The sequence below is a fragment of the Streptomyces sp. SID12488 genome (assembly GCF_010548275.1).
GTDB lineage: Bacteria > Actinomycetota > Actinomycetes > Streptomycetales > Streptomycetaceae > Streptomyces.
Window position 1 is genome coordinate 57672 of the sequence record NZ_JAAGLT010000012.1, and the last position, 57229, is coordinate 114900.

The 57229-nt window shown below is 70.3% G+C and carries 48 protein-coding genes, 1 tRNA gene, 1 pseudogene and 1 riboswitch (1 of these 51 running past the window's edge); of the genes and pseudogenes, 14 read left to right on the forward strand and 36 right to left on the reverse strand.

Annotated elements, in window-relative coordinates; genetic code table 11:
• Positions 1 to 13 precede the first annotated feature (13 nt).
• The 4 genes and pseudogenes from G3I56_RS19915 to G3I56_RS19930 form a co-directional block, all read left to right on the forward strand.
• Positions 14 to 2020 carry an FtsX-like permease family protein gene (locus G3I56_RS19915; protein ID WP_164410734.1) on the forward strand — a complete coding sequence of 669 codons (2007 nt, stop codon included), beginning with the start codon at positions 14 to 16 and terminating at the stop codon, positions 2018 to 2020.
• Positions 2021 to 2128: 108 nt separating this feature from the next.
• The gene (locus G3I56_RS19920) at positions 2129 to 2839 is read left to right on the forward strand and encodes a response regulator transcription factor (protein WP_164410736.1); all 711 of its coding nucleotides are present in this window, start codon (positions 2129 to 2131) and stop codon (positions 2837 to 2839) included.
• A gap of 91 nt (positions 2840 to 2930) precedes the next feature.
• Complete coding sequence (locus G3I56_RS19925; protein WP_164313498.1) at positions 2931 to 3458, forward strand: NUDIX hydrolase family protein; 528 nt, start codon at positions 2931 to 2933, stop codon at positions 3456 to 3458.
• 223 nt (positions 3459 to 3681) lie between these two features.
• Positions 3682 to 4158: pseudogene (locus G3I56_RS19930) on the forward strand (ATP-binding cassette domain-containing protein); the annotation flags it as partial.
• A gap of 78 nt (positions 4159 to 4236) precedes the next feature.
• On the opposite strand, the gene G3I56_RS19935 reads toward G3I56_RS19930, so the two are convergent.
• Positions 4237 to 7611: a pyruvate carboxylase gene (locus G3I56_RS19935; protein ID WP_164410980.1), complete on the reverse strand. Its 3375-nt coding sequence runs from the start codon at positions 7609 to 7611 to the stop codon at positions 4237 to 4239.
• 99 nt (positions 7612 to 7710) lie between these two features.
• A complete protein-coding gene (locus G3I56_RS19940; protein WP_164410738.1) occupies positions 7711 to 9525 on the reverse strand; it encodes an ABC transporter ATP-binding protein in 1815 nt (604 codons plus the stop codon).
• A 304-nt stretch (positions 9526 to 9829) separates the two neighbouring features.
• Here G3I56_RS19940 and G3I56_RS19945 point away from each other — a divergent pair, with 304 nt between their 5' ends.
• Entirely contained in the window at positions 9830 to 10831 is a 1002-nt protein-coding gene (locus G3I56_RS19945; protein ID WP_164410982.1) for a glycoside hydrolase family 43 protein, read from the forward strand.
• 74 nt (positions 10832 to 10905) lie between these two features.
• Here the strand turns inward: G3I56_RS19945 and G3I56_RS19950 are convergent.
• Positions 10906 to 10979: transfer RNA gene (locus G3I56_RS19950), tRNA-Pro, on the reverse strand.
• Positions 10980 to 11218: 239 nt separating this feature from the next.
• On the opposite strand from G3I56_RS19950, the gene G3I56_RS19955 reads away from it, so the two are divergent.
• Entirely contained in the window at positions 11219 to 11869 is a 651-nt protein-coding gene (locus G3I56_RS19955; RefSeq protein ID WP_164410984.1) for a transketolase, read from the forward strand.
• 71 nt (positions 11870 to 11940) lie between these two features.
• Positions 11941 to 12837, forward strand: coding sequence for a transketolase C-terminal domain-containing protein (locus tag G3I56_RS19960; RefSeq protein WP_164410740.1), 897 nt, complete (start codon positions 11941 to 11943; stop codon positions 12835 to 12837).
• A gap of 15 nt (positions 12838 to 12852) precedes the next feature.
• On the opposite strand, the gene G3I56_RS19965 is transcribed toward G3I56_RS19960, so the two are convergent.
• The 4 genes from G3I56_RS19965 to tdh all read right to left on the reverse strand — a co-directional run bounded on the left by G3I56_RS19965 (position 12853) and on the right by tdh (position 16565).
• Positions 12853 to 13212, reverse strand: coding sequence for an MmcQ/YjbR family DNA-binding protein (locus G3I56_RS19965; RefSeq protein WP_164410742.1), 360 nt, complete (start codon positions 13210 to 13212; stop codon positions 12853 to 12855).
• Between the two features lie 103 nt (positions 13213 to 13315).
• On the reverse strand, positions 13316 to 14218 hold the full coding sequence (locus tag G3I56_RS19970) for a LysR family transcriptional regulator (protein ID WP_164410744.1): 903 nt from the start codon (positions 14216 to 14218) through the stop codon (positions 13316 to 13318).
• A gap of 91 nt (positions 14219 to 14309) precedes the next feature.
• A complete protein-coding gene (locus G3I56_RS19975; protein WP_164410746.1) occupies positions 14310 to 15509 on the reverse strand; it encodes a glycine C-acetyltransferase in 1200 nt (399 codons plus the stop codon).
• Positions 15510 to 15536: 27 nt separating this feature from the next.
• Positions 15537 to 16565 carry an L-threonine 3-dehydrogenase gene (tdh, locus tag G3I56_RS19980; RefSeq protein WP_164410748.1) on the reverse strand — a complete coding sequence of 343 codons (1029 nt, stop codon included), beginning with the start codon at positions 16563 to 16565 and terminating at the stop codon, positions 15537 to 15539.
• 373 nt (positions 16566 to 16938) lie between these two features.
• On the opposite strand from tdh, the gene G3I56_RS19985 reads away from it, so the two are divergent.
• Positions 16939 to 18825 (forward strand): DUF2264 domain-containing protein, encoded by a 1887-nt coding sequence (locus G3I56_RS19985; protein ID WP_164410750.1) that lies wholly within the window; start codon positions 16939 to 16941, stop codon positions 18823 to 18825.
• A 68-nt stretch (positions 18826 to 18893) separates the two neighbouring features.
• On the opposite strand, the gene G3I56_RS19990 is transcribed toward G3I56_RS19985, so the two are convergent.
• The 6 genes from G3I56_RS19990 to G3I56_RS20015 form a co-directional block, all read right to left on the reverse strand.
• On the reverse strand, positions 18894 to 19481 hold the full coding sequence (locus G3I56_RS19990; RefSeq protein ID WP_164410752.1) for a GAF domain-containing protein: 588 nt from the start codon (positions 19479 to 19481) through the stop codon (positions 18894 to 18896).
• Positions 19478 to 20086 (reverse strand): ATP/GTP-binding protein, encoded by a 609-nt coding sequence (locus tag G3I56_RS19995; RefSeq protein ID WP_164410754.1) that lies wholly within the window; start codon positions 20084 to 20086, stop codon positions 19478 to 19480. Before G3I56_RS19995 ends, G3I56_RS19990 begins: the two co-directional genes overlap by 4 nt.
• Positions 20064 to 20441, reverse strand: coding sequence for a DUF742 domain-containing protein (locus G3I56_RS20000; protein WP_164410756.1), 378 nt, complete (start codon positions 20439 to 20441; stop codon positions 20064 to 20066). The genes G3I56_RS19995 and G3I56_RS20000 overlap by 23 nt, the downstream gene beginning before the upstream one ends.
• On the reverse strand, positions 20438 to 20872 hold the full coding sequence (locus G3I56_RS20005; RefSeq protein WP_164313414.1) for a roadblock/LC7 domain-containing protein: 435 nt from the start codon (positions 20870 to 20872) through the stop codon (positions 20438 to 20440). Before G3I56_RS20005 ends, G3I56_RS20000 begins: the two co-directional genes overlap by 4 nt.
• 74 nt (positions 20873 to 20946) lie before the next feature.
• A complete protein-coding gene (locus tag G3I56_RS20010) occupies positions 20947 to 23079 on the reverse strand; it encodes an ATP-binding protein (RefSeq protein WP_203690267.1) in 2133 nt (710 codons plus the stop codon).
• A gap of 372 nt (positions 23080 to 23451) precedes the next feature.
• The gene (locus tag G3I56_RS20015) at positions 23452 to 24708 is read right to left on the reverse strand and encodes an MBL fold metallo-hydrolase (RefSeq protein ID WP_164410760.1); all 1257 of its coding nucleotides are present in this window, start codon (positions 24706 to 24708) and stop codon (positions 23452 to 23454) included.
• A gap of 184 nt (positions 24709 to 24892) precedes the next feature.
• Here G3I56_RS20015 and G3I56_RS20020 point away from each other — a divergent pair, with 184 nt between their 5' ends.
• Positions 24893 to 26083, forward strand: coding sequence for a Glu/Leu/Phe/Val dehydrogenase dimerization domain-containing protein (locus tag G3I56_RS20020; RefSeq protein ID WP_164410762.1), 1191 nt, complete (start codon positions 24893 to 24895; stop codon positions 26081 to 26083).
• Positions 26084 to 26194: 111 nt separating this feature from the next.
• Positions 26195 to 26809, forward strand: coding sequence for a TetR/AcrR family transcriptional regulator (locus G3I56_RS20025; RefSeq protein WP_343240010.1), 615 nt, complete (start codon positions 26195 to 26197; stop codon positions 26807 to 26809).
• Positions 26810 to 26919: 110 nt separating this feature from the next.
• On the opposite strand, the gene G3I56_RS20030 is transcribed toward G3I56_RS20025, so the two are convergent.
• The 3 genes from G3I56_RS20030 to G3I56_RS20040 all read right to left on the reverse strand — a co-directional run bounded on the left by G3I56_RS20030 (position 26920) and on the right by G3I56_RS20040 (position 31419).
• Positions 26920 to 27705, reverse strand: coding sequence for an SGNH/GDSL hydrolase family protein (locus G3I56_RS20030; RefSeq protein WP_164410988.1), 786 nt, complete (start codon positions 27703 to 27705; stop codon positions 26920 to 26922).
• Between the two features lie 176 nt (positions 27706 to 27881).
• Positions 27882 to 28862, reverse strand: coding sequence for a LysM peptidoglycan-binding domain-containing M23 family metallopeptidase (locus G3I56_RS20035; RefSeq protein ID WP_164410764.1), 981 nt, complete (start codon positions 28860 to 28862; stop codon positions 27882 to 27884).
• Positions 28863 to 28865: 3 nt separating this feature from the next.
• Positions 28866 to 29025, reverse strand: a riboswitch (cyclic di-AMP (ydaO/yuaA leader).
• Between the two features lie 303 nt (positions 29026 to 29328).
• Positions 29329 to 31419, reverse strand: coding sequence for an alpha-galactosidase (locus tag G3I56_RS20040; RefSeq protein WP_164410990.1), 2091 nt, complete (start codon positions 31417 to 31419; stop codon positions 29329 to 29331).
• A gap of 170 nt (positions 31420 to 31589) precedes the next feature.
• Between G3I56_RS20040 and G3I56_RS20045 the strand changes: the two genes are divergently transcribed.
• On the forward strand, positions 31590 to 32387 hold the full coding sequence (locus tag G3I56_RS20045; protein WP_164410766.1) for a tyrosine-protein phosphatase: 798 nt from the start codon (positions 31590 to 31592) through the stop codon (positions 32385 to 32387).
• A 24-nt stretch (positions 32388 to 32411) separates the two neighbouring features.
• Here G3I56_RS20045 and G3I56_RS20050 read toward each other — a convergent pair whose 3' ends face one another.
• The 19 genes from G3I56_RS20050 to G3I56_RS20140 form a co-directional block, all read right to left on the reverse strand.
• Positions 32412 to 32534, reverse strand: coding sequence for a DUF6126 family protein (locus G3I56_RS20050; RefSeq protein WP_164410767.1), 123 nt, complete (start codon positions 32532 to 32534; stop codon positions 32412 to 32414).
• Positions 32531 to 33145, reverse strand: coding sequence for an XRE family transcriptional regulator (locus tag G3I56_RS20055; protein ID WP_164410769.1), 615 nt, complete (start codon positions 33143 to 33145; stop codon positions 32531 to 32533). The genes G3I56_RS20050 and G3I56_RS20055 overlap by 4 nt, the downstream gene beginning before the upstream one ends.
• 86 nt (positions 33146 to 33231) lie before the next feature.
• The gene (locus G3I56_RS20060; protein ID WP_164410771.1) at positions 33232 to 34641 is read right to left on the reverse strand and encodes an aspartate aminotransferase family protein; all 1410 of its coding nucleotides are present in this window, start codon (positions 34639 to 34641) and stop codon (positions 33232 to 33234) included.
• Positions 34638 to 36560 (reverse strand): 1-deoxy-D-xylulose-5-phosphate synthase, encoded by a 1923-nt coding sequence (dxs, locus tag G3I56_RS20065; RefSeq protein ID WP_164410773.1) that lies wholly within the window; start codon positions 36558 to 36560, stop codon positions 34638 to 34640. The genes G3I56_RS20060 and dxs overlap by 4 nt, the downstream gene beginning before the upstream one ends.
• A 42-nt stretch (positions 36561 to 36602) precedes the next feature.
• Entirely contained in the window at positions 36603 to 37760 is a 1158-nt protein-coding gene (gene ispG / locus G3I56_RS20070) for a flavodoxin-dependent (E)-4-hydroxy-3-methylbut-2-enyl-diphosphate synthase (protein ID WP_164410775.1), read from the reverse strand.
• Between the two features lie 4 nt (positions 37761 to 37764).
• Positions 37765 to 38787 carry an adenosyl-hopene transferase HpnH gene (hpnH, locus tag G3I56_RS20075; RefSeq protein ID WP_164410777.1) on the reverse strand — a complete coding sequence of 341 codons (1023 nt, stop codon included), beginning with the start codon at positions 38785 to 38787 and terminating at the stop codon, positions 37765 to 37767.
• A 5-nt stretch (positions 38788 to 38792) separates the two neighbouring features.
• Positions 38793 to 39428, reverse strand: a complete 636-nt coding sequence (locus G3I56_RS20080; RefSeq protein ID WP_164410779.1) for a 1-hydroxy-2-methyl-2-butenyl 4-diphosphate reductase — start codon at positions 39426 to 39428, stop codon at positions 38793 to 38795.
• A complete protein-coding gene (shc, locus tag G3I56_RS20085) occupies positions 39428 to 41431 on the reverse strand; it encodes a squalene--hopene cyclase (protein ID WP_164410781.1) in 2004 nt (667 codons plus the stop codon). Before shc ends, G3I56_RS20080 begins: the two co-directional genes overlap by 1 nt.
• 111 nt (positions 41432 to 41542) lie before the next feature.
• On the reverse strand, positions 41543 to 42610 hold the full coding sequence (locus G3I56_RS20090; protein ID WP_164410783.1) for a polyprenyl synthetase family protein: 1068 nt from the start codon (positions 42608 to 42610) through the stop codon (positions 41543 to 41545).
• A 62-nt stretch (positions 42611 to 42672) separates the two neighbouring features.
• Positions 42673 to 44109, reverse strand: coding sequence for a hydroxysqualene dehydroxylase HpnE (hpnE, locus tag G3I56_RS20095; protein ID WP_164410785.1), 1437 nt, complete (start codon positions 44107 to 44109; stop codon positions 42673 to 42675).
• A gap of 136 nt (positions 44110 to 44245) precedes the next feature.
• Positions 44246 to 45196 carry a presqualene diphosphate synthase HpnD gene (gene hpnD, locus G3I56_RS20100; protein ID WP_164410787.1) on the reverse strand — a complete coding sequence of 317 codons (951 nt, stop codon included), beginning with the start codon at positions 45194 to 45196 and terminating at the stop codon, positions 44246 to 44248.
• Positions 45193 to 46095 carry a squalene synthase HpnC gene (hpnC, locus tag G3I56_RS20105; RefSeq protein WP_164410789.1) on the reverse strand — a complete coding sequence of 301 codons (903 nt, stop codon included), beginning with the start codon at positions 46093 to 46095 and terminating at the stop codon, positions 45193 to 45195. Before hpnC ends, hpnD begins: the two co-directional genes overlap by 4 nt.
• 380 nt (positions 46096 to 46475) lie before the next feature.
• Complete coding sequence (locus tag G3I56_RS20110) at positions 46476 to 47255, reverse strand: ABC transporter ATP-binding protein (RefSeq protein ID WP_164410791.1); 780 nt, start codon at positions 47253 to 47255, stop codon at positions 46476 to 46478.
• Positions 47248 to 48177, reverse strand: a complete 930-nt coding sequence (locus G3I56_RS20115; protein ID WP_164410792.1) for an ABC transporter permease — start codon at positions 48175 to 48177, stop codon at positions 47248 to 47250. The genes G3I56_RS20110 and G3I56_RS20115 overlap by 8 nt, the downstream gene beginning before the upstream one ends.
• 101 nt (positions 48178 to 48278) lie before the next feature.
• A complete protein-coding gene (locus tag G3I56_RS20120; protein ID WP_164410794.1) occupies positions 48279 to 49151 on the reverse strand; it encodes a glycosyltransferase in 873 nt (290 codons plus the stop codon).
• Positions 49152 to 49159: 8 nt separating this feature from the next.
• The gene (locus G3I56_RS20125; RefSeq protein WP_164410796.1) at positions 49160 to 49942 is read right to left on the reverse strand and encodes a CDP-alcohol phosphatidyltransferase family protein; all 783 of its coding nucleotides are present in this window, start codon (positions 49940 to 49942) and stop codon (positions 49160 to 49162) included.
• The gene (locus G3I56_RS20130) at positions 49920 to 50981 is read right to left on the reverse strand and encodes an iron-containing alcohol dehydrogenase family protein (RefSeq protein ID WP_164410798.1); all 1062 of its coding nucleotides are present in this window, start codon (positions 50979 to 50981) and stop codon (positions 49920 to 49922) included. The genes G3I56_RS20125 and G3I56_RS20130 overlap by 23 nt, the downstream gene beginning before the upstream one ends.
• On the reverse strand, positions 50969 to 51721 hold the full coding sequence (locus G3I56_RS20135; RefSeq protein ID WP_164410800.1) for a phosphocholine cytidylyltransferase family protein: 753 nt from the start codon (positions 51719 to 51721) through the stop codon (positions 50969 to 50971). Before G3I56_RS20135 ends, G3I56_RS20130 begins: the two co-directional genes overlap by 13 nt.
• Positions 51718 to 53562 (reverse strand): DUF5941 domain-containing protein, encoded by a 1845-nt coding sequence (locus tag G3I56_RS20140; RefSeq protein ID WP_164410802.1) that lies wholly within the window; start codon positions 53560 to 53562, stop codon positions 51718 to 51720. The genes G3I56_RS20135 and G3I56_RS20140 overlap by 4 nt, the downstream gene beginning before the upstream one ends.
• Before the next feature lie 430 nt (positions 53563 to 53992).
• On the opposite strand from G3I56_RS20140, the gene G3I56_RS20145 reads away from it, so the two are divergent.
• Both G3I56_RS20145 and idi read left to right on the forward strand, forming a co-directional pair.
• Positions 53993 to 54931 carry a cation diffusion facilitator family transporter gene (locus tag G3I56_RS20145; RefSeq protein WP_164410804.1) on the forward strand — a complete coding sequence of 313 codons (939 nt, stop codon included), beginning with the start codon at positions 53993 to 53995 and terminating at the stop codon, positions 54929 to 54931.
• Positions 54932 to 55163: 232 nt separating this feature from the next.
• Complete coding sequence (idi, locus tag G3I56_RS20150; protein WP_164410806.1) at positions 55164 to 55760, forward strand: isopentenyl-diphosphate Delta-isomerase; 597 nt, start codon at positions 55164 to 55166, stop codon at positions 55758 to 55760.
• A gap of 168 nt (positions 55761 to 55928) precedes the next feature.
• On the opposite strand, the gene G3I56_RS20155 is transcribed toward idi, so the two are convergent.
• Positions 55929 to 56438 carry an ATP-binding protein gene (locus tag G3I56_RS20155; RefSeq protein WP_164410992.1) on the reverse strand — a complete coding sequence of 170 codons (510 nt, stop codon included), beginning with the start codon at positions 56436 to 56438 and terminating at the stop codon, positions 55929 to 55931.
• 243 nt (positions 56439 to 56681) lie between these two features.
• Here G3I56_RS20155 and G3I56_RS20160 point away from each other — a divergent pair, with 243 nt between their 5' ends.
• Positions 56682 to 57229: the 5' portion of an enoyl-CoA hydratase/isomerase family protein gene (locus tag G3I56_RS20160; RefSeq protein ID WP_164410808.1), read on the forward strand. 217 nt of this gene lie beyond the right edge of the window; only the first 548 of its 765 coding nucleotides appear in the window; its start codon is at positions 56682 to 56684; its stop codon lies off the right edge, out of view.

Consider the following 57229-nt stretch of genomic DNA (forward strand, 5'->3'; position numbering starts at 1 on the left):
CCCCGGAGCCCTCATGTCCTCGCCCGTCCCACAGTTGACGTGGTTCCTCGCGCGCCGCTCCGGCCGCCGCGGCCTGCACAGCCAGTTGCTGGCGGCCGGCGCCGCGGCCGTCGGTTCGCTGATCCTGCTGGTGCTGACGGCCGCCTTCTTCGGCAGCGGTGCCCGCGCCCACGACACGGCCTGGCGCACCCCGGCCCCCGACCGGCACGGCACCGCCGTACAGACGCTCGGGACGACGTACCTCGGCGACCGCCCGGTCACCGTCGTGGCGCTGGCCCAGTTGCCCGGCCACAAGGCGACTCCGGCGCCCCCGGGGCTGGCCTCGTTCCCCGAGCCGGGGCAGATGTACGTCTCGCCCGCCCTGGCCGATCTGCTGCACAGGACGCCGGCGAACCAACTCGCCGACCGCTTCCCGAAGGTGTCCTCGTACGGCAGGATCGGCGACGGCGGCCTCGCGGCGCCCGAAGAGCTGGTGGCCGTCATAGGGAGGGATGCCTCCGACCCGGCGGTCTCCACCGCGGCCGAACCACTCGGCCTCTTCGGCCAGTTCGGCGGTCAGACCGCACGCGCGGTGGTCTCCGGCTTCGACGGAACCGACGTCAGTGTGTTCACCTCGGCGGACAAGCCCGCGGTGTCGATCGGGGTGGCCATTGTCGCCGTCCCCGTGATCGTGCTCGCCGCAGCCGCCGGACGGCTCGGGGCGGCCCGGCGTGAGCAACGGCTCGCCGCGTTGCGACTTGCCGGGGCGACACCGCGCCAGATCGTCGCGATGACCGGCCTGGAGTCGGCGGTGGTCGGCGCGGCCGGGGCCCTGACGGGCGCGCTGGCGTACTGTCTGCTGCTGCCCGCGCTCGCGGAGATCCCGTTCGGCATCGGCACCTGGTACACCGGCCAGTTGTGGGTGGGGCTGCCCTGGCTGCTGGCGGTCGTGGCGTTCGTGGCCGGTCTCATCGCGGTGAGCGCCATGATGACGTTGCGTCAGGTGGCGATCTCTCCCCTGGGCGTGGCCCAGCAGGCGAACCCGCGCCGTACGCGCCTCGTCCGCCTGGTCCTCTTCGCCGCGGTCCTGATCTACATCTACGTGACGGCCTCGTCGGGCGACGCGAGCGCCCGTCAGCAACTGGCGATGCTGCTCATGTTCTACGGCGCTTTCTGGCTGCTCGGCCCGTGGGTCGTGGACCGACTCGGGCGGATCACGGCCCGCTTCGCCCGCCGCCCGGCGACCCTGCTGGCCGCGCGCCGGCTCAGCGACGACCCGCGCGGCTCCTGGCGCACCGTCAGCGGACTTGTCCTCGCCGGGTTCGTCGCCGGGTTCTTCACCGTGGGCAACGTGAGCATCGACGACTACCGCTTCCCCGGCCAGGTCGCCGTACCCACCACCAGCACCGCCACGGCCCGCACCGCCACCGCCGAGGCCCGCACGCTGCTCCACGCGGCCGGTGTGAAAGCGACCGTCACCACGAGCGACGGCGACGACGGAATACTGTTCGGCACGCCGGGAGTGGTCGTCCACGTCTCCGGCAGCACCTCACAGCTCGACACGGCGGTCACCGCACTGTCGGGCCTGGTGCCCGGCAAGCTCCCTTACACCCAGGCCTATGCCACCGCCGAGAACGATGCCTTCACCGGCCGGCTTGGCGAACTCGGCACCGCCGCCCTCGCCGTCAGCTTCCTCGTCGCGACCGCCTCCGCCGGGCTGACCGCCGCCGCGAACGTCCTCGACCGGCGGCGCGTCTACGCCTTGCTGCGGCTGGCCGGCACCCCGTTGAAGCTCCTGGACCGGGCCAGGTTCCGTGAGACGGTCCTCCCGCTGGTCGTCCTCGCTGGCGGCACCACCGCCGCCGGAATCTACGCCGCCTTCCAGGTCAACAAGCTGTTCGACACCACGATCAGCACCTCCGGCGCGATGACCCTGGCGGTGTGCGTGACCGTGGGCGCACTGACCATGTTCGCGGCGATCGGAGCGAGCAGACCCCTGCTGCGGGCGGTCACGGCGGATGCGGCGCAGACGGCCGACTGAGGACGAAGTGCGACGTCAGGACCGACCACAGGAGGCCAGCTCCCGCCCCTTCCTCTCAGCCTCCCCTCCCCACCCCACCCCACCCCACCCCTGAGGCATGATCGAGCCATGACCGCCGCCCCGCCCAGCCCTCCGATCCGTGTCCTCATCGCGGACGACCAGGACATGGTCCGTACCGGCTTCCGCTTCTTCCTGGACGCCCAGCCCGACATCACCGTGGTCGCCGAGGCCGCCGACGGGGAGGAAGCAGTGACGCTGGCCCGCCGTGAGCGTCCTGACGTGTGCCTGCTGGACATCCGGATGCCCAAGCTCGACGGTCTGGAGGCGACCAGGCTGCTGGCCGGTCCCGGTGTCGCCGACCCGATGCGGGTCGTCGTGGTCACCACCTTCGACCTCGACGAGTACGTGTACGGGGCACTGCGCGGCGGCGCCTGCGGCTTCCTGCTCAAGGACTCGGGGCCCGTCCTCCTCGCGGAGGCGGTACGAGCCGCGGCGGCCGGTGACTCCCTCGTGTCGCCGTCGATCACGGTCCGTCTGCTCCAGCACATCACCGCCCCGCAGGCCACGGCGTCCCGCCCGGCGGCCCCGTCCCCGGTTTCCACGGCAACGCTCAGGGAGCCGCTCACCGACCGGGAGCTCGACGTGGTCCGGCTGGTCGCCCTGGGCCGTACCAACGCCGAGATCGCCTCCGCGTTGTTCGTCTCCCTCTCCACGGTCAAGACGCACCTGTCGAGTGTGCAGGCGAAGCTGGCCGCCCGGAACCGGGTGGAGATCGCGGCCTGGGCATGGCAGAACGGACATGCGCGCCCGGAGGCGTGAGGGTGGCGAGTCACCCGAATGTGGCGCGTTCGACGTGAAGCGGCTATGCAGAAACAGGACGAGTTGAAAGTACGATCAGCAAATGTCTGACATGATCGAAACCACGCCCGGCTGGCTGGCACCCGACGAGCTCGAGCAGTCTCGCGCACGGATGCCGATCCTGTACGTCGAAGCCGTACCGGTGCGCGTCGACGACAACGGCGAAGTCACCAAGATCGGCCTGCTCCTGCGCATCAGTTCGGACGGCACGGTCAGCCGCGCTCTGGTGTCGGGCCGCGTCCTGCACCACGAGCGCGTGCGCGACGCCCTCCTGCGCAACCTGGAGAAGGACCTCGGCCCGGTGGCACTGCCCCGGGTTCCGGCCTCCCCGCAGCCCTTCACCGTCGCGGAGTACTTCCCGACGTTGGGGGTCACCCCGTTCCACGACCCGCGCCAGCACGCGGTGTCGCTCGCCTACATCGTCCCGGTGGCCGGCGACTGCCGTCCCCGCCAGGACGCCCTGGACCTGGTCTGGTTCAGCCCGGAGGAGGCGTCCTCCCCCGTGGTCCAGAACGAGATGCCGGGCGGCCAGGGAGTCCTCCTCAAGCAGGCCCTCGCCCATGTCGGCCGCCTGTCCTGAACAGGGCAGACTGTCAAATCCCAGGAATTACCAAGGTTTCCACATCATTTCCATGGAAATTGAATTCCGAGATTTCGACTGACGGCACACGGGGCCGTGTCAAGTTTCCTTTCATCGGGCGGCGGGGTGGCCGGGGCAACATCCCCGAACACCCCGCCCGCGCGGAACTCCTCCCGTGCACCCCGGTCCAGCGCGCACCGGGACAGGGCGGCCCGACGGCAGCGTCGAGGCGGCGGCCCACACAGCCGACGCGCACGGCTTCATCTCCGCGCTCCCCGACGGGTACGACACCCGCGTCGGCCCCAACTCGGCGCGGCTGTCCGGTGGGCAGTTGCAGCGCCTCGCCATCGCCCGGGCCGTACTGCGCGACGCGCCGGTCCTCGTCTTCGACGAGCCCACAACCGGCCTCGACGCGATCGCCTCCCGCCGCATCGTCGGACCGCTGCGCCGCCTGATGGCCGGCCGCACCACGATCGTGATCACGCACGACCTGGATCTGGCTCCCGACGCGGACCGCATCCTCGTCATCGACCAGGGCCGCGTCGTGGAGACCGGCCGCCACGACGAACTCCTCGCCCTGGGCGGCACCTATACCCGCCTGCACAGCTCCCGAAGGGAGGCCTCCGCCGATCCGGCCGAAGCCTCCCCACCCTCGCTCACGCCTGCCCCGTATGCCGTGGTCGGCGGCCCCGAGGGCTAGTACTACGGCGGACAGGCGTCCTGAGCCCCGACTCCCGAGGGGTTGTCGCCGCTGCCCAGGAGCCGGGCCGCACCGGATTCAGGCGATCTCGACAAGCAGGTCGCCGCCCTCCACCTGCTGGATCCTGTTGATGGCCAGCCTGGTCACCTTCCCGGCCTTCGAGGCGGTGACCGCGGCTTCCATCTTCATCGCCTCGATGGTGGCCACCGTGGCGCCGGCCGCCACCTCGTCCCCCTCGGCGACGGCAAGGGTCACCACTCCGGCGAACGGCGCGGCGACATGCCCGGGGTTGGCCCGGTCCGCCTTCTCCGTCGCCGGGATGTCGGAGGACACGGCGGTGTCGCGCACCTGGATCGGCCGGAGTTGACCGTTCAGCGTGGACATCACGGTGCGCATGCCGCGTTCGTCGGCCTCGCCCACGGCCTCCAGCTCGATGAGCAGCCGTACGCCCGGTTCGAGGTCGACGGCGTACTCCGTCCCGGGACGGAGCCCGTAGAAAAAGTCCTTGCTGGCCAGCACGCTGGTGTCGCCGTAGGTCTGACGGTGCGTCTCGTACTCGCGCGTCGGCCCGGGGAACAGCAGCCGGTTGAGTGTCGCCCGCCGGTCCTTGGCCAGCCCTGTGCGGTCGTCCGCGGTCAGTTCCGCCATGGGCTTGGCGGCTGCGCGGCCCTCCAGCGCCTTGGTGCGGAACGGCTCCGGCCAGCCGCCGGGCGGGTTGCCCAGCTCGCCGCGCAGGAAGCCGATGACGGAGTCGGGGATGTCGAACCTGTTCGGCGTCGCCTCGAAGTCGTCCGGCGAGACGTCGGCTCCGACGAGGTGGAGTGCGAGATCGCCGACCACCTTCGACGAAGGGGTGACCTTCACCAGCCGGCCGAGGATCCGGTCGGCGGCGGCGTACATCGCCTCGATCGCCTCGAAGCGGTCGCCGAGGCCCAGCGCGACCGCCTGGGTGCGCAGGTTGGACAGCTGCCCACCGGGGATCTCGTGGTGGTAGACGCGCCCGGTCGGCGAGGCGAGGCCCGCCTCGAACGGTGCGTAGATCTTCCGGACGCTCTCCCAGTACGGCTCCAGGTCACCCACGGCCTTCAGGCTCAGCCCGGTGGGCCGCTCTGAGTAGTCGGTTGCGGCGACGATGCCCGACAACGACGGCTGCGAGGTGGTGCCCGCCATCGACGCCACCGCACCGTCGACCGCGTCCGCACCGGCCTGGATCGCCGCGAGGTAGGTGGCGAGCTGGCCGCCCGCCGTGTCGTGGGTGTGGATGTGCACCGGCAGGTCGAACTCACGGCGCAGCGCCGATACCAGGGTCGCGGCGGCCGGGGCCCTGAGCAGGCCCGCCATGTCCTTGACGGCCAGGATGTGCGCGCCCGCGTCGACGATCTGCTCGGCCAGCCGGAGGTAGTAGTCCAGGGTGTACAGCCGCTCGGACGGGTCGGACAGGTCTGACGTGTAGCACAGGGCGACCTCCGCGATCGCCGTTCCCGTCTCGCGTACGGCGTCGATGGCGGGCCGCATCTGCCCGACGTCGTTGAGCGCGTCGAAGATCCGGAAGATGTCGATGCCGGTGGCCGCGGCCTCCTGGACGAAGGCGTCGGTCACCTCGGTCGGGTACGGCGTGTAGCCCACGGTGTTCCGGCCGCGCAGCAGCATCTGCAGACAGATGTTCGGCACGGCCTCGCGCAGGGCGGCCAGGCGGTCCCAGGGGTCCTCGGCGAGGAAGCGGAGCGCGACGTCATAGGTGGCGCCGCCCCAGCACTCCAGGGACAGCAGTTCGGGCAGGGTCCGCGCCACCACCGGGGCGATGGCGAGCATGTCCTTGGTACGGACCCGAGTGGCCAGCAGTGACTGGTGGGCGTCGCGGAACGTGGTGTCGGTGACGCCGATGGTCGGTGACTCGCGCAGCCATCGGGCGAAGCCCTCCGGGCCGAGTTCGACGAGCCGCTGCCGGGAGCCGGCGGGCGGTTCCGCGCTCGGCAGGGGAGGGATCTTGCCGACCGGGTCGATCAGCTCGGGCCGCTCGCCGTGCGGCTTGTTCACCGTGATGTCGGCGAGGTAGGTGAGCAGTTTCGTGCCTCGGTCGGCGGAGTGACGTGCCGTGAGCAGGTGCGGTCGTCGCTCGATGAACGATGTCGTGACCCGGCCGGCCCGGAAGTCCGCGTCGTCGAGCACGGCCTGCAGGAACGGGATGTTCGTGGCCACGCCGCGGATCCGGAACTCGGCCACGGCACGCCGGGCCCTGCTGATCGCGGTCTCGAAGTCGCGGCCCCGGCAGGTGAGTTTGACCAGCATCGAGTCGAAGTGCGCGCTGATCTCCGTACCGGCGTGGGTGGTGCCGCCGTCCAGCCGGATGCCGGAGCCGCCGGGCGAGCGGTAGGCGCTGATCCGGCCGGTGTCCGGGCGGAAGCCGTTGGCGGGGTCCTCGGTGGTGATACGGCACTGGAGTGCGGCCCCGTGCAGGGTGACGGTCTCCTGGGAGAGCCCCAGGTCGGCGAGTGTCTCGCCGGAGGCGATGCGCAGCTGGGACTGCACGAGGTCGACGTCGGTGACCTCCTCGGTCACCGTGTGTTCGACCTGGATGCGCGGGTTCATCTCGATGAAGACGTGGTTGCCGTCGCGGTCGAGCAGGAACTCCACGGTGCCCGCGTTGCGGTAGCCGATCTCCCGGGCGAACCGCACGGCGTCGGCGCAGATCCGGTCACGCAGTTCCGGGTCGAGGTTCGGCGCGGGGGCCAGTTCGATCACCTTCTGGTGGCGCCGCTGCACCGAACAGTCGCGCTCGAAGAGGTGAATGACGTTGCCCTGCCCGTCGGCGAGGATCTGCACCTCGATGTGACGGGGTTCGACGACCGCCTTCTCCAGGAAGACCGTGGAGTCCCCGAACGCGGAGGCCGCCTCGCGGGCCGCGGCCTCGATGGACTCGCGCAGCTGGGCGGGTTCCTCGACCCGCCGCATGCCGCGCCCGCCACCGCCGGCGACTGCCTTGACGAACACCGGGAAGCCGACCTCCTCGGCGGCGCGGACGAGTTCGTCCACATCGGCGGAGGGCGCCGAGGAGGCCAGCACCGGTACTCCGGCGGCGCGGGCGGCGGCCACCGCACTCGCCTTGTTGCCGGTGAGTTCCAGCGTGTCGGCGCTGGGCCCGACGAAGGTGATGCCGGCTGCCTCGCAGGCGCTCGCCAGATCGGGGTTCTCCGAGAGGAACCCGTAGCCGGGGTACACGGCGTCCGCGCCCGCCTGTCGTGCGGCGCGGATGATCTCCTCCACGGAGAGGTACGCCCGGACGGGGTGTCCCGGCCGGCCGATCTCGTAGGCCTCGTCGGCCTTCAACCGATGCAGTGAATTGCGGTCCTCGTGCGGGAAGACGGCCACGGTCCTCGCGCCCAGCTCATAGCTGGCGCGGAACGCGCGAATCGCGATCTCACCTCGGTTGGCGACCAGCACCTTGCGGAACATCCTGGATCCCTTCAGCCTGCCGGTGACGCGCCCCATGGTGTCGGCCCGGCCCGGCTCGCGCCATGTGAGCCGGGCCACTTACCCCCGCCGGGGCCGCGTTCAGTGGAGATCGGCCCCGGCAGGGGTGTCGTCCAGGAAGCCGCCCGACTGGTGCTGCCACAGCTTCGCGTAGGCACCCTCCGTCGCGAGCAGTTCCTGGTGCGTGCCCTGCTCGACGATCCGTCCGCGGTCGAGGACGACCAGTCGGTCCATGGTGGCGACCGTGCTCAGCCGGTGCGCCACCACGAGCGCCGTACGGCCCTCCATGAGCCGCCACAGGGCCTCCTGAACGAGGATCTCGCTCTCGGAGTCCAGGGCGCTGGTGGCCTCGTCCAGCAGCAGGATCGGGGCGTCGCGCAGGATCGCCCGGGCCAGGGCGACCCGTTGGCGCTGACCGCCGGACAGCTTGACTCCGCGCTCGCCCACCATGGTGTCGAAGCCGTCCGGCAGCGCGTCTGCGAACTCCGTGACGTGCGCCGCCTCGGCCGCGCGGCGGATCTCGGCGTCGGTGGCGTCCGGCCTGGCGAACGCGATGTTGTCCCGCAGCGTGCGGTGGAACATCGCCGGGTCCTGCGGCACGTAGGCGATCAGGCCGCGCAGGTCCGCCTGGCGCAGTCGGCTGATGTCCTGGCCCCCGATCATGATCCGGCCGGCGTCGATGTCCGTCATCCGCAGCAGCAGCCGGCTGAGCGTGGTCTTGCCCCCGCCGGAACGGCCGACGAGGCCGATCTTCGCCCCGCTGGGCACCGCCAGGTCAAGGCCCTCGAAGAGCGGAGCGGCGCCCGCGTGGGCGAAGGTCACGTTGTCGAAGCGGACGTCGGCGGCCCGGGACTCAAAGGCCTCCGGCGCGGCCGGGTCGAGCACGGTCGGCGACGTCAGCAGCAGTTCGGTGAATTGCGCGGCCTCCGTCATCGAGCTTTCCAGCCGGCGGTAGATCTGGTTGAACTCGAACATGATCCGCGTGGCGTTCGAGTAGTACGTGAAGGCGACCACGACCGTCTCCACGCCGTGTCCGCCCCCGGCGAGAGTGACCGCGAGCAGCAGACCCAGGGCGTTGGTCAGTACGGACAGCGGCGCGACCAGTGTGTCGATGCGCAGGTTGCCGTAGTCCCACGACCTCAGCATGAGCCGCCGCGAAGCCGCGACCCGGGACCGGTGCTCGGCGGCCTCACGCTCCTCGGCGGCGAACGCCCGGACCGTGTCCATGTTCATCAGGCTGTCGGCGACATGGCCCGACACCCGGGCGATCGCCTCCTCGCGCTTGGCGACGAGCGCCTGGCGACGCCGGATGAGGGGCACCACGCACAGCCCCGTCAGGGCGAGCATCGCCAACAGGCCGACCACGAGCAGCGGTTCGTAGCGCCACAGCACCACCGACCCGAACACCAGTGGCACCAGACTGCCCACGAGCTGGAAGGTCAGCGTGTCGACGAACTCCTCGAACCGGGAGGCGAAGCTCAGGACGCGCTTGGTCAGCGACCCGGCGAAGTTGTCGTGGAAGAACGCGGCGTCCTTGGCGAACAACTCGTCCATGCCGATCACGTACAGGTGCTCGATGCCACGAGCGTCGACGCGGTTCAGGCAGTGCAGGCCCAGGCGCCACAGCACCTCCGAGAACAGCATGACGCCGGCGAAGGCGAGAACGTAGGGCATGGCCGAGCCGGCGGTGATGCTGCCCTCGTCGGCGATTCGGCCGACGAGTTTCGCGACGATCAGTGGCGCGATGTAGGCGAGGCCGATGTTGCCGAGCGCCGGCAGCAACATCGCGGGGAGCGTAAGCCGCCTGAGGCGGGCCAACTCCCGTACGTAATATCGAAGCGCGAGGAGCACCGGCCCTTTGCCCGGTGGGACCTCGCGAGATTCGGACGATCCCATTCTCACCCTGTGTCGTCGTAGGGCGGCCCGCCACACGCTGTCGCCGGGGTCGTCCCGGCAGACGGGCACGACGACGGAGCCCCCGCGAGGTTCGCGGCGGCGCCGAAGTGTGCGTACGGGCAGGCCAGAAGTCCCAGTGTCCCGCGACGGCGCCCGCGTGGTCCAAGCGTTTTTCTCGGCCAACAGCAGGCCCGAACACGGATACGAGCCCAGACCGGACGGGTGCGAACACGGGTACGAGCTCAGGCCGGACAGGCCCGTTTATCCTTCGACCGTGGCTGACACCGACACCGACACCGCCCCGATGCGGCTTCCCGACATGCCGCTGCACGATCCGTTCGTCGTCGCCGACGAGAAGACCCGCACCTACTACCTCTACACGTCCAACGACCCGTCCGTATCAGGCGTGGACGGCACCGGCACGATGGTCTACCGCAGCCACGACCTGCGCGACTGGACGCGCCCTGTGGTGGTCTTCCTGGCTGCCGAGCAGAAGGAGATGTGGGCTACCGACGGCGGCTGGGCGCCGGAGGTCCACGAATGGGACGGCAGGTACTACCTGTTCACCACGCTGCACAACCAGGACAGGCCGCTTCCGGTGCCTCCGCCCAACCGGTGGGGTACGCCGTTCCAGATCCCCGCCTACATGCGCGGCACGATCACTGCCGTCTCCTCCTCGCCGCTGGGCCCGTTCACCGTCGTCGACCCCGCACGCCCCACCCCGCCCGCGAACCTCATGACGCTCGACGGCACGCTCCACGTCGACCCGGCCGGACAGCCGTGGATGGTGTACGCGCACGAGTGGCTGCAGACCATCGACGGAACCATGGAGGCGATCCGGCTGGCCCCGGACCTGTCCCGGACGATCGGGGATCCGGTCTTCCTGTTCAAGGCCTCGGACGCGTCCTGGCTGACTGAGGAGATCCCCGGCGGCCTGCCGAACCAGCTCCCGCCGTACATCACCGACGGTCCTCAGCTCCACCGCACCCCTGACGGGTCGCTGCTCATGCTGTGGTCGACGTACGAGAAGAACGTAGTCGGCGCGGACGGGAACATCAGCGGCGGCTACGTGCAGACGTACGCCGTCTCGGAGTCCGGCACCATCACGGGGCCGTGGCGGCAGCACCGGCCGTTGGTCCGCGACGACAGCGGTCACGGCATGCTCTTCCACACGTTCGACGGCAGGCTGATGATGGTTCTCCACCGCCCCTTCGAGAACGCGCGGGGCAAGCTGTACGAGATGGAGATCGTCGGCGATGAGCTGCGGGTGCTCCGCCGGCGAGCCGACCTCGACGGCGGCGGCTGACACCGCTGCGCGGAAACGCCGGAGGCCGTTCTCCCATTGCTGGGAGAACGGCCTCCGACCTCCGACTTCACAAGTCGGGACGACAGGATTTGAACCTGCGACCCCTTGACCCCCAGTCAAGTGCGCTACCAAGCTGCGCCACGTCCCGATGCTGTCTGACCTGGGATTTCCCCTGGCCGAACACGCAGGGAAACAATACCGCACTCGGGTCGATGGTCGCGCACTCCTTTATTCGCACTTCAGGCCCTTGACCTCAAGTTTGGTCGAGGTCGCACGATCGTCCTCATGACAGCCACAGCCACGCACGTCGACACGTCCGAGACACGCGACGCACACGCCATCCACGGCACACACGACCGCCACGAGTACGCCGGGCTGACCGGGCTCATGGGGCTGATGACCGGCGACGAGAAGCACGGGCCGGCGGCGACCTCCACGCTGGACGTGCTCTGGGTCCTCTACGACCGGGTCCTGCGGGTCGGCCCCGGGCGGATGACGGACCCCGGGCGGGACCGGTTCCTGCTGTCCAAGGGGCACGGGCCCATGGCGTACTACGCGGTACTCGCCGCCAAGGGCTTTCTGCCCGTGGACTGGCTGCCGGGCTTCGGCGCGTACGACTCGCCGCTGGGCCACCACCCCGACCGGGTGCTGGTGCCGGGGGCCGAGATCGGCAGCGGCTCGCTCGGGCACGGTCTGCCGATCGCCGTGGGTTCGGCGCTGGGGCTGCGCGCCCAGGGGCTCGACGGGCCCGCGGTGTGGGTGCTGATCGGCGACGCCGAACTGGACGAGGGCAGCAACCACGAGGCGATCGCCTTCGCCGGTCCCGCCGGCCTCGAACGCCTGCACACCGTCGTCGTCGACAACTCGTCGGCGAGCCACGCCCGGCCGGGTGGGATCGCCGCCCGCTTCGAGGCGGCGGGCTGGTCCACGGCGGCGGTCGACGGTCGTGACCACGACGCCCTGTACGCCGCCTTCACCACGCCGCACCCCGGCCGCCCGCACGTGGTCGTGGCGCGGGTCGAACCGAAGTCCGACTGACCCCGGCACGCCCGACCTGTCCGACCCGTCACACCGGCCCGCCTCACCGATCCGAAGGGATCCAATCCCCCATGGACACCATGCGTGACCGCTTCGCCCCCGTCCTGACCAGGCTGCTCGACGAGGACCCACGCGTCGCCGTCGTCCTCGCCGAGATCGGCGCCGCCACTTTCGCCCAGGCGCGCGCCCGGCATCCCGACCGGGTGATCAACGTGGGCATCCGCGAGCAGTTGCTCATCGGTGCGGGCGCGGGCCTGGCGCTCACCGGGATGCGTCCCGTCGTGCACACGTTCGCGAGCTTCCTCGTGGAGCGCCCCTTCGAGCAGGTCAAGCTCGACCTCGGCCACCAGGACGTCGGCGCCGTGCTCGTGAGCGCGTCCGCCTCCTTCGACTGGCCGGCGGGCGGCTACACGCACATGGCACCCGGTGACGTGGCCCTCCTCGACACCCTGGACGGCTGGACCGTCCAGGTACCGGGGCATCCCGACGAGGCCGAGACGCTGCTGCGGCACGCGGTCGCCGCGGGCGACGACAAGGTGTACGTACGGCTGTCGACGCAGTCCAACACGGACGGGCTCGCGGTCGACGGGGAACGGCTCCTCACCGTCCGCGAGGGCCACTCCGGTGTCGTGATCGCCGTCGGGCCGATGCTCGACGCGGTGCTCGCCGCCACGGAAGGGCTCGACGTCACAGTCCTGTACGCGACGACCGTACGGCCCTTCGACACGGCCGCGCTGCGCCGGGCCACGGAGGCGGCGGGCACCGATGTCGTCCTCGTCGAGCCGTACCTCGCGGGCACGTCGACAGCCGTCGTGAACGACGCGCTCTCCGACGTCCCCCACCGGGTGCTGGGCCTCGGCGTGGGCCGCCGAGAACTCCGCCGATACGGGGACATCGAGGAGCATGTCGCCGCGCACGGGCTCGACGCACGGACGCTCCGGGAGCGGATCCGGGGGTTCATCGCCTGAGTTCGCATTCCGGGTTCAGTCGACGTCCGGCGCCCCGAGTTGCGGATAGGCGTCCAGCAGCCCGGTCGGGGCCGCCTGGCGCCAGGAGTCGGCGAGGATGTCCCGCAGTTCGCCCTCGTCCTCCAGCGCGGCCAGGCGCACTCTGACCCAGGCGAAGCCCGCCTCGTGGTCGGCGATCCAGAACTTCTCGGGCTCGGCCAGAACCAGTTCGTCGCGCTCCTCCTTCGGGCAGCGCACGGCGATGGAGGTCTCGTTCTCGGGCAGCGTGGCGAACATCTTGCCCGCGACCCGGAACGTGGGCATGCTCCAGGCGATCTTCTCCGTCGTGTCCGGCAGGGAGAGGGAGATACGGCGTACGTCTTCGGCTTCCGGCATGCAACGCACCGTAGCCAATGCCACTGACAATCACCCGCTGTCGTCCGCAGTCATCCGCGGTCATCCGGCGGGAGCGCCCGCTCCCCGTGCCCGGACCGCCCGCCTACACCTCCGCGGCGGTTCCGAGCGCCTCCAGCACCGGGCGGATCAGGGGGTGTTCCTCCGCTCCCCGGCGTACGGCCGCGAAGACCCTCCGGGTGGGCGCCACTCCGTCGACCGGCCGCACGACCACCCCCGTCAGCTCCATGCCGCGCAGCGCCGAACGCGGTACGAGGGCCACGCCGGCGTCGGCAGAGGCGAGAGCCACGACCGCCCGGAAGTCGTCGGAGGAGTGTTCGAGGCGAGGCCGGAAACCGGCGTTCTCGCAGGCCAGGACGACCACCTCATGGCAGGGATTGCCGGGGTACGGCCCGATCCACGCGTCCTTGGCCAGTTCCGCCAGCGGCACCTCGTCGGCGTCGGCGAGCCGGTGGGTGACCGGGACGACCGCGTCGAAGGGCTCGGCGTAGAGGTGGACGTGGGTGAGGCGCGAGTCGTCGGCGGGCGGTGCTCCCCGGTACTCGACAGCCACCGCGACATCGACCTGCCGGTCGAGCACCATCGGCAGGCTGGCATCGCCCTCTGCGTCCTGGACGCGGACCCCGATGCCGGGGGCGGTCACGGCGAGACGGGCCAGGGCGGGAGCGACGACCAGGGCGATGCCGGTCGCGAAGGCGGCGACAGTGACCGTGCCGGCTGCGCCCGAGTCGTACGCGGCCAACTCGGCCTCAGCCCGCTCCAGTTGGGCGAGGACCAGATTGGTGTGGGCGAGCAGGATCTCGCCGGCCGGGGTCAGCCGTACCCCCTTGGCCCCACGCTCGACGAGCCGGTGGCCGGTCTCCTGCTCCAGGGCAGTGAGCTGCTGGGAGACGGCCGAGGGGGTGAGATACAGCGCGGCGGCAGCCGCCGTCACCGTCCGGTGGTCGGCCACCGCACGCAGGATGTGGAGCCGCCGCGCTTCGATCATGCGATCGATTATCCAGTACGTCCGTGACGGTATGCGCGGAGCGGAATACCCGGAGCGGTATGCCCGGGAAGGTGTCCCAGGCACCGTCCGGTCAGCCCTCCAGCTCCGCCCGGGCCGCGACGAAGGCGTCGACCGCACGGTTCACGTCCTCGGTGGAGTGCGCCGCCGACAGCTGGACGCGGATGCGGGCCTTCCCCTGCGGGACGACCGGGTACGAGAAGCCGATCACGTACACGCCCCGCTCCAGCAGCAGTTCCGCCAGCCGACCGGCCTTCGTGGCGTCACCGATCATCACGGGCGCGATGGCGTGGTCGCCGGGGAGGATGTCGAAGCCCTCCTCGGTCATCCGGCGGCGGAACAGGGCGGTGTTCTCGGCGAGCCGCGTCCGCAGGTCGTCCGCCGACTCCAGCAGGTCGAGCACCTTCAGCGAGGCGGCGGCGATCACCGGGGCAAGCGTGTTCGAGAACAGGTAAGGCCGGGAGCGCTGACGCAGCAGGGCGACGATCTCGGCGCGCGCGGCCACATAGCCCCCGGACGCACCGCCCAGCGCCTTGCCCAGGGTGCCGGTGACGATGTCCACGCGGTCCATGACGCCGTGCAGCTCGGGGGTGCCCCGGCCGCCGGGGCCGACGAAGCCGACGGCGTGCGAGTCGTCGACCATGACCATGGCGTCGTGGCGGTCGGCGAGGTCGCAGATCTCGCGCAGCGGGGCCACGTAGCCGTCCATGGAGAACACGCCGTCGGTGACGATCAGCTTCCGGCGCGCGCCGCCCTCCGTGGCCTCCTTCAGCTGCCGTTCCAGATCGGCCATGTCGCGGTTGGCGTACCGGAAGCGGCGGGCCTTGGACAGGCGGATGCCGTCGATGATCGAGGCGTGGTTGAGGGCGTCGGAGATCACCGCGTCCTCGGCGTCGAGGAGGGTCTCGAAGACACCGCCGTTGGCGTCGAAGCAGGAGGAGTAGAGGATCGTGTCCTCCTGCCCGAGGAACGCCGACAGCCGGGCCTCCAGCTCCTTGTGCACCTCCTGCGTGCCGCAGATGAACCGCACGGAGGCCATGCCGTAGCCCCAGCGGTCGAGGGCCTCGTGAGCGGCGGCGACGACCTCGGGGTGGTCGGCGAGGCCGAGGTAGTTGTTGGCGCAGAAGTTGAGCACCTCGCCGGGGCGTCCGCCCGAGGTGACGGAGACGGTCGCGGACTGCGGGCTGCCGATGACGCGCTCGGGCTTGTGCAGACCGGCGGCGCGGATCTCGTCGAGGGTGGCGCGCAGGTCGTCGCGCACGGAGTCGAACATGAGGAAGCTCCTGAAGATGTGAGGGAGTTACGTGTTCCAGTCGAGGATGACCTTGCCGCCCCGGCCGCTCGCCGCGTCCGCGAACGCGGCCTCGTGGTCGCGGTGGTCGTAGCGGCCGGTGATGACCGGGGAGAGGTCGAGGCCGCCCTCCAGCAGCACCGACATCGCGTACCAGGTCTCGAACATCTCACGACCGTAGATCCCCTTGATGGTGATCATCGAGGTGACGATCCGGGACCAGTCGACCGCGAACTCCTCGGCCGGCAGGCCGAGCATGGCGATGCGTCCGCCGTGCGTCATGTTGGCGATCATGTCCCGCAGCGCCTCGGGGCGGCCGGACATCTCCAGGCCGATGTCGAAGCCCTCACGCAGTCCGAGGGTGCGCTGGCCGTCGGCGATGGTCGCGCCGGAGACGTTCAGCGCCAGACTCGCGCCGATCTTGCGGGCCAGTTCGAGCCGTTCTTCGCTGACGTCGGTGACGACCACGTTCCGCGCCCCCGCGTGCCGGGCCACTGCCGCCGCCATCAGCCCTATCGGGCCCGCCCCCGTGATCAGGACGTCCTCGCCCACCAGCGGGAAGGACAGGGCAGTGTGCACGGCGTTGCCGAACGGGTCGAAGATCGCCGCCACGTCGAGGTCGACGGGCGCGCGGTGCACCCACACGTTGGCGGCGGGCAACGCCACGTACTCGGCGAAGGCACCATCCCGTCCGACACCGAGCCCCACCGTGGCCCGGCACAGGTGGCGGCGCCCGGCGAGGCAGTTGCGGCACCGGCCGCACACCAGGTGCCCCTCGCCGCTGACGAGGTCGCCGACCCCGATGTCGGTGACATCGCGTCCGGTCCCGACGACCTCGCCGACGAACTCGTGCCCGACCACCAGCGGCGTACGGATCGCCTGCCGCGCCCAGCCGTCCCAGGCCCGGATGTGCAGGTCGGTGCCGCAGATCCCGGTTCTGAGCACCTTGATCAGCACGTCACCGGGGCCGACCACCGGTTCCGGTACGTCCGCGAGCCACAGTCCGGGCTCCGCCTTCTTCTTGACCAGCGCCTTCAACGCAACGCTCCTGTGGGTAGGACCCCGGGGCAGGGCACGCCGAAGGAGCCCGTGGCGGGGAGAATGGTGACGTCGACGGCAGGACCGACGAGAGCGACCCTGAGAACTCGGACCTGAGAACGCGAGAACGCGAGTCGAAATCTGCCGTACGGCGGCTCCCAGGTCCATCGAGGTTTTCTTAAGCGGCGCCGCAGCTTTCCTTCACGCCGGACGACGACTGGCATATCCCCATTGGCCGGAAGAGCGACAACAGCGGCACACCTGTTGATCCGACCGGAACGATCAGCCGTATCCCTTCCGAGGAACCGCGCGAACCGACAACGGAACAGACAGCCGCGCCCCGCCGGGGGCCGCAAGGAGTCAGGAACCCGTCATGCCCGCACCGCACTTGGCGCTTCCGCCCAACGACCGGGTCCTGTCCCTGTTCACCGGCTGGACCCGGGCGCACTGGGAGGCGCTCGCAGACCGGCAGTTGGAGGCGCTGGTCCCCTATGCGACGCCGGGTCTCGCGCAGTACCGGCTGCCGGGCCGGACCTCCTCGGCGGGTGTGGTGTCGGACGGCCTGGAGGGATTCGCACGGTCGTTTCTGCTGGCCTCCTTCCGGATCGCGGGAGCGGCGGGCGAGGTGGATCCTCGTCTTGCGGAACGCTACGCGCAGGGTCTGACAACGGGCACGGACCGTGACAGCGGCGAGGCCTGGCCCGAACTCACCGACTGTTCCCAGCCGATGACCGAGGCGGCCTCCATCGCCATCGGGCTGCACGAGACCCGGCCATGGATCTGGGACCGGCTCGACGTGGACGTGCAGGAGCGGATCGTCGACTGGCTGTGGGGTTTCGTGGGGCGTCGTACCAGGGACGACAGCGGGCGGCTCTGCCAGGTGGTCGCCGAGCAGTTCCTGGCTTCCGTAGGGGCGCCGCACCGCCAGGAGGACATCGACGGCGGCCTGGACCGGATCGACGACTGGTATGTCGGCGGCGGCTGGTACAGCGACGGCGACGGCCGTACGTTCGACTACCACGTCGGCTGGGCCCTGCACCTGTATCCGCTGCTGTGGTGCCGGATGACGGGCGGCGAGGACGGCGGGCGCGGCCGGGTCCACCAGCGCCGGCTGGCCCAGTTCCTCGCCTCCTACCCGCACTTCTTCGGTGCGGACGGCGCCCCCGTCCACCAGGGCCGCTCCCTGACGTATCGTTTCGCCGCGACCGCTCCCGTCTGGCTGGGCGCGCTGGCCGAGTGCACTCCCCTGGCGCCGGGGCTGACCAGGCGGCTGGCCTCGGGCGCCGTGGCGCACTTCGTGGAGCGCGGGGTGCCCGACGAGCGCGGACTGCTGCCGCTGGGCTGGTACGGCACCTTCCTGCCGGCGACCCAGGCGCACTCGGGGCCCGGATCTCCGTACTGGTCGAGCATGGCCTTCCTGGGCCTGCTGCTGCCCCCGGAGCACTCGGTGTGGACCGCCCGCGAACGCCCGCTGCCCATCGAGGAGTCCGACCAGTACACGGCGTTGCCGGGACCGGGCTGGCTGCTGCACGGCACCCGGCACGACGGCATCGTGCGTCTCGTCAACCACGGCAGCGACCACAACCCGATGGAGGGACCCGCCGAAGACGATCCGCACTACGCCAAGTTCGGCTACTCGACGGCGACCGCACCGGAGACGGGCTCGTCGGCCTGGGAGCGGAACGTGGACGGCCACCTGGCTCTCCTCGCCCCCGACGGCACGGCGTCGCGCCGACGCAGAATCCTTCCGCTGCACTGCTCGGGGCGGGTCGCCGCGTCCCGGTACGAAGCCGAAATCCCTGGCGTGGAGGGGGAGTTCCGGGTCGAGTCGACGAGCGTGCTGCACGGTTCCTGGGAGATCCGCGTGCACCGGGTACAGGCGCCGGCCGACACGGCGGTCCGGGAGGGCGGCTACGCGGTCGCCGACACCGCCCTGCCCGAGGCGGAACGGGGTGACGGCTGGGCCCTGACCCGTACCGACTCGGGGCTGACCAGTGTGGTCGTCGCGCTGCACGGCTGGGACGAGGCCACGGGCGTGGCCCGCGAGGTCGACGCGAACGCCTTCGGCCCGCACTCGGCGACACCGTACCTCCAGCGCGCGGCCGAATCCCCGGGCGCGAGCAGGCTGTTCGTGACCCTGGTCGCGCTGACCCGGGACGCCGTGCATCCGCAGGCCCTGCGCGAGGCGGTGTCGTGCGCGGTGACGGAGGAGGGCCGCGCCCTGATCATGTTCCCGGACGGCGAAACGGTCTCCGTATGACGCCCTGCGTATGACGCCCTGCGTATGACGCTTTACGAATGACGCTCTCCGTACGGCGGAGACGCCCTTCAGAGAGGGGCCTCCCCCGGTGCGAGCTGCCCGACCAGCTCCGCCGCCATCGCCTTGATCGTCTCCAGCCCCGCCCTCCCCCAGGGCCGCGGCTCGAAGTCGGCGACGCACACCGTGCCGAGTGCCATACCCGCGTTGTCCATGAGCGGCGCGCCCAGATAGGAGCGGATGCCGAACTCGTCGACGACCGGGTTGCCCGCGAACCGCGGATAGTCGCGGACGTCCTCCAGGACGAGCGCCTTGCGCCGGACCACCACATGCGGGCAGAACCCGTGGTCGCGCGGCAGCCGGCGGCCCACCCGCGGCTTCACCCCGTCGGAGTCGGCACCGGCATCACGACCGCTGCCCGTGTCGGTATCGCCGGGGACATGGAGCCCGGCGAAGAACTGCCGCTCCTCACCGATGAAGTTGACCATCGCGTACGGCGCGCGGACCAGCTCGGCGAGGCGGTCCGCGAAGGCGTCGAGGGCGGGCTCGGCTCGTTCCCCGAAGCCCAGTCCACGCAGCCGTCGGGTGCGGGCCGGGGCTTCGTCGTCCTCGGGGGTCAGCAGCAGACGACCGGCCGGGCGGGGCGGGTCGTAGCTCATGGGCGGGCTCCCTCACTGTGGGCACTGGGTGCGGGCGCGGGCGTGTGGGCGAGCAGATGCCGTACGAGGGTGAGCAGGGTCTGCACCCCCGAACTGGAGATCCGGGCGTCGCAGCGCACGATCGGGATGTCGGGGTCGAGGTCGATGGCGGCGCGCACCTCCTCGGGGTCGTAGCGGTACGAGCCGTCGAACTCGTTGATCGCGACAATGAAGCCGAGGCCGCGCTGTTCGAAGAAGTCGACGGCCGCGAAGCAGTCCTCCAGGCGCCGGGTGTCGGCAAGGATCACCGCACCGAGCGCGCCCTCCGAGAGCTCGTCCCACATGAACCAGAACCGCTCCTGTCCGGGCGTGCCGAACAGGTAGAGGACGTGTTGCGGGTCCAGGGTGATGCGGCCGAAGTCCATCGCGACGGTGGTCTCGACCTTGTTCTCGATGCCTTCGAGGCTGTCGGTCGAGGCGCTCACCGTGGTGAGCAGTTCCTCCGTGCTGAGCGGCGCGATCTCGCTCACCGCGCCGACGAGGGTCGTCTTGCCGACTCCGAACCCTCCCGCCACCAGGATCTTCAAGGCGGTGGGGAAGGGATCAGAGCTGTCGTCGTAGTCCATCTAGCACTGCCTCCAGAAGGGACCGGTCAGTGGGTTTGTGGTAGAACTCGGGCGGTTTCGTGGTGAGTGCCCCGCAGTCGACCAGGTCGGAAAGCAGCACCTTGGTGACCGCCGCCGGCAGTTTCAGCTGGGCGGACACCTCGGCGACCGAGACGGGCACCCGGCACAGGTCGAGCGCCTCGGTGTGTTCGGGGCCGAGGTAGCCGAGAGGGGTGGCTCCGGTGGTCATCACCTGGGACATGAGGTCGAGGGCGGTAGTCGGCCGGGTCCGGCCGTTGCTGACGGTGTAGGGGCGCACGAGCCGTCCGGCCGCGTCGTCGAGCCATGGCCCGTCGCCGGCCGCCGTGACACTCAAGGCCTCATCGCCGTAGGTTCGACGGCGGCCTGCCGGGGGGCGGTCATCAGGTACGGGCGGACGCTCTTGACCAGCATCGCCATCTCGTAGCCGAGGACCGCGGCATCGGCCTCGCGCCCGGCCAGCACGGCGAGACAGGTGCCGGAGCCGGCGGTGGTGACGAACAGCAGGGTCGAGTCGAGTTCGACGACGACCTGCCGCACCTCACCGCCGTCCCCGAAGCGGACGCCCGCGCTGCGTCCGAGGGAGTAGAGACCGGAGGCCAGGGCGGCCATGTGGTCGGCGCTGTCCGGGTCGAGTCCGTGCACGGACTTGACGAGTCCGTCGCAGGACAGGAGTACCGCGCTCGTGGTGTGCGGTACGCGCTGGACGAGGCCGCTCATCAGCCAGTCGAGATCGGATACATGGCCGGTCGGCACATCGCTCGCCATGGTGGATCGACTCCTTGGGGTACGAAGGTCTGCGGGAGCGCTGGGGTGGGGGGCAGGGGTGGTGCTGCGGGTGGTCATCCGGCCGGTGCGCTCCCGTCGTGCCGGGCAGTGAGGTCCAGGTCGTGTCCGGGCGCGCGCAGCCGGTGCGCCTCGGATATGGGGGACGTGTCCATGGGCGGTACGTCCCTGGGGTGGTCCATGGCGGGCACGGCTGCATCGGTGCGGCCCGCGTCTTCGCCCGACGGGGGGACGATCACCGGCTCCGGGTGTGCGGCCTCGTACCCGGCCGGGTACGAGGACTCCGCGTACGTCGGTTCCGGGGGTGCCGGTTGTCCGGCGGGCGCCTGAGCGCGCGCCGACTTCCCGTACTCCGCCTCGTACGCCCTCTCCATCGCCGCCACGGCCGGGTCCGTGTAGTCCGACTCCAGCTGGCGCGCCTCGGCGAGCCCGATACCGCGCTGGAAGGCGGCCATGAGTCCGGGGTCGTGCGCGACGTGTTCGCTCTCCGGGCGGGGGGCCGCCGGGCCGCCGCGCAGTTGGGGCGCGATGTGCTCCTGTGCGCGGCGGCGGGGCAGTTGGGGCTTGCCCATGGTTCCGCGCACGGCGCTGTTGCGGGGGGTGGGCGGCGCCGTCACGTTCTCCGCGACGGTCCGCCGGTCGTCGGGGCGGACACCGGGCATCGCCTCCGCGGGGTTGGGCCGCTCCTGGCGGGCTCCGCGTACGGGCAGCGGTGCCGGGCCCCGGCCGTTCGGCACGGGTTCGGTGGACCGGGGGGTCTCCGGCCGCCGCCGCGTCGAGCCGCCGGGCTGGGCGCGGGGGCCGGGCGTCGAGGGCGCCGGATGCCGTCCCTCGTGTCCTGCGGCCGACGGACGCTGCCGGGGCGGCTCGGCCACCCTCCGCATGCTCCCGGTCTCGTGGGTCGGGGCCTGGGTGGGGGCCGGTGGCTGAGCCGTGGCGGGGGGACGCGACTGGGCCACACCCACGATGCCGCCCGCTGCCGTGCCCGTGCCCAGCAGCCCCTGCGGTACGACGAGCACGGCCTGCACACCGCCGTAGATGTTGGTCTGGAGGCGGACGTGGATGCCGTGCCGGCGGGCGAGCTGGGAGACCACGAAGAGGCCGATGCGGCCGTCCTGGAGCAGGCTGGCGACGTTGACCTGGTCGGGGTCGGTGAGCAGCGTGTTCATCTTGTGCTGCTCGCCCACGGGCATGCCGAGGCCGCGGTCCTCGACCTCGATGGCGAGCCCCGAGGTCACGAGGTTGGCGCGCAGCAGCACCTGGGTGTGGGGGGCGGAGAACACGGTGGCGTTCTCGACGAGTTCGGCGAGCAGGTGGATGACGTCGGCGACGGCGTGTCCGCGCAGGGTGCCGTCGATCGGGGGCACGAGTTTGACCCGCGAGTACTGCTCGACCTCCGCGATGGCCGAGCGGAGCACCTCCGTCATGGAGACCGGGTTGCTCCACTGGCGGCGCGAGACGGCGCCGCCGAGGACTGCGAGGTTCTCGGCGTGCCGACGGATGCGGGTGGCGAGGTGGTCGACATGGAAGAGGCCCTTGAGCAGGTCGGGGTCCTCGATCTCGTGTTCCAGCTCGTCGAGGATGGAGATCTCGCGGTGCACGAGGGACTGGAGGCGCCGGGCGAGGTTGACGAAGACCTCGACCTTCTGTTCGCTGCCCGTCTGGCTGGAGAGCTGCGAGGCCTGGACGACCGCGGTGAGGGCGCTGTCGTGGGCTCGGGCGAGGTCGGCTCCGAGAAGTTCGAAGTCGTCGGCGTCGGCAGCGGGTACACCCTGTGTCCTACGGGCCGGCGGTGGGTCGCCACGCCGCAGCCCCTCGACGAGGGCGCGCAGCTCCACCTCGCCGCGGGCGCTGGTGCGGCGCAGGGCGCCCAGGCGGTCGTGCACGAACCTGGCTGCGCGGTCGGCGGCCACCAGGGCGAACACGACGCCCCCGAGGGCCACGGCGATCGCCCCGGCGAGTACGGCGAACAGACTGAGCGTGGGCCGCACCCCGGTGTCGCGGACGATGAACAGGACGGCCGCGCAGGCGCTGAGGGCGACCGCGAGGGGCGGCAGCACGGCGAGCCGCATGAGCTGGGGACGTATCTGGGTCTCGGGCAGTGGGGGGACAGTACGCGCGACCGGCCGACCGTGCCGTCCGCCCTCACGGCGGTCTGCACGGGGGGCCGGTGCTCGGAGGTGAGACATCTTCGTCCTCGTACTGGTGCGTCGGGACCTGGGGACCGCGCGTCTGCGCGACCCGGGCGTGCGCCATGGCGGTGCCGGTCGAGAGCCGAAAAAAACGGCCCTGTGTTGCCCGGCGACCACTCACAGTAGTCGGCAACGCATCACGTGCGGTGGGCAGTTGACAAACTCCCCCGAACGAGGTCCCGCTCTGGTATGACATCTCGCACGGCAGACCGATAAGCCCTTCGGACGCACGTTCCCCCACCCTGTCAAATCGATCAGGGCTGGTCAGAACCAGTCACGAACAGACGGCGAGGGCCGGGGAGTCATCTGCTCCCCGGCCCTCGCCGTCCGTACGGTTGTCCGTCCGTCGTCCGTTTTCGCCCGTCGCCGTCAGCCCGCGGAAACCGCCTTGGGCTCTCCGCTGCCGTCCGCAGTTCCGCCCTGAATGTCACCGGCCGTGTCGGTCCGGGCATCGTCGACGTCAGCCGTACGAGTGATATCGCCCGTACGAGAAGCGTCGACCGCCGGCCAGCCGCCCGTCGGGAGCACGGCCACGCCCCGCCACCAGGGCTCCGAGGGGACGGTCTCGGCGGTGGGTTCGAAGGGCTCACCCGGGTGGGGCAGCGCGATCCGCGCGTCCGCCTTGCGTGCGGCGGCGATCGTGCCCTCGCCGGGGTCCGACCACGCGTGCGCCGCCAGGTTGAAGGTGCCCCAGTGGATCGGCAGCATCAGACCGCCGTCGGCCCCGCCCTGGAGGTCGAGGTGGGCGCGCATACCCTCCTCCGGGGTCATGTGAATGTCGGGCCAGAACTCGCTGTAGGCCCCGATCTGGATCATCGTGGCGTCGAACGGACCATGGTCGGCGCCGATGTCCCGGAAGCCCTCGAAGTACCCCGTGTCACCGCTGTGGTAGACGCGGTGCTCCGCACCGGCGACGACCCAGGAGGCCCACAGGGTGTGCTGGGTGTTGCGCAGGCCGCGGCCACAGAAGTGGCGGGCCGGGGTGGCGGTCAGCGTCAGGCCGCCGACCTTCGTCGACTCGTGCCAGTCCAGCTCGCGCAGCCGGTCGGCCGGGACGCCCCAGCGCTCCAGATGGGCGCCGACACCGAGCGGTACCGCGAACAGCGTGTCCGTGCCGGCCAGCGCCTTGATCGTGGGCATGTCCAGATGGTCGTAGTGGTCGTGCGAGATGACGACGACGTCGACCGGACCGAGCGCCGCCAGCGGCACGGGCACCGGATGCAGCCGCTTGGGCCCGGCGAAGGCGAACGGCGAACAGCGCTCACCCCAGACGGGGTCGAAGAGCACACGCTGTCCGTCGATCTCGGTGAGCACGCTGGAGTGGCCCATCCAGGTCAGCCGGAGACCGCTGACCGGGGGCTTCGCGAGGTCGGCGAGCGTCGTGGCGTGCACCGGCACGGTCCCGGCCGGGGCGCGGCGGACCCGGTCCTCCTTGCGCAGGGAGGACTTCGCGAACTCGAGCATGGCACCGTCGGGCCGCGGGGTACCCGGCGGATTCTGGAAGACACCGTCCGCGAAGTGCGGCGATCTACGGATCCGCGCCAGGCGCTCCCCACTCGGGTCCGCACCGAAGGCCGCGGGCCGCAGCGCGCGCAGCCCTGAGTTCGGAGAGGGGAATCCGGTCACGGTACCTCCAGGTGGAGTCGGTCAGACATTCCATTATGGTCGTCCCCTCCGACAGTCCGGCGTCGTGCGTGTGTCGGCCGGGTCATTCCAAGGAAAGACCAAAGTTCGGAACGGTGGGCGGTGCGTGCGGGGCCGATGCCCCACGGCAGCACACAACTGAACGACGAGTCAGTATATTCCCCGCATGACAACCCTCCAGGGCGCTCCCCTGCTCTCCCTCACCTGGACAGATCACCTCACCGGCCACCAGGGCTTCCTCGTCGTGGACAGACTGGTGCGGGGCGTGTCCAGCGGCGGGCTGAGGATGCGCGCGGGCTGCACTCTGGACGAGGTCGCCGGGCTGGCCCGTGGCATGACCATGAAAGAAGCCCTGCACTACAACCCCAAGGGCCGTTACATCCCGCTGGGCGGCGCCAAGGGCGGCGTCGACTGCGATCCCCAGGACCCGGCGGCGTACGGCCTGCTGGTGCGCTACCTGCGTGCGATGCGGCCGTACGTCGAGAGCATCTGGACCACGGGCGAGGATCTTGGCCTCACCCAGGACCTCGTCGACCGGGCGGCGACCGAGGCCGGTCTCGTGTCATCGATCCAGGCCGTCTATCCGCTGCTGGACGACGAGACGGTGGCCCGCGCGCGGCTCGCGGACGCGTTCGCGGTCGTGGTGGACGGCATCGGGCTCGACGAGCTGGTCGGCGGCTGCGGGGTCGCGGAGTCCGTACTCGCGGCGCTCGACCGGGCCGCGGTGCCGTACACCGGGACAAGGGTCGCCGTACAGGGGCTCGGCACGATGGGCGGGGCCACGGCACGCTTCCTCACGCGCGCGGGGCTCACGGTGGTGGCCGTCGCCGACATCAAGGGCACGATCGCCAACCCGGCGGGCCTCGACGTCGAGGCACTGCTCGCGGCCCGGGACACGTACGGCACCGTGGACCGCGCGGTGCTGCGTCCCGACGACCGTGAACTGCCGGGCGATGCCTGGCTGTCCGTGCCGGCGGAGGTGCTGGTGCCGGCGGCGGTCTCGTACGCCGTCGACACCGGGAACCAGGCGGGGATCACCGCGCGTTGGATCGTCGAGGCCGCCAACATGCCCGTGCTGCCGGAGGCCGAGGAGTTGCTCGCCGCGCGCGGCGTCGTCGTACTGCCGGACGTGGTCGTCAACTCCGGTACGAACGCCTGGTGGTGGTGGACGCTGTTCGGGGACATCGGCGCGGACGCGGAGGAGGCGTTCGCGTACACCCGACGCTCGATGCGGGCCCTGATCGACCAGGTGCTCGCGCGCGCGGGGGCCGACGGGACGACTCCGCGGGCGGCGGCGCACGCGATCGTCGAGGACCGGCTGCCGGTGATCGCGGAGCGGTTCGGGTGGTACCGGTGACGGTGTCCGGCTACGGGTGCCATCCCCGCGAACCGGCCGTATTGACGGGTATTCGCAGGGATTGACGGGGCTGCCCCGCCATCGTGTCCGGTGACGGAATAGTGTGGCCGCGTGGCAAGGGTGCGGTTGAACGTGGCCGAGCGGCGCGAGGAGTTGTTGCGGGCCGCCATCGAGCAGATCGAGGCGCGAGGCGTGGCGGCGGTGAGGATCGCCGACGTGGCCGGCGTCCTCGGGGTGAGCAACGCGCTGGTGCTGTACCACTTCTCGACCAAGGAGAAGCTCGTCGCCGCCGCGTTCCGGTACGCGGCCGAGGCCGACCTCACCCACCTGGGCAAGCTTCTCGGGCGCCGTTCCCCCGCGCTGCGCCGACTGCGGTCCGCCGTGCGCTGGTACGCACCGACCGGTCAGGCCAAGGGCTGGCGGCTGTGGATCGAGGGGTGGGCGGTGTCCCTGCGCGACCCCGCACTGCGGGAGGTCGCCGGGGACCTGGACCGGCGCTGGAAGGCCGCGATCACCGAGGTCATCGCCGAAGGGGTGGCCGCGGGCGAGTTCGAGTGCCCCGACCCCACGGGCACGGCACTGCGGCTCACGGCGCTGCTGGACGGGCTCGCCGTCCAGATGACGGCGTACGACGGGGTGTCGCGGTCGCGGGCCGAGCAGTGGGTGGACGCTGCGCTGGCCGGGGAACTGGGGTTGGAGCGGGCGGCGTTGACGTCGGGTGGGTGAGTTTCGTGGCCGTCGGCCGGGGGCTGCGCCCCCAGCCCCCCTTCGGCCCGAACGGCCTCGTCCTCAAACGCCGGACGGGCTGAAAATGTCCGCCCGGCGCTGAAAAGTGCTCACGCGACCCAGTCGATCCGGCTCTTGATGTCGACCGGTGACAGGCTCCCCTTGGCCGTCACATGATCGCCCGACGACTCACCTCGCAGGCGCCGGCCGATCCACGGGACCAGGTACTCGCGGGCCCAGTGCACGTTGTCGCGGCGGATCTCGAAGGTGCCGCGCGGAGGCAACAGCGGCCAGGGCTGGTCCGGGTCGGCCGGGATTTCGAGGCCGAGGACCTGTCCCGCGCGCAGCGCCACGCGCGTGTGCCCCTCGGGCGAGAGGTGCAGCCGGTCGCCGTCCCAGGCCCTGCGGTCCTGGATGGTCTTCAGGGACCACAGATCGAGCACGGGACAGCCGTACCGGTCGGCGATGGCCCGGAGATGTCCGTTGTACGTGGCGATCTTGCCGCGCATGTGCTTCAGCACCGGGACGTTTCGGGTGTCGAAGCCGGTCGTCACCATGACCGTGCCGACCGCCGAGGTGAGGCCGATCACCGCTCGCTCGAAGCGCTCGGCGACCTCGTCCGGGTCACTGCCGGGCCGGATGATGTCGTTGCCCCCCGCGCAGAAGGAGACCAGGTCCGGAGCCTGCTCCCTGGCGCGCGGAAGCTGCTCGGCCACGATGTGGTCGAGCAGCTTCCCGCGTACCGCGAGGTTCGTGTAGTCGAAGTCGCCCTCGGGGCGCCGGTCCGCGAGCAGTACTGCGAACCGGTCGGCCCAGCCGACGAACGACCCGTCCGGGCCGGGGTCGCCGACGCCCTCGGTGAAGCTGTCCCCCACCGCCACGTACGACCCGATCACTGCTCTGCTGTCATTCTTCGAATCGTCTGCCACATCGGCCCATGATTCACCTTCCGATGTGAGCTACGCGACCGTAGGAAGGGGTTGACTCGCGGTGAGATAAGCCACTCGTCAAGTGTTGGTCAACCCGGAATAGCGGGACGACTCGACTCGTGGACCACCTCATCGTGCGCGTGTCAGCCGACAGCGACACCCTTCGAGCGGAGGTACGCGACCGGGTCCACGTCGGAGCCGTAGTCCGGGGTGGTGCGGATCTCGAAGTGCAGGTGCGGTCCCGTCACGTTGCCGGTGGCACCCGAGAGGCCGATCTGCTGACCCTCCGTCACGCTCTGGCCGGCCGAGACGGAGAGCTGGGAGAGGTGAGCGTACTGGGCGTAGTAGCCGTCGGCGAGCTGGATGACGACCTGGTTGCCGTACGCGCCGCCCCAGCCGGCGGAGACGACGGTGCCGGCGCCGACAGCCTTGAGGGAGGTGCCGGTCGGGACGACGAAGTCGACGCCCGTGTGGTAACCGCTGGACCACATGCTGCCCGCCACGCGGTAACCGGTGCCGATGGTGGCACCGGACACGGGGAGCGTGAAGCCGCTGGCGCTGCTGGAGCCACTGGTGTCGGCGGCCTCGGTGGTCGTCGAGGTCTCGGCCGTCGCACTCTCGGTGGCCGGCTTGGACGTCTCGGTCCGGGTGGACTTCGATGAGTACGAGGACTTCGCGGAGGACGAGGAAGGCGAAGAGGTCGACGCGGCCTTCTTGCCGATCGTCAGCTTCAGACCGGGGTGGATCAGGCTCGGGTCGGCGCCGATGGCGGTGCGGTTGTCCGAGTAGAGCTTCTGCCAGCCACCGCTGACGCTCTGCTCCTGCGCGATCTTCGAGAGGTAGTCGCCGGCCTGGACCGCGTAGGTTTTGACGCTTGCCTTCTTGGCGGCGGAAGCGGCCTTTTCGGCCTTCGCCGTCTTCGCGGAAACGGAATCGGCCGTTGTGGACTTGGCTGTTTCCGAAAGCGACGACACGGACTGGGTCGCGGACTCCGCCGTGGCCGCGTGGGCGCCGGTGGCTCCCAGCAACGGCAGGGCGAGAGCCGCTCCGCCGGTTCCGGCGACGGCTATCGAGCGGGTGAATCGCTGGGACTTCGGACGGCGGTGCTTACCCTTCGCGGGCATGACGAATTCCTTCTCCGTCGCCTGCGGGGTGAGCTGTCGGGTGCGGACTGGAGATGTCCGGCCACGCCTGAACGTGACTTAACCCCAAGCCTGTTCCAGAGACCGGAACAGGCGTTCTACCTGTGGGTCCCCCGCTCCTGCCGTTTTCGGGTGTTAGATGCGGGCTCCGGGCGGCGGCAGGATTGGGCGTCCGTCCGGATTGGTGGCGAACGTAAGCGACCAGGACGCACCGGAACAAGCCTCAAGTTCCCTGTGTACGGATTTCCTGTGATCCTCCCCAGAATTCCCGGTCACTGTCCGTGAATCTGGAACCTTCAGCCCCCTGGAACTCCTTTGAAACACACCGAAATTACGTGAACATGACGGCGACTCAGGGTCACGGATATGACGCTGCTCACGCGCCCGATTCACAGCAACCGTCATTTCCCAGCGAGTTGGAATGAAGGCGTCATAACGGACAGACGCATCAGATGCGGCGCAGTCGGAAAACTGCCGCATCGAGGTCACCTTTCAGGCCGGTCCGCAGGCCGCGATGCAGGAGCACGGCACCTCGGTGGATTTCACCCGTTTCAAGGCATTCGTACGTCGCCGACGGGTCAAGTCCGCGCAACCGCAGCGCCGGTACCGGCTCGCCGTAGTGCTGCGCCTGGAGCCAGGCGAGGACGACGGTCTCATCGCCGAGCACGTACTGCACCGCGCTCAGCCCGCCGGTCGGCCGCCGCAGCCGGTACAGGTCGCCGCGCTGCACGACGGGCCGGATCTCCTTGTAGAGCCCCACCCACACCCCGGCCTCGGTCAGCTCCCCGTCCGTCCATTTCGTGAGGTCGCCGCCGACTCCGAGCACCCCGGCCATCGCACTCACGAACCGGAACCGCAGCGAGCTGACCCGGCCGTTGAGCTGGGTGTTCGGGCTGTCCGTGACCCAGGCGGCCATGACCCGCGCCGGATGGATCTGGCTGAAGCCCTCCTGGATGGCGAGGCGGTCCAGCGGATCGGTGTTGTCGGACGTCCACACCTGGTCCGTACGGGCGAGGACACCGAGGTCGATCCGGCCGCCGCCGCCCGAGCAGGACTCGAAGGCGACGTTCGGGTGGGCCGCACGCAGCCGGTCCAGCAGGGCGTACAGCCCGTGCACGTGGTCGACCCAGAGGCGCTGCGGGTAGTCCTCACCGGGCCAGCCCGCGTCGGTGAAGCAGCGATTGAAGTCCCACTTCACATAGTCGATCGGAGCGCTGGAGAGCATCACGTCGAGCTGCTCCCAGAGGTACTCGCGGACATCCTCGCGCGCGAGGTTCAGTACGAGCTGATTGCGGAACTCCGTCCGCTTTCGTCCAGGCTGGAACTGCACCCAGTCGGGGTGCGCGCGGTACAGGTCGCTGTCCGGGTTCACCATCTCGGGTTCGACCCAGATACCGAACTGCATCCCCAGGGCGTGCACGTACTCGGCGAGCGGCGCCAGGCCCGCCGGGAAGCGGTCCGGGTTGGGCGTCCAGTCGCCTAGGCCGGCCCGGTCGCTGGTGCGGGCCCCGAACCAGCCGTCGTCCACGACGAACAGTTCGACGCCGATCGCGGCGGCCCGCCGGGCCAGCGTCCCCTGCTGCTCCTCGGAGATGTCGAACTCCGTGGCCTCCCAGGAGTTGTAGAGCACGGGCCGGTCCCGGTCCGCTTGCGGGACGACGAACGCGCGCTGGTACGCGTGCCAGGCCCGGCTCGCCCCGCCGTGCCCGGAGTCCGTCCACAGCCCCGCGAAGACGGGCGTGGTGAAGGACTCCCCCGCCGCCAGGCGCAGCAGGCCCGACTCGTCGTACCCGGCACCGCCGGTGATCTGCACGCGCGCGTCCGGCAACTGGGCGACGGCGATCCGCCAGGAGCCGGACCAGCCGAGCGCGCACGCGTACACCTCTCCGCGCTCCTCGGTCGCGTCGGTGTCGAGCGCCACCCAGGGCAGGTGCTGGTGCCCGGTGTGACCGCGCCGGCTGCCGATGACCTTCTCACCGTAGGTGAGGTCCGTCTGCACGAGCCGGGACTCGGCGGCCCAACGGCCATGGAGCTGGGAGAGGCGCCAGCCTTCGCGCTCGGGGAGCGTCCAGGTGGCGGAGTCCGCGCGAAGCAGCTCAAGGGGGCCGGTTCCGTCGGGCCCGTCATGCGTGAGGGTCACCCAGCGCTCCACCACGTCGTGGCGCATCCGGTAGTGCAGCGTGATCGCCAGCCCCGCGTCACGGAACCGCAGCAGCAACTCGTCACCGTCGGCGCCCTCGGTCTCGTACGCCTCGAAGCGCCACTCGGTGCCCCGGCGCTCGTCGGTCCGCACGGACAGGGCGGGCCGCGCGAACCGGGGGCCGCCCTCGACCGGGTACTCCTCGTGACCGTCGAGCGGGGCCTCGAAGGGCCAGTAGTCCGGCAGCGGACGGACGGCGAGCGCCTCCGCGTCGGCGAGGGCGATCCGCGGGCCCCAGTAGAGGTGCAGCAGCTCGTCGTCCTCGGTGAGATGGACGGCGTAGCTACTGGTGGGCCCCGAGAGAAGCCACGTACGACCGGTTCCGGCAATTTCCAGCATCATGTCCCCACAGATCCGAACAGGCACGCTCAAGCATCAACATCATCAGTGCCACGGCCCCGGACGGCAACGCCTGTGGAAAACTCATTGGCCTGCCCACCCATGTCGTATCGTCGAAGCGCGCCCGTCGACGAGCAGCGTCCGCGGGGCCGTGTGGGAGGGGAGCCCTCGTGACGCAGCAGGTCCCGTCGACCGAGCCCGAGCTGGGTGGCGTACGAAACTTTCGTGACGTGGGCGGACTGCCGACGGTGGACGGCCGACGCGTGGCGCACGGACGCCTGTTCCGCAGTGGGCATCTCGCCCACGCGACCGACGAGGACGCGGCGTTTCTCGGCTCCCTCGGGCTGCACACGATCTTCGACTTCCGCAACTCGGCGGACATCGGGCTGGAGGGGCCCGACGTCGAGCTGCCGGGCGTGCGCAACGTGAACATCCCGTTGTCCGACCCTGCGCACGGCGCGGAGTTCTGGAAGATGGTCCGGGACGGCGATCTGGACGAACTGCGAAGCCTCCTCGCCGACGGCAAGGGCGAGCAGCGGATGATCAACTCCTACCGGGAGATCGTCCGGGACCGCACGGCCGAGCACTCCCGGATGCTCCACGCGCTGGCGGAGGACAGTGTCCCGGCCCTGATGCACTGTGCGGCCGGCAAGGACCGCGCGGGCCTGTCCATCGCGGTGACGCTGCTCGCCGTCGGGGTGGAGCGCGACGCCATCGTGGCCGACTACATGGAGTCGAACGCGCAGCACCGCCGCTACAGGGTGCGCCGCAACGGCTCCGCGGCCAAGGCCTACAGCCCCGAGGTCCTGGAACTGCTCAACCCGCTCTTCGGCACCCGCCCCGAGTATCTGACGTCCGCCATGGAGACCGTCGAGGAGACCTGGGGCGGCGTCGACAGCTATCTGGAGCAGGGACTGGGCGTCACCCCCGAGGTGCGCGAGCGGCTGCGGGAGCGGTTCCTCGACTGAGACCGAACCCGGCGTCCGTGACCGCTACTGCTTCGCGCCCACCTCGAACAGCAGGTAGACGAAGCCGGCGAAGAGATGTCCGACCGCGATGTAGATGACCAGTCGGACCCACAGGCCCCGGGGGAACTTGTCCTCGATGTCGGTCATGGCGTCACTCCAGTGGTCGGGCCGATGCAGAGGCCGGCGGTGGGGCTCTGCAACAGGGTGTGGACGAAGAGCAGGTCGGTGCCGTCGTGGCCGTCGGCGGCCAGGCGGTGCGGGGTCAGCGAGTCGAAGTGCGCGCTGTCGCCGGGCGCTAGGACATGCGCGGTGTCTCCGAGGCGCAGCCGCAGCCGCCCCTTGAGGACGTACAGCCACTCCTCGCCGGGGTGGACGCGCACGATGTCGCCCTGTGCCCCGTGCGGCACATGGACGCGCAGGACCTGCATCCCGCGTCCGGACGCGCCGGCTTGCCAGTAGGACCAGCCGCCCGCGGCCGTCGGCTCCATGTCGGCGGCCCGTACGATCGCGTCCCGGTCGGCGACGGTCTCACCGAGCAGTTCGGAAACCGTCGTACCGTAGATACGGGCGAGCCCGAGCAGCATCGGCAGCGAAGGCTGGCGCTGCGCGGTCTCCAGGCGGGAGAGATGGGCGGGCGACAACCCGGCGGACCGGGCCGCGGCCTCCAGCGTGAGGGAGGCCCGGCGGCGCAGCGCCCGAAGCTGCGGTGCGACGTCGGGCAGGTTCCCGACCGGCCCGGACTCTTCGGGAAGGCTCATGCCTCCATTCAGCCGCAGGTTTGCCTGTGAGGCAAACTTCTTGCCTCAGAGGCAAAACCCGCAAGGGTCATGCCCTCGCCGCTCCCCTACCTGTTGGCCACCGCCTGCTTGACCAGCGTCTTCCCGAAGTCCCACATCAGCCCGCTCCCGCTGTGCGCGTCGTCCATCACGGCGGTGAAGGCGTCCACGAAGCGGTCCACCTCCCGCTCACCGACGACCAGCGGCGGAATCAGCTTGATCACCTCCAGGTGATCGCCGGAGACCTGGGTCAGGATCCGGTGACGTTGCAGAAGCGGCACGACGACCATCTGAGCGAACAGGCCCTTGCGAGCGGCCTGAAGCATCGTCCAACGGCCGCGCAGCTTCAGCGACTTGGGTTTTCCGAACTCGATGCCGATCATCAGACCCCGGCCGCGTACGTCGGCCAGCAGCTCGTACTTGTCGACGAGCGACGCCAGCCGGGTCCTCAACTGGTCCCCGGTGGCCCGGGCGTTGGCGACGATCTGCTCGTTCTCCATGACCGACAGCACGGCGAGCCCCGCCGCCATGGCCTGGGCGTTGCCCCCGAAGCTGGCCGAGTGCACAAGGACGCGGTCGATCGACGAGTACACCTTCTTGAAGATCCACTCCTTGCCGATCGTGGCGCCCACGGGCACGTATCCGCCGGACAGTGCCTTCGCCACGCACACCAGGTCGGGCTCGACCCCCTGCTCGTGCTGGTAGGCGTAGAAGTCACCGGTCCGCCCGAGACCGGTCTGCACCTCGTCCGCGATGAGCAGCGCCTTGTGCTTGTGCAGCAACTCCTGGGCGGCGCGCAGATATCCGGGAGGCGCCTCGTGCACGCCCTTGCCCTGGATCGGCTCGACGATCAGGGCGGCGACATCGCCCTTCTTCAACTCCCTTGCCAGGGCGTCGAGATCACCGAGGGGTACGGCCGTGTCGGGCAGCAGCGGGGCGAAGCCGTCCCGGAAGCCGTCCTCTCCGTTGACGGAGAGGGAGCCGGTGGTCAGACCGTGGAAGGCGTGCGCGCAGTACAGGATGCGCGGCTTCCCGGTGGCGTACCGGGCGAACTTGAGCGCGGTCTCCACCGCCTCCGTGCCGCTGTTGCCGAAGAACACCCGGTCCAGGTGCGGACTGTGGGTGAGGAGCCGCTCCGCGAGCAGGCCTGGCAGCGGCTGGCAGTCGAAGCGGGTGAGATCGGCGAGCTGGGCGTCGAGGACGTCGTGCAGCGCCTTGCGGACCACGGGGTGATGGCGACCGAGGCCCATCACCCCGAACCCGGCGAGCATGTCGAGGTAGTCGTCCCCGTCCACGTCCCAGAAGTACGCGCCCTCGGCCCGCTCGTAGACCTTGTCGAAGCCGATGGTGTGCAGCATGCGCGGGAGCTGGTGGTTGAGATGCCTGCTGTGCAGCTCGTAGCGTTCGGCGCCGCGCTCGGCCAGCAGCGCGCCGAGGTCGAACTCCCCCGAAGGGGAACCGGGTTCAGCGGTTGTCATTCCTTTTTCTCCTCGGACTTCCCCTTGGGCTTCCCCTGGGACAGCTCTTCCTTGGCGGCCAGCCCGGCGCTGATCCGGCCGGCGATCTCGACGGGTGTGAGGCCGATGTCGGCGAGCAGCTCGCCGCGCTTGCCGTGCGCGAGGAACTGCTCCGGGATCCCGAACCGCCTTACGGGTACGTCGACTTCGGCGTCGCCGAGTGCCAGCGCCACCGCGGCGCCGACCCCGGACGCGCGGCTGTTGTCCTCGACCACGGCCACCATGCGGTGCCCGGCGGCCAGTCCCGGCAGCGCGGGATCGACGGGCTTCACCCAACGCGGGTCCACGACGGTGCAGTTGATGCCCCGCGCCGACAGCAACTCGGCGGCCTGCAGACACACCGGAGCCATCACGCCGACGGCCACCAGCAGCACGTCGGCCGCCTCCTCGGACCGGTGCAGCACATGCATCCCGCCCACATGACCGACCGCCTCGATCGCCGGCCCCACCGACTCCTTGGGGAACCGGATCAGCGTGGGCGCGTCGTCGACGGCCACCGCCTCCCGCAGCTGGGCCCGGAGTTGGTCGGCGTCGCGTGGTGCGGCGATCCTCAGGCCGGGCACGACCTGCAGGATGGACATGTCCCACATCCCGTTGTGCGACGCCCCGTCGACCCCCGTGACCCCGGCACGGTCCAGCACGAACGTCACCCCGCACCGGTGCAGCGCGACGTCCATCAGCAACTGGTCGAAGGCGCGGTTGAGGAAGGTGGCGTACACGGCGACGACGGGATGCAGACCGCCCGTCGCCAGCCCCGCCGCCGAAACGGCCGCGTGCTGCTCGGCGATCCCGACGTCCCACACCCGGTCGGGGAACCGCTCGGCGAACTTGCCGAGGCCCACGGGATGCAGCATGGCCGCGGTGATCGCGACGACGTCGTCCCGTTCCTCCCCGATCCGCACGATCTCGTCGCCGAACACCGAGGTCCAGGAAGGCCCGTTGGGGGGCGCGAGCGGCTCGCAGGTGAGCGGGTCCATCACCCCGACGGTGTGGAAGTGGTCCTCCTCGTGCGAGCGCGCCGGCTCGTAACCGCGCCCCTTCTCCGTCAGACAGTGGACGAGCACGGGCCCGTGGAACCGCTTCGCGCGCCGCAGCGCGGACTCCACGGCCCCGATGTCGTGCCCGTCGATCGGGCCGACGTACTTCAGCCCCAGGTCCTCGAACATGCCCTGCGGATTGAACGCGTCCTTGAACCCCTTCTTCGCGCCGTGCAGAGACTCGTAGAGGGTGTTGCCGATGAGGGGGGTGCGCAGCAGTACGTCCTTGCCCCAGGCCAGCACCTGCTCGTAGCTGTCCGTAGTCCGGAGGGTCGCGAGGTGGTTGGCGAGGCCGCCGATGGTGGGCGAGTAGGAGCGTTCGTTGTCGTTGACGACGATGATCAGGGGCCGGTCCTTGGCCGCCGCGATGTTGTTGAGCGCCTCCCAGGCCATCCCTCCGGTGAGCGCGCCGTCGCCGATGACCGCGACGACATGCCCCTTCTCGCCCAGCACCTGGCGGGCCTTGGCGAGCCCGTCGGCCCAGCCGAGCGCGGTGGACGCGTGGCTGTTCTCGATGACGTCGTGCTCGGACTCCTCGCGCGAGGGATAGCCGGACAGGCCGCCCTTGCTGCGCAGCTTGGAGAAGTCCTGACGTCCGGTCAGAAGTTTGTGTACGTAGCTCTGATGACCGGTGTCCCACAGGATGCGGTCGACCGGTGACTCGAAGACCCGGTGGAGCGCGACGGTGAGTTCCACCACGCCCAGATTCGGTCCGAGATGGCCGCCGGTCCTGGCGACCGCGTGCACCAGGAACTCCCGTATCTCGTCGGACAGTTCACCGAGTTCCGCCTCGGACAGCGCCTTCAGGTCGCGTGGTCCCCGGATGTTCTCCAGAATTGTCACGCTCGGGCCCCCTTTTCTTCCGTACCAGCCAGCCCGTGCTGTTCAGCTCACGGTGACCGCCGGTTCCCCCGACGCGACGCCGTCCTGCTCCATCTGTTCGGCGATCTTCATCGCCTCCTCGATCAGGGTCTCCACGATCTTCGACTCGGGCACGGTCTTGATGACCTCGCCCTTCACGAAGATCTGACCCTTGCCGTTGCCGGAGGCGACCCCCAGGTCCGCCTCCCGCGCCTCGCCGGGGCCGTTGACCACACACCCCATGACCGCGACGCGCAACGGCACTTCCATGCCCTCCAACCCGGCCGTGACCTGGTCGGCGAGCTTGTAGACGTCGACCTGTGCGCGCCCGCAGGACGGACAGGACACGATCTCCAGCCGTCGTTGCCGCAGGTTCAGCGACTCCAGGATCTGGATGCCGACCTTGATCTCCTCGACCGGAGGCGCCGACAGCGAGACCCGGATGGTGTCCCCGATGCCCTCGCTGAGCAACGCCCCGAAGGCGACAGCGGACTTGATGGTCCCCTGGAAGGCGGGACCGGCCTCGGTGACGCCCAGGTGCAGCGGGTAGTCGCTCCGTTCGGCGAGCAGCCGGTAGGCGTTGACCATGATCACCGGGTCGTTGTGCTTGACCGAGATCTTGATGTCCCGGAAGCCGTGCTCCTCGAAGAGCGACGCCTCCCACAACGCCGACTCGACGAGCGCCTCGGGCGTCGCCTTCCCGTACTTCTGGAGCAACCTCCGGTCCAGTGAACCGGCGTTGACCCCGATCCGGATCGGCGTGCCGTGGTCCTTTGCGGCGCGCGCGATCTCCTTCACCTGGTCGTCGAACTGCTTGATGTTGCCGGGATTGACGCGAACTGCCGCGCAGCCGGCCTCGATCGCGGCGAAGACGTACTTCGGCTGAAAGTGGATGTCGGCGATCACCGGGATCTGCGACTTGCGCGCGATGGTCGCCAGCGCGTCCGCGTCGTCCTGCGTGGGGCAGGCGACGCGGACGATCTGGCAGCCGGACGCGGTGAGTTCGGCGATCTGCTGGAGCGTGGCGCCGATGTCCGACGTACGTGTCGTCGTCATCGACTGCACCGACACCGGGGCCCCGCCCCCGACCGCCACCGGCCCGACCTCGATACGCCGGGAGACCCGGCGCTCGGCGATCGGACGGGCCGGTACCTCGGGAACACCCAAGGAGACGGCGGTCACGACGTCACTCCCGGTTTCCGGCGACGGTCTCACGCATGGCGCGCAGGGACTCCTTGAGGGACCCCATGGTGGCCATGACGGCCGTCGGCTCGTAGCCGCAGTGCGCCATGCAGTTGGCGCACCGGTCGTCCTTGCCGCGGCCGTAGGAGTCCCAGTCGGTCTTCTCGATGAGGTCCTTGTACGTCGTGACGTACCCGTCGCTCATCAGGTAGCAGGGCTTCTGCCAGCCGAACAGCGAGTAGTTCGGGATCGCCCACGCCGTGCACGGGAAGTCGACCTTGCCCTCCAGGAAGTCCAGGAAGAGCGGGGAGTGGTTGAGCCGCCAGCGCCGCCGGTTGCCGCCGCCGAAAGCTTTCCTGAATAGCTCGCGGGTCTGCTCGACGCCGAGGAAGTGCTCCTGGTCGGGGGCCTTCTCGTAGGCGTAGGCGGGCGAGATCATCATCTCGTCGACCTGGAGGTCGTCGTTGAGGAAGTTGAGCACCTCGATGATGGTCTGCGGGGTGTCGGTGTTGAAGAAGGTCGAGTTGGTGGTGACCCGGAAGCCGCGCTTCTTGGCCTCCTTGATGGCGGCCACGGCCTCGTCGAACACCCCTTCCTTCGCGACGGACTGGTCGTGCCGCTCGCGCAGGCCGTCGATGTGTACGGCGAACGCGAAGTACGGCGAGGGCGTGAACTTGTCCATCTTCTTGCGCAGCAGCATGGCGTTGGTGCAGAGGAAGACGTACTTCTTCCTCTGCACCAACTGCCGCACGATCTCGTCGATATGAGGGTGCATCAGGGGCTCGCCGCCCGCGATGGACACCATCGGGGCCCCGGATTCGAGGACCGCTCCGACGGCCTGGGCGACCGGCATGCGCTGCTTGAGCACCCCGGCCGGGTGCTGGATCTTGCCGCAGCCCTCGCACGCCAGGTTGCAGGCGTAGAGCGGTTCGAGTTCGACGATCAGCGGGAACTTGTCCCGCTTACGGATTTTCTGTTCGGCCAAATACGTAGCGATCTTGATGGTCTGGCGGAGCGGCATGGCCATCTGACTCACCTCCTGGGGAGCAGCAAGGAACGGTGCCATTCGACAAAAGCGGGAAGGACCGAACGAAGTACGCGGAAGGCCGATATTCCACCGCGAAGCGTGCCGATCCGGACGAGTTCATGCTCTGGAGCGTCCACGACCACCCGTACGGCCGCAACGGGGCGCACGCCCGTGCGCCCGGCGCTGTGGAGCGTGGCCGCCGACTCCATGTCGACCGCGACTGCGCCGGTCGCGAGCAGCTCCGACCGTTCGTGACCGCGTACGACGTGATCGGAGCCGGTGAGTGGGCCGGTGTGGACGGTGCGCCCGGGCACGGCACGCACCAGTTCCTTGACGAGCAGTTCGGTACCGACGCAGCGGGTGATGCCACGCGGGTCCCGGGTCTCCTCGGCGACGACCAGGTCACCGGGGTGCATACCGGGGGCGAGTCCCGCGCAGAAACCGGTGGCCAGCACTGCGGCGTCGCGCAGTGCCGGGTCGGCGAGGGCCCGGGTGACCGCCGCCTCGGCGGCCTCGGGCCCCATTCCCGTACGCAGCACGGTGACGGATCCGTCACCGCGTCCGCCCCGGCGCAGGGCGAGCCGTTCGATGCCGAGCGCGCAGGCGATCAGCAGCGGAGCCGACTCGAGCTGCCTGTCCATCAGCCCCCCTTGGCCTCGGCGAAGGGCTCGCCGTTGACGTACCGGCCGAGCGCAGTGAGCGGGAAGACCTGGCGGTAGAGGTGGTAGTTGATCGAGAAGTCCCAGGGGAAACCGGTGCCGGTGAAGTACGGCTCGTCCCAGGAACCGTCCGGCAGCTGGGTCGCCGCGAGCCACTCGACTCCGCGTTCGACGGCCTTGGAGTCGTGCTCCCCGGCGGCCAGCAGGGCGAGCAGTGCCCAGGCCGTCTGGGAGGCGGTCGAGGCGCCCCGGCCGCTCCAGCCCGCGCTGTCGTCGTAGGAGCGCAGGTCCTCGCCCCAGCCGCCGTCGTCGTTCTGGACCTTCTCCAGCCAGCCCACCGCTCGCCGGATCGCCGGGTGCGCGGCGGTCAGGCCTGCGGCGGTCAGTGCGGGCACCACCGAGCCTGTGCCGTAGACGTAGTTGACGCCCCAGCGGCCGAACCAGGCGCCGCTGGGCTCCTGTTCGGCGAGCAGCCACTCGATGCCGCGCCGGGTGCGCGGATCGTGGGACATGCCCTCGACAGCCAGCATCTCCACGACATGCGCGGTGACGTCGGCGGACGGCGGGTCGATGACCTCACCGAAGTCGCAGAACGGCAGCTTGTTGGGGAGCGTGCTGGTGTTGTCGACGTCGAAGGCGCCCCAGGCACCGTTCTTCGACTGCATTCCGAGGTTCCAGCGCACCCCGCGCCCGATGGCCTTCTCGACCCGCTCCGGGTCGTGGTGCCGGACACGGCGCAGCGCGAGGACGACCTCGGCGGTGTCGTCGATGTCGGGGTAGTTGTCGTTGTGGAACTCGAACGCCCAGCCGCCCGGCGGTAGTTCAGGTCTGCGTACGGACCAGTCGCCGGGCCGGACCACCTGCTCACCCAGCATCCAGTCGGCGGCCTTGACCAGTTGGGGATGGTCGGCGGGCAGCCCCGCGTCGGCGAGGGCGATGACGGCGAGACAGGTGTCCCACACCGGCGACTGGCAGGCCTCGATCATCCTGGCCCCGTCCTCGCGCCACACCGTGAAGCGGTCCAGGGACTCCAACCCGGCTCGCATGACAGGGTGTTCGAGGTCGTAGCCGAGCAGATGCAGGGCGATCACCGAGTAGACGGCGGGCGGCTGGATGCCTCCCCAGCAGCCGTCGTTCTCCTGGCGCTCGATGATCCAGCGGGCGGCGGCGTTCATGGCCGCCTTCCGCAGTCGGCGCACCGCGACCTTGCGGTAGCCGTGCAGGACCCGGTCGAGACGCTGGAAGGCGCCGTCCCAACTGGCCAGCGGGGCAAAAGACTTGCCCGGGTTCGGCAGGTCGGGGTCGATGTGCAGCTCGTCGAGCGGAAAGGGCGCCGGGCGGACCGGGCGCTTCGCGCTGACGATGGTGAGCGGCACGATGGTCTGCCGGGCCCAGCAACCGAAGTCGTAGATGTTGAGCGGCATCCACTTCGGGAAGTAGATGAGTTCCGGCGGGAGTTCGGGGAGGTCGTCCCACTTCCACCAGCCGAACAGAGCGAGCCAGATCCGGGTGAAGACCCGGGCGGCGGCCATGCCTCCCCGGTCGCGGATCCAGGCGGACGCCTTCGCCATGTGCGGCGCTTCGGGCGCGTCTCCGGCCATCCGCAGGGCGACGTACGCCTCGACGGTGGCGGAGAGGTCTGCCGGTCCGCCGTAGAAGGTGGCCCAGGTGCCGTCGTCGCGCTGCTCGCCGCGGATGAACAACGCGGCTGCCTGGGTGGTCTGTTCGTCGCGGATTCCCAGGAACTGACGGAGCAGCAGGTCCTCGGCGTCCATCGTGACGTTGGTCTCGAGGTCGCCCTTCCACCAGCCCTGGGCGTCCTGCCTCGCGAGCAGGGAATCCGTGGCGCGCCTCATGGCACGCTCAGCGGCCTCCTGAACCCCTGCCGCTACTGGGGCGTTGATGTCGGTTTCGGTTTCGGATTCGCTGGCCGAGGCAGCGCGAGGCGGGAGTGCCCCGGTGCTTCCGTCGGTCGTCGCTGTCATGGCTTCCCCTTCGTGCAGTGGATGTCTCTGCTGTGGGTCCGCCGTCGGCCGGTGCGCCGCTTAACGCGGCGCCGGCCGGCGACTACGCGAGGCTTATTCGACCGATAGTGATCATCTCTTTCGTACGACGACGAAGTCGGCGAGCGCCGTGAACTGCGCTCGCACCCGGTCGGGCATGTCGATGGCGCTCAGTGCGTCGACGGCGATGGTGTGCTGCCGGCGCGCCTCCTCGGCGGTCCATTCCCGGCCACCCGCCTGTTCGATCAGGGCGGCGCGGACGGCGAATTCCTCCTCGGAGAAGTTCTCGAAGTCGCTGCTCTTCGCGTCGGCGGCGAGGAGTTCACCGAGCCGCTCGGCGGCCGGGCCGCTCGCCGCCAGGGCGGCGACGACGGGCAGGGACTTCTTGCGCTGACGCAGGTCGCTCCAGGTCTGCTTGCCGGTGGCCTCCGGGTCGCCCCAGATCCCGAGGAGGTCGTCGACGGCCTGGAAGGCCAGGCCGAGGTGGTAGCCGTACTTCTCCAGGGTGTCGGCGGTGCGGTCGTCCGCGCCGCCGAGGACCGCACCGATGGAGCTGGCGCAGGCGAGCAGGGCGCCGGTCTTGTTGCCCTCCATCTCCAGACACTCCTCGACGCTGACGCGGTCGCGGTGCTCGTAGGAGATGTCCTGGGCCTGGCCGTCGATGAGGGCGCGGGTCGCGGTGGTGAGGCGGCGGGTGGCGCGGCCGGCCTCGACGGTGCCGAGTTCCAGGAGGATCTCGTTGGCCAGCGCGAACAGCGCGTCGCCGACCAGGATGGCCTGGGCGGGACCGTGCACCTTCCAGACGGTGTCGCGGTGGCGGCGCTGTTCGTCGCCATCCATCAGGTCGTCGTGCAGCAGTGAGAAGTTGTGCACCAGCTCCACGGCGACCGCGCCGGGGATGCCGACCTCGGGTGCGGCGCCGGTGACCTCGGCGGACAGGACGGCGAGCGCGGGGCGTACGGCCTTGCCGCCGTCGCCGGCGGCGGGCCTGCCCTGGGCGTCGATCCAGCCGAAGTGGTAGGCGGAGACGGTGTCCATGGGCGCCGCGAGACGGTTGATCGCCGTCCGCAGTACCGGGGTGGCCAGGGTCCGGCCGCGCTCCAGGAGCGCGGTCACGTCCACCGCGTCGGCGACTTTCGGGGCCGGGGGCACAGTGGGCACAGTCTCTCCTCTTGTTGCGGTGCTGGGGGTGCGAGGACCTGCCGCGTGCTGATGATCGAGCATCAGGCTGCCTCCTCCACGTCGAAGAGGTGGTGGCGGGGCCGGCCCAGGGCGCCCAGCGCGGCACCGGCCGCGCTGACTCCGCTGCGGACCGCACTCTCCATGGTCGCGGGCCACCCGGTGGCGGTCCACGAGCCGGCCAGGTACAGGCCGGGGGTTTTGGTACGGGCGCCGGGCCGCAGCCGTCCGACGCCGGGGGTGGGGGCGAACGTCGCTGTCCGCTCCCGGGTGACGAAGAAGTCCCGTACTCCGGCGCCCCGCGCGCGGGGCAACAGCCGCTCCAGCTCCGGCAGATACCGTTCGCGCAGCGCCGCGACTGGCTCGTCGATCTCGTCGTGCGCGGCTGACTGCGACAGGGCCAGATACTGGCCGTCGCCGCCGAGCCCGGACGCCTCGGTCCGGTCGAACACCCACTGCACCGGGCTGCCGAGCGCCGCGAGGAACGGCGTGCTCAACACCTTCCGGTCGTACACCACATGCACGTTGAGGATGGGCGCGGTGCCGATCTCCAGCAGCCGTTCGGGGGCGTCCAGCGCGCCCGCCGGCAGCAGATCGTGCGCCTCGCGCTGAGCCACGGCGAGCACGACGATGTCCGCGTCGAGCGTCTCGCCGGGAACCTGAACGGTCCAGCGGCCGTTCTCGCTGTGTTGGGTGGCTTGGACGGCTTGAATGGAGGTGACGCGTGTACGGACTTCGGTACGCACGCCCGCGGAGTCGAGCGCCTTGCGGGCCAGAGTGTCGTGCAGTTCGCCCAGCGGGACGCGCGCCCAGCCGATGTCGGCCGCGCCCGGGTCGGACAGCAGACCGGTCTTGAACACCATCGCGGCGAGCCCCAGGGACGAGTCCCCGGCCACCGCGTTGAGGGTGGCGACCCCCACCAGGTCCCACAGTGCCTCGACGGCGCGCTCGGACTGACCGTGCGCGGTCAGCCAGCTGCCGAAGTTCTGCGCGTCAAGCGCCGGGTCGGCGAGGTCGAGCGCCTTGAGCGCGAGTGCGGCACGTCCCACTCTGGCGCGCTCTGCGAGGGAGAGGTGCGGATACGTGGCCAGACTGCGCCCGAGATGCAGAGGTACGGGCAGCGCGTCGCGCCGGAGTCTGCCCAGCCGCCGGCCGGCGGGTTTCGCCACGTCGACGACCGGCACGTCGAGACGTGCCTGCACCGGAGCGAGTTCGGCGGCGTCGATGCGGTCGAGGAACCAGCGGTAGGCGGTGCAGCAACGCAGGTACACGTGCTGGCCGTTGTCCACGGTGAGTCCGTCGCGCTGGAAGGAGAAGGCGAGCCCGCCGAGCCGCGGCCGGCCTTCGAGCAGCGTGACGCGGACACCGGCGTCGGCGAGCGAGAGCGCGGCGGTGATGCCGGCCAGCCCGCCGCCGACCACCACGGCGCTCTTCTCACCGTGGTGGCCCGGACGTTCCCCGGGCTGTGTGCCCTCGCTCATCGCGCACTCCCCCCTGTGCACCCGCCGCGCCGGATGAACACCGCACGGCAGGCCGTTGAAGTCTGGGACGCCGTCCCGGTCCGGAGGGTTGCGCGCCGTTTCACCGCGGGCACATCATCTTGCACCGAATTGTCCATCAGACGCGCCTCCTGACGGTCCGCCGGGAGACATGCCGGGCGTCCAGACCGGACAGGCCGCGCACCGCGACGTACGCCTTCTCGCGTCCGGGCAGCGAGACCCGGCCGCGCAGCACGGCCTCCGGCTCGCGCTCGATGCGGTCGAGGAGCCGTCGGTAGATGCCGGCCATGGCGGCGACACAGGCGCCGCTGCGCCGGTCGAGCATGGGCAGCAGCCGGTAGCCCTCGGCAAACAGGGCGCGGGCGCGCCGTACTTCGAAGTGGACGAGGCCCGCGAAGTCGGAGCCCTCCGGCGGGTTCGGTCCGCTGAATCCGGCCGAGCAGCCGAACTTGGCGAGGTCGTCGGCGGGCAGATAGGTCCGCCCGTCCTCGGCGTCCTCGCGGACGTCCCGCAGGATGTTGGTGAGCTGGAGTGCGAGCCCCAGCGTGTCGGCGTACTCGGAGGCGCGTTCCGAACCGCGCGCGCCCCTCTCCGTACCGAACACGCCGAGCGAGAGCCGCCCGATGGCTCCGGCCACACAGCGGCAGTAGACCTTCAGGTCGTCCCAGGTCTCGTACGTCTCACCGCGTACGTCCATCACGACGCCGTCGATGAGTTCGTCGAGGCCGCCGAGCGGGATCGGGAAGCAAGTCCCGGCGTGACTGAGGGCGACCGCGACCGGGTCGGTGTCGTCCTCGTCGACCGCGCCCTCGCGCACCCGGGTGAGCAGTGCTCTGGTGTCCTCCAGCCGTGCCGCCTTGACCTCGGGGGCCAGCGTGCCGTCACCGATGTCGTCGACGCGGCGCGAGAACGCGTACAGGGCCGACATCGCGCGCCGCTTCGACGTCGGCAGCAGTCTGATGCCGTACGCGAAGTTGCGGGCCTGCTGCCCGGTGACGGACTCGCAGTAGCTGTAGGCGGCGAGTACCGGTGCGGACACGTGTGCTTCCGACTCCACGCTCCGGATCACCCCTTTCCTCGCAGGGTTGTGCCCACCTCGCGCAGCAACTGGATCCTGCCGGGCTTGGGCGGGCCGGGAAGTACGTCGTATTCGGCGGCGGCGATCGCTCGGACCGCCGCCTTTCCCCCCGCCACGAAACCCGCGAGCAGCAGCTTCAGCCTGCCGTGGACGCTACCCACGAGGGGGGTGCCTTCATTCAGCAGGACATGTGTGCGTTCCGCTTCGTATGCGATCAGTGCGCGCACCGACGCGCCTGCGGTGGGGGCGGCGAGGTCCGCCTCCTGGACATGAAAGCGCTTCATGTCCTGGGCCGGCAGGTAGATCCGGTCGCGGCCGAGATCCTCGGCGACGTCCTGGAGGTGCTCGACGATCTGGAGGGCCGTACACACGGCGTCGGAGAGGCGGATCCGCTCGGGCGTCGCGGTGCCGGTGACGGCGAGGACGAGACGGCCGACGGGGTTGGCGGACAGCTCGCAGTAGGCGAGGAGGTCGTCGTACGTCTCGTACCGCTTGACCACCTGGTCCTGGCGGTTGGCGGCGATCAGGCCGAGGAACGGCTCGGGGGTGAGCGAGCGGCGGCGGACGGTCGGCTGGAGCCGGCGCAGCAGAGGGTGATGCGGGGTGCCGTCGAAGACCCGACGCAGGTCGGCCTCGAACGCGTCGAGGAGGACGAGCCGGTCGTCGGCCTCCTCGGGGGTGACACCGAGCAGCCGGGCGTCGGCGCCGCCGGGGGCCAGGTCGCCGTCACCGATGTCGTCGACGAGGCGCGCGAAGCCGTACACGGCCATGAGGTCGGTGCGCCAGGCCTTCGGGAGGAAGAACGGCGCCACGGGGAAGTTCTCGTCGGCGGCCTTGTCGAGCGTGCCGCGCTCCGGGTCGTCGGTGCGCGCGTGGCCGGTTACCGTCACCGGTCACTGCCCGGGGCGGGGACGGCACACACTGTGGGGAGCTGGGGAGTTTCCGTAGCCATCGCCGTCACATCTCCCGTTCTACACTGCGGACCCAATGGGCACTATTTCGGACACGCCGCCCAGCCGTCCACGCGGCGGTCGATGCCCGGTGTCGCGTGTTATCGCCCCACTTGCCGCGATTCAGCACTGGTACAGCTTACGTTGTACAACGCGCCATGGTCCGTCGGGGTGTCCTGCGCATCACAAGAACGCACCGATTGGCGTCAAGATTCCTAGGCCGCCTCGGAGTTGACGTTTCCTTTGCAGACGCGGGGCCCCGCCGGAACAGTTCCGGCGGGGCCCCGATACACCCGGTCGATCCCCGGTTCACCGACCGGCTACTTGCCGGTGAACTTCTCGTACTCCTTGAGTACCTCGTCCGTCGGCCCGTCCATGCGCAGTTCGCCGCGTTCCAGCCACAGGACGCGGTCGCAGGTGTCGCGGATGGACTTGTTGTTGTGACTGACGAGGAAGACCGTGCCGGCGTGCTTGCGCAGCTCGCGGATGCGGTCCTCGGAGCGCTTCTGGAAGGACCGGTCGCCGGTCGCCAGGGCCTCGTCGATCATCAGTACGTCATGGTCCTTGGCGGCGGCGATGGAGAACCGCAGCCGCGCCGCCATGCCGGAGGAGTAGGTGCGCATCGGCAGGGTGATGAAGTCGCCCTTCTCGTTGATGCCGGAGAAGTCGACGATCTGCTGGTAGCGCTCCTTGATCTCCTCGCGGGTCATACCCATGGCGAGGCCGCCCAATATGACGTTCCGTTCGCCCGTGAGGTCGTTCATCAGGGCGGCGTTGACGCCGAGGAGGGAGGGCTGCCCGTCGGTGTACACGTGACCGCTCTCGGCGGGCAGCAGGCCGGCGATGGCGCGCAGCAGCGTCGACTTGCCGGAGCCGTTGGAGCCGATCAGGCCGACGGCCTCACCCCGGTAGGAGACGAAGGAGACACCTCGCACGGCGTGCACCTTGCGGACACCGGGTGAATCGCCGCGCCTGACGATGCGGCTGAGGGCGGAGGTGGCGCTGCCCTTGCCGGTCTTGGCGCCGTTGACGCGGTAGACGATGTGGAGCTCGTCCGCGATGACAGTGGGGATCTTGTCCCCGGGAATCGGGTCAGCCACGGCCGTACCTCTCCTCCGCCTTCCAGAAGTGCACGAAACCGCCGAGGGCGAAGAGCGCGGCCCAGCCGCCCGCGACCGCCCAGACGTGCGGCGGCAGGTTCTCCGAGCCGTAGCCGTCGATGAGCGCGAAGCGCATCAGGTCCATGTAGATGGCGGCCGGGTTCCACTGAAGGATGTCGGCGACCCACACGGGCTTGTCGGCGAGCATGACCGGGATGGAGAACATCACGCCGGACGCGTACATCCACGTACGCATCACGAAGGGCATCAGCTGGGCGAGGTCCGGGGTCGCCGCGCCCCACCGGGCCATGATCAGCGCGAGGCCGGTGTTGAAGAGGAACTGGAGCGCCAGCGCCGGGACGATCAGCAGCCAGGACGCCTTGGGGTAGCTGCCGAAGCCGATCGACACCACGAACAGCACGATCATCGAGAAGAGCAGCTGCTGGAGCTGTTGCAGCGCGAAGGAGACCGGCAGGGCGGCGCGCGGGAAGTGCAGGGCGCGCACCAGGCCCAGGTTGCCGGAGATCGCGCGTACGCCCGCCATCACCGAGCTCTGCGTGAAGGTGAACACGAAGACGCCCGTGACGAGGAACGGGATGTACACCTCGCGGGGCATGCCGCGGTCGGCCTTGAGGATCACGCCGAAGATGAAGAAGTACACGGCCGCGTTGAGCAACGGTGTGGCCACCTGCCACAGCTGGCCGAGTTTGGCCTGGCTGTACTGGGCGGTCAGTTTTGCCTGCGAGAAGGCGAGGATGAAGTGACGCCGTCCCCAGAGCTGGCGGACGTACTCGACGAGTCGGGGACGGGCGCCGCTCACGGCGAGTCCGTACTTCGCGGCGAGTTCGGCCGCGGAGAGGCCGTCGTCGGGTGACGGTCGGTCGCTCACCGCGACACCGCCGTCATGCGTTGTCTCACTCACAAATGGAAACTTTCGTCTTCAATATGCGCAGCTGAACGGGGCAGAGCGCGGGCCGTGGATCGGGATGCTGTCGGCCCGCGGGGGCTCTCAGGGAGAGCTTGTCAGATCACTGGGGGGCGGCCCAGTCGGGTCAGCCGCCACACCGTACGCCACCGGATGGGCCGGCGGGGGCCGCACGGGGTGGTCAGCCCTTCCCTGAACCCGCCCCACCAGGCTCTGAGCGCCGGGCGGGAGGGTCGGCGGAGGAGTGTGAGGAGCAGCCAGTCCCCCAGGTACACGGGCACCAGGGGAGCGGGAAGGTTTCGGCGGGCCAGCCAGACGCGGTTGCGGGCGACCATGCGGTGGTAGACCGCGTGCCGGGAGGGCGCGGTCGCGGGGTGGTAGAGCAGCATGTCGGCCCGGTAGTCGATCATCCAGCCCGCGTCGAGGGCCCGCCAGGCGAGGTCGGTCTCCTCGTGCGCATAGAAGAACTCCTCGGGGAGGATGCCCACTTGGGCGAAGACCTCGGTACGGACGGCGTTGGCGCCGCCCAGGAAGCTGGTGACCCGGGAGCTGCGCATCGGGTCCGTGGTGCCGGGGCGGGGCACATGGCGGCGCTGGGTGAGGCCGGTGTCGGGGTCGGCGATGCGGAAGCTGATGATGCCCAGTTCCGGGTCGGCGGTGAAGGCCTGGCGGCACAGTTCGGCGGTGTCCTGGTGGCCGAGGAGGCCGTCGTCGTCCAGGAACATCAGGATGTCGACATCGCCGCCGGCCGGGCCGAACGCCTCGATGCCGACGTTGCGTCCACCGGGGATGCCGAGGTTCTCGGGCAGCTCGACGCTTCGTACACCCGCGGGGAGGTCCGGGACGGGCGAGCCGTTGCCGACCACGACGACCTGGACCGGGTCGCCCTCCTGTTTGGCGATCGAGTCGACCAGGGCGCGCAGTTCGTCGGGGCGGTTGCCCATGGTGATGATCACCGCGCCGACTCTCATCGCCGGACTCACCGCAGCCTGCTGGACGCGAGGATCGACACGAGGTGCAGCAGGGTCTGCAGGATCGCGATCCCGGCCAGGACCGCGATGCCCAGACGGGTCCAGAACAGGTCGCCGCCGATGAGGTCGAGGACCGCCACGAAGAGGATGAACAGGCTCGCCTCGATGCCGCCGATCAGCCGGTGGAACTTCAGGGCGGCGGCGGCCTTACGGGCCAGGGCGAGCCCCTCGGAGCGCGGCACCGCCAGCTCGTCCCTGGCGGCGGCCAGGCCGCTGCGGGACCGGGCCACGTCCACCAGGTCGGTCTCCGCCTTGATCAGGATCGCGCCGAGCGCGGCCAGCGTGCCGAGGAACGCCCACAGCCACTCGGGGCTCCCGGAGCCGTCCCACAGGTCGGCGCCGCGCAGCCCGAAGCCGATCAGCAGGGCCGCCTCGGACAGGTAGTGGCCGATGCGGTCGAGGTACACGCCGGTGATCGATGTCTGGCCCCTCCAGCGGGCGATCTCCCCGTCGACGCAGTCGAGGAGCAGGTACAGCTGCATCAGCAGGGCGGCGAGGACCGCCCCGGTGAGGCCCGGCACCAGGAGTGCCGCGCCCGCCAGGACGCCCGCGACGACCATCAGGTACGTGAGCTGGTTGGGCGTGATCCGGGTGTCGACCACGTAGCGGTCGACCCGCAGGGACACCTCGCGCATGTAGAGGCGTCCCGCCCAGTGCTCGCCGCTGCGCCGGTCCTTCACCCCTTCGGGGTGGACGACGGGGCGTAGTTCAGCTACCGATGGCCTTGACATAGTCCGCGTACGTGTCCTTGATCTGGTCGTTCGTGAGGTCGAGGTGTTCCAGGATCGTGTAGCGACCGGGTCTGGTCTGCGGGGCGTACTCGACGACCCGTACGAACTCGTCCGTGGTGAAGCCGATCTCCTCCGGCAGCACCGGCAGCCCGTGCCGGCGAAGCACCTCGGCCATGTACGCCGCCTCCTCGGGCGCACCCCGCAGGAACATGGCGAAGGCGGCGCCCAGGCCGCACTGTTCGCCGTGACTGGCGGCACGCTTGGGGTACAGCAGGTCGAAGGCGTGGTTGATCTCGTGGCAGGCGCCGGAGGACGGGCGGGAGTCGCCCGACACCGACATGGCGATACCGGTGAGGACGAGGGCCTCGGCCAGTACCTGGAGGAACGCGTTGTCGCCGACTCCGCCGGGGTGGCGCAGTACGGCTTCTCCGGCCTGGCGTGCCATCGCGGCGGCGAGGCCGTCGATCTTCTCGCCGTTGACCTGGCCGGCCAGCTCCCAGTCGGCGACCGCGGAGATGTTCGACATGGCGTCGCCGATCCCGGAGCGCACGAACCGCGCGGGTGCCTCACGGATCACGTCGAGGTCGATCACGACGGCGATCGGGTTCGGTACGCCGTACGAGCCGCGTCCCGCGTCGTTGTCGAGGGTGGCGACCGGCGAGCACAGGCCGTCGTGCGCGAGGTTGGTGGCGACGGCGACCAGCGGCAGGCCGACGCGGGCGGCGGCGAACTTGGCGCAGTCGATGATCCGGCCACCGCCGAGGCCCACCACGGCGTCGTAGTGGCCTGACTTGATGGCGTCGCCCAGTTTGATCGCGTCGTCGATGGTGCCGCCGGCGACCTCGTACCAGCTCGCGCCGGGCAGCGCCGGGGCGAGCCGTTCACGCAGCCTGGCGCCGGAGCCGGAGCTGATCGCTACGGCGATCTTCCCGGAGTGCGAGATCCGCTGGTCGAACAGGACGTCCGCCAGGTCGTTCAGGGCCCCTCGGCGGATGTCGACGACGACCGGCGAGGGGATCAGCCTCGTCAGTACCGGCACGCGATCTCCCGTCCTCGGGCGAGATCGTCGTGGTTGTCTATCTCGACCCACGGGACCTCACCGATGGGCGCCACGTCGATCCGGAAGCCGCGGTTCACCAGTTCCTGGTAACCGTGCTCGTAGAACTGCTGGGGGTCGGTCTCCCACACGGTCTTCAGTGCGTCGGCCAGGTCCGCGGCGGCGGCGCCCTCGATGAGGGTGACGCCGATGTACTCGCCGGTGGCCTCGGCCGGGTCCATCAGCTTGGTGATCTTCCGCACGCCCTGCTCCGGGTCCACGATCACCTTCATCTCCTCGTCGGCGAGATCCTTCACCGTGTCGAGGGCCAGGATGATCCGCTTCCCGTCGCCGCGCGCGGCGAGCAGCGTCCGCTCGACGGAGACGGGGTGCACGGTGTCGCCGTTGGCGAGGATCACCCCGTCGGCGAGGGCGTCCCGGCCGCACCAGAGGGAGTAGGCGTTGTTCCACTCCTCGGCGCGGTCGTTGTCGATGAGCGTGACCTTGAGCCCGTACTTCTTCTCCAGGGCCGTCTGCCGCTCGTACACGGCTTCCTTGCGGTAGCCGACGATGATCGCGGCCTCGGTGAGGCCGATCTCGGCGAAGTTGGCGAGGGTGAGGTCGAGGACGGTGGGGCCGTCCTCGTCGCCCGCGGGGCCGACCGGCACGAGAGCCTTGGGCAGGCTGTCGGTGTAGGGGCGCAGACGCCGTCCGGCGCCGGCCGCCAGCACGAGGCCGATCATGCGGGTACTCCTTCGTCGTGTACGGCGGGCGCGCCGCCCCGGTGGGCGGTCACCCAGTAGCGGATGCTCTCGGTGAGCACCAGCAGGGCCACGGCCACGGCGAGGACCGTGAGCGCGACCACGAACTGCGAGGCACTGAGCAGCGCGGCCAGTACGACGACCACCAGTGTCCGGCCCTCGTGCCCTCCGCTCGCCCGTACCAGCCAGCGCGGGGGCGCTCCGGCGTTGCCACGGATGCGGTACACCGTGTCGTAGTGATGGTAGGCGACGGCGGCCACGAGGCCGAAAGCCGCGGGAAGTGCTCCGTTTACCTCCGCTTTGCCCGCGAGGATGAGGACTGTGCCGTATTCGGCGGCCCGGAAGAGCGGGGGGACGAGCCAGTCGAGGCGGCCCTTGAGGGGGATCGAGACCGCGACACCCGAGCTGAGCACGTACAGCGCGGCGAAGGCGACGGGCACCCAACTGCCGTAGGAGCACAGCCACAGCGCGACGACCAGCGGCACTGCGCTTTCCAGCGCCGGGATGAACCGCGAGCTGCCCGGCGTACGCACAGGGATCCGCCCGATCAGCTCCGCGAGCGGTCCGCTGTCCTTGAGGTCCGCCAGTGCTCGCGTGGCCCGTTCAGTGCGCTGGGCCTTACGGGTGAATGAGCGCAGTACGCGCCCCGCCGTGGTGTACGTCGCCGCGAAGCCGCAGCCGACGAGCAGCACGGTGAAGGTGGTCCGGGGGGTGGTGAGCGCCGTGAGGACGGCGATCAGGGCCCAGCGCTCGCCGATCGGCAGGACGATCATCCGCCGCACCCAGACCGTCCAGCCGACGCCGTCGAGGCGGTCGGAGAGGGCGGCCGTGGGACTGGTGTTCGCCGTCGCGGCCGGGTCTCCCGCGGTCGCCTCGTTGAAGGCGAAGTCGACGACGTGCCGGCAGGTCTGCAGGACCATCGCGCCGAGGGCCAGCGCCCATACGTCATCGCCGCCGCGTGCCGCCCCGAGCGCGAGGCCCGCGTAGAAGGCGTACTCCTTGGCGCGGTCGAAGGTGGCGTCCAGCCAGGCGCCGAGCGTCGAGTACTGGAGGGAGTAGCGGGCGAGCTGGCCGTCCACGCAGTCCAGGACGAAGGAGAGCAGGAGAAGCACGCCCGCCGTGACGAAGCCGCCTCGGGTGCCGGTGGCCGCGCAGCCGGCCGCGATCAGCGCGGTGAGCAGGGAGGCAGTGGTGACCTGGTTCGGGGTGAGGCCGCGGCGGGCGCACCAGCGGGCCAGATAACGGGAGTAAGGGCTGACGCAGAAGGTGGTGAAGAAGCCGTCCCGGGACTTCACGGACGACTTCAGGCGTACGGCCTCGTCGTCGACGGCGGCGACGGCCTGCCGGGCGATGTCGCGGGCCGCGGGGTCGGCGGGGACGGCGGCGGTCAGGCTGCCGAGCTCGGGGCGGTGGACGCCGAGGCCGTCCGCGTCCAGGGCGCGGGCGATGCGGTCGGCGAGGCTGTCCACGGCGACGGCGGAGAGCGCTTGGCCGGGGTCTTTCGGGGCGTCGCCGCACGCGGAGATCTCACGGGCCAGTTCGCGGATCAGGGCGGTGCGGCCGGCTCCGGGCTGTGCGGTCACGGCGCCCGGTACGGCGGCCAGTGGGAAGCGGGGGTCGGTGAGGCCGAGCCGCAGTGCGTGTAGGTGGCCGACGAATCGGGCGTCCACGAAGGCGACCCGTTCGTCGCAGGACGACTCGGCGAGAAGGGTCTCGGTGTCGGCGACGTCGGTCGCGCTCCGCACGTCGAAGCCGAGGGCCCTCAGATCGTCCTCGATCGACGATCCGGGAACCGGCTGACCCGTGAGGATGGCGGTCGGCAACCGAACTCACTCCCTGGACACCGACGCGTGCACGCCGGTCCTGTACATGATGGTGGGGGAACCCTGACCCACGGTGGCCGGGCAGCACGTCGGCAGAGGCTATCGGATGGGGCCCCGCCTTGGTTCACCGGCTGTTCAGGGTCCGATTCCGGCGGACCGGCGACCGCCTCGACCGGATCATCATGAGTGCCCCGGCACCCCGCGCACAAACCGTGACCCGCGTCAAGGACCGCCACGGCCTCCCCCGCCGTGTCCCCACCCGTCGAGCCGTGGTGATCTCGGCACTCGCTGACCTGCTTTTCGTTTTCGCAGGTCAGGGCACATGACAACGGTGTTCAGTGCCGCGTTGCCACATACCCCCCACCCGTAGTTCACTGATCCCGGGCGGGATTCGGGACGGGACTCGTACGAACACCAGGAGGCGGCTTCCATGGGGGCTGGGCACGATCACGGACACGCGCACGGCGCACCGACCACGGGTACGGCGGCAGCGGCGTACCGCGGGCGGCTGCGTTTCGCGCTGGCCATCACGCTCACCGTCATGGTCGTCGAGATCGTCGGCGGGCTCGTCGCCGACTCGCTCGCGCTCATCGCAGACGCGGCGCACATGGCGACGGACGCGCTGGGTCTGGGCATGGCACTGCTCGCGATCCACTTCGCGAACCGCCCGCCGACCGGCAACCGCACCTTCGGGTACGCCCGCGCCGAGATCCTCGCCGCGCTCGCCAACTGTCTGCTGCTGCTCGGCGTCGGCGGATACGTCCTGTACGAGGCGATCCAGCGGTTCGTCACGCCCGCGGAGACCGAGGGCAGGGTGACCGTCGTCTTCGGTCTGATCGGCCTGGTCGCGAACATGATCTCGTTGATGATGCTGATGCGCGGCCAGAAGGAGAGCCTGAACGTGCGCGGCGCCTTCCTGGAGGTCGCCGCGGACGCGCTGGGCTCGCTGGCGGTGCTGATCTCGGCGCTGGTCATCATGGCGACGGGCTGGCAGCGGGCCGACCCGATCGCCTCGGTCGTCATCGGTCTGATGATCGTGCCGCGCACCTGGAAGCTGCTGCGCGAGACGCTGAACGTGCTGCTGGAGGCTGCTCCCCGGGACGTCGACATGGCGGAGGTGCGGGCCCACATAGTGGCGCTGCCCGGTGTGGAGGACGTACACGATCTGCACGCCTGGACGATCACCTCCGGGATGCCGGTGCTGTCGGCGCACGTGGTCGTCAGTTCTGAGGTGCTGAGCGGGATCGGGCACGAGAAGATGCTGCACGAGCTCCAGGGCTGTCTGGGCGACCACTTCGACGTGGAGCACTGCACCTTCCAGCTGGAGCCGAGCGGGCACGCGGAACACGAGTCCAAGCTGTGCCACTGAGGCCGCCCGGCGCGCGGCGTCGACGGAACGCAGCCGTCCGGCGCGCGCCCTCGTCTCCTCCTTCGAGCCCCCCTCGCGGGCGGTTCCCCGGTCGGGGAACAGGGCACGATTGACTTTTCCGGTCACCGTCGGGCCGCTTTCACGCCGGACAGGCGGGGGATGCCGCGAAGTGCCGGGAGTGCCGGATTCGTACGGCAGACTTGGGGCTCGAAGACCGAGGCGAAGGATGGGTATGCCGATCACACCTGCCACCGCGACGCACAACAGTTCGTCGAACGGCACCGCAGAAGCGATCTTGCTCGAGCTGGTCGACGAGAACGGCACGACGATCGGCACCGCCGAGAAGCTCTCCGCCCACCAGCCACCGGGCCGGCTGCACCGGGCGTTCTCCGTCTTCCTCTTCGACGAACAGGGCCGACTGCTCCTCCAGCAGCGCGCGCTGGGCAAGTACCACTCCCCCGGCGTCTGGTCCAACACCTGCTGCGGCCACCCCTACCCCGGTGAGGCGCCCTTCGCGGCGGCGGCCCGGCGGACGTACGAGGAGCTGGGGATCTCCCCGTCGCTGCTCGCCGAGGCGGGCACGGTCCGCTACAACCACCCCGACCCGGAGTCGGGCCTGGTGGAGCAGGAGTACAACCACCTGTTCGTGGGGATGGCGCAGTCGCCGCTCGCGCCGGACCCGGAGGAGGTCGGGGACACGGTCTTCGTGACCCCGGCCGAGCTGGCGGAGCGGCACGCGAAGGACCCGTTCTCGGCCTGGTTCATGACCGTGCTGGACGCGGCGCGCCCGGCGGTCCGGGAACTGACGGGCCCGTCCGCCGGCTGGTGACGGCCAGGGCCTGTTCCGAGTTGCCCCGCGGGAGAAGGAGCGGCGTTCGGTGCATGCGATCGGCGTGCCGGACGAATGGCCTGGTAGCGGAGCTACTCGGGTATTTGGCCGGTGCGGCGAGCGTGCGTGCCGGGCGTCGCGACGCCGCGGGGCAACTCGGAACAGGCCCTAGGGCCGGCCCGGTGCGGGGGTGAGCGGCAGCGCCGCCCAGACGACCTTGCCGCCGCTCGCCGTGTGCTCGATGTCGCAGACCCCGCCCGCCTCCCTGGTGACCTCCCGGACCAGGAGCAGTCCGCGTCCGCCGGTCCGGCCGTGGTCGGCCTCCAGGGCGGTGGGGCGGTAGGGGTGGTTGTCCTCCACGGACACCCGCACCCACTCGGCGCCGACGGCGACCTCCACGGCGAGTGTCGGCGACAGGACCGCCGCGTGCCGGACGGCGTTCGTCGCCAGCTCGGAGACGATCAGCAGCAGCCCCTGCACCAGGTCCGGCGGGGCCGGTACGCCCTGCCGGTACAGCAGGTCCCGGACGGCGTGCCGCGCCTGCGGGACGGAGGCGTCCACGGCGGGCGCGGTGAACCTCCAGACCCCTTCGTAGGGAAGCGGATCCGGAGGTCTCCGCTCCACGGGTACGTCGTCGTCCGCTGGGCGTGAGTCGGACTCGCGCCCATGGTTCTCCATCGTTCGGTCGCCGCCCTCGCGCTCGATTGTCACCACACGATGAGTGTTGGCAACGACGGCTCCCCACCGGAGAACTGAACAGAAGTCAGCACGTATCGAGCGCTTCGGACAAATGGCGTGCGACACGAGTCCGCATACGACTGGACCTGGTCATCTCGTGCCCGCTTCGTGAACTATTCGGGTTGTACGGGTTTGGTGCCGCCCTCGTCGGGACGTCCGCCACCGGCGGATACGATCCGGCGCATGGAGCCGCAGCTGACCCACAGTGCCGCCGACGGGATCGCCACCGTCGTCATCCGCCACCCGGCCAAGCGCAACGCCATGACGGCCGGCATGTGGCGTGCGCTGCCGCCGTTGCTCGCCACCCTGGCCGCCGATCCGGACGTCCACGTCCTGGTGCTCACCGGCGCGGGCGGGACGTTCTGCGCAGGGGCCGACATCTCGACGCTCCAGGGCTCGCCTGAGGAGGCGCAGCGGCTGGCCGTGCTGGCGGAGGACACGCTCGCGGCCTTTCCGAAGCCGGTGCTCGCGGCGATCCGGGGGCACTGTGTGGGCGGCGGATCGCAGCTCGCGGCGGCCTGCGATCTGCGGTTCGCCGAGGAGGGCGCGCTGTTCGGGGTGACTCCGGCGAAACTGGGCCTGGTGTACCCGGCGTCCTCCACGCGGCGGTTGGCGGCTCTGGTGGGCCCGGCGACGGCCAAGTACCTGCTGTTCTCGGGCGAGTTGATCGACACGGAACGCGCGCTGCGCACCGGGTTCCTCCACGAGGTACTGCCCGGGGGCGAACTCGA

Coding starts and splice junctions, on each gene's coding strand:
- G3I56_RS19915 (WP_164410734.1), top strand. CDS start 14: ATGTCCTCGCCCGTCCCACAGTTGACGTGGTTCCTCGCGCGCCGCTCC.
- G3I56_RS19920 (WP_164410736.1), top strand. CDS start 2,129: ATGACCGCCGCCCCGCCCAGCCCTCCGATCCGTGTCCTCATCGCGGAC.
- G3I56_RS19925 (WP_164313498.1), top strand. CDS start 2,931: ATGATCGAAACCACGCCCGGCTGGCTGGCACCCGACGAGCTCGAGCAG.
- G3I56_RS19935 (WP_164410980.1), bottom strand. CDS start 7,611: ATGTTCCGCAAGGTGCTGGTCGCCAACCGAGGTGAGATCGCGATTCGC.
- G3I56_RS19940 (WP_164410738.1), bottom strand. CDS start 9,525: ATGGGATCGTCCGAATCTCGCGAGGTCCCACCGGGCAAAGGGCCGGTG.
- G3I56_RS19945 (WP_164410982.1), top strand. CDS start 9,830: ATGCGGCTTCCCGACATGCCGCTGCACGATCCGTTCGTCGTCGCCGAC.
- G3I56_RS19955 (WP_164410984.1), top strand. CDS start 11,219: ATGGGGCTGATGACCGGCGACGAGAAGCACGGGCCGGCGGCGACCTCC.
- G3I56_RS19960 (WP_164410740.1), top strand. CDS start 11,941: ATGGACACCATGCGTGACCGCTTCGCCCCCGTCCTGACCAGGCTGCTC.
- G3I56_RS19965 (WP_164410742.1), bottom strand. CDS start 13,212: ATGCCGGAAGCCGAAGACGTACGCCGTATCTCCCTCTCCCTGCCGGAC.
- G3I56_RS19970 (WP_164410744.1), bottom strand. CDS start 14,218: ATGATCGAAGCGCGGCGGCTCCACATCCTGCGTGCGGTGGCCGACCAC.
- G3I56_RS19975 (WP_164410746.1), bottom strand. CDS start 15,509: ATGTTCGACTCCGTGCGCGACGACCTGCGCGCCACCCTCGACGAGATC.
- G3I56_RS19985 (WP_164410750.1), top strand. CDS start 16,939: ATGCCCGCACCGCACTTGGCGCTTCCGCCCAACGACCGGGTCCTGTCC.
- G3I56_RS19990 (WP_164410752.1), bottom strand. CDS start 19,481: ATGAGCTACGACCCGCCCCGCCCGGCCGGTCGTCTGCTGCTGACCCCC.
- G3I56_RS19995 (WP_164410754.1), bottom strand. CDS start 20,086: ATGGACTACGACGACAGCTCTGATCCCTTCCCCACCGCCTTGAAGATC.
- G3I56_RS20005 (WP_164313414.1), bottom strand. CDS start 20,872: ATGGCGAGCGATGTGCCGACCGGCCATGTATCCGATCTCGACTGGCTG.
- G3I56_RS20010 (WP_203690267.1), bottom strand. CDS start 23,079: ATGTCTCACCTCCGAGCACCGGCCCCCCGTGCAGACCGCCGTGAGGGC.
- G3I56_RS20020 (WP_164410762.1), top strand. CDS start 24,893: ATGACAACCCTCCAGGGCGCTCCCCTGCTCTCCCTCACCTGGACAGAT.
- G3I56_RS20035 (WP_164410764.1), bottom strand. CDS start 28,862: ATGCCCGCGAAGGGTAAGCACCGCCGTCCGAAGTCCCAGCGATTCACC.
- G3I56_RS20040 (WP_164410990.1), bottom strand. CDS start 31,419: ATGCTGGAAATTGCCGGAACCGGTCGTACGTGGCTTCTCTCGGGGCCC.
- G3I56_RS20050 (WP_164410767.1), bottom strand. CDS start 32,534: ATGACCGACATCGAGGACAAGTTCCCCCGGGGCCTGTGGGTCCGACTG.
- G3I56_RS20055 (WP_164410769.1), bottom strand. CDS start 33,145: ATGAGCCTTCCCGAAGAGTCCGGGCCGGTCGGGAACCTGCCCGACGTC.
- G3I56_RS20060 (WP_164410771.1), bottom strand. CDS start 34,641: ATGACAACCGCTGAACCCGGTTCCCCTTCGGGGGAGTTCGACCTCGGC.
- hpnH (WP_164410777.1), bottom strand. CDS start 38,787: ATGGCCATGCCGCTCCGCCAGACCATCAAGATCGCTACGTATTTGGCC.
- G3I56_RS20080 (WP_164410779.1), bottom strand. CDS start 39,428: ATGGACAGGCAGCTCGAGTCGGCTCCGCTGCTGATCGCCTGCGCGCTC.
- shc (WP_164410781.1), bottom strand. CDS start 41,431: ATGACAGCGACGACCGACGGAAGCACCGGGGCACTCCCGCCTCGCGCT.
- hpnE (WP_164410785.1), bottom strand. CDS start 44,109: ATGAGCGAGGGCACACAGCCCGGGGAACGTCCGGGCCACCACGGTGAG.
- G3I56_RS20120 (WP_164410794.1), bottom strand. CDS start 49,151: ATGAGAGTCGGCGCGGTGATCATCACCATGGGCAACCGCCCCGACGAA.
- G3I56_RS20125 (WP_164410796.1), bottom strand. CDS start 49,942: ATGTCAAGGCCATCGGTAGCTGAACTACGCCCCGTCGTCCACCCCGAA.
- G3I56_RS20135 (WP_164410800.1), bottom strand. CDS start 51,721: ATGATCGGCCTCGTGCTGGCGGCCGGCGCCGGACGGCGTCTGCGCCCC.
- G3I56_RS20145 (WP_164410804.1), top strand. CDS start 53,993: ATGGGGGCTGGGCACGATCACGGACACGCGCACGGCGCACCGACCACG.
- idi (WP_164410806.1), top strand. CDS start 55,164: ATGCCGATCACACCTGCCACCGCGACGCACAACAGTTCGTCGAACGGC.
- G3I56_RS20155 (WP_164410992.1), bottom strand. CDS start 56,438: ATGGAGAACCATGGGCGCGAGTCCGACTCACGCCCAGCGGACGACGAC.